Below are 52,906 nucleotides of genomic sequence, written 5' to 3' on the forward strand. Positions count from 1 at the left end.
ACGCTGATTTCCGGCAGGAATCAGAACAAAAAAGAAACAGACAGGGATGTCTTGAAAGGGGAAAACCTTTGGAGGCATCCTTATGTAAAAGCAAAGGGGTTATTAAATTGTTTAATCGTTTTTTTCCCGATGAATGTGCGGACTCTGCTTATAAAATAGACTATGAAGGTTTATATACCCAGGGGTATCGGGGGCTTTTATTTGATATTGACAATACGTTGGTTCCCCATGGAGCGCCGGCGGATCAAAAGGCAGTTGCGTTGTTTAAACGACTGAAAGAAATCGGTTTTCGCTGTTGTTTCATATCGAACAATCAAAAAGAAAGAGTTGCTTCGTTTAATCAGCCCATACAGGTCAGCTTTATCGAAAATGCTCATAAACCGTCTGTGAAAAACTACAGAAAAGCCATGGAGCGGCTGGGAACGAGCCAGGATACCACCATATTCATAGGGGATCAGCTTTTTACGGATATATATGGGGCGAAGAAAGCGGGAATACGGAATATTCTGGTGAAACCCATACATCCGAAGGAAGAGATTCAGATTGTTTTGAAACGTTACCTTGAAAAAATTGTTTTACATTTTTACTACAAGGAGGAGGGGATTTCTTGAATCACATTGTCGTAATAGGATTCATGGGGTCAGGGAAAACACGGGTAGGAAAGCGGCTGGCACAGGATTTGGAAATGCCGTTTCTGGATGTTGATAAGAAAATTGCACAGAACATGAAGATGTCTGTAAAGGAGCTGCTGGATAAGTTTGGAGAGCCCTTTTACAGAGCACTGGAGACGTATACAGGAAAAGAGATGCTGAAAGTCAAAGAGCCCACAGTTATCTCTGTAAGCGCAGGTTTCCCGCTGCAGGAACAAAACCAGAAATATTTAAAAGAACTGGGTACTGTAATCTATCTGAAAGGCTCGGTGGAGACGCTGAAAAAGAGGCTGGAGGGGAAAAGCAATCCTTTTTTAAGCGATGAAAACCGGGAAGAAAAGATTAAGAAGATGCTGGCGCAAAGAGAGCCTGTTTACAAAAAAATGGCAGATATCCAGGCTGTAACGGGGGAAAAGCCTTTTGAGGGTCTGATCATGGAAATTGAGGAAAAGCTGGAAAACAGGATAAAAAACAGTTGAAAAAAGCAATTGTTTATTATAAAATAAAATTTAAGCGTACTTGAATTGAAGGAGGAAATAACATGATATCAGCAGGTGATTTCAAAAACGGTATTACCCTTGAAATCGACGGGAATGTCTGCCAGATTGTTGAGTTTCAGCACGTAAAACCTGGAAAGGGAGCAGCGTTTGTAAGGACCAAGTATAAAAACATTATAACCGGAGCAGTCCTGGAGAAATCTTTCCGTCCTACGGAAAAGTTCCCGCAGGCTCGTATTGAACGAGTGGACATGCAGTATTTATATAACGATGGTGAGTTATATTACTTTATGGACGCAGAAACATTCGAGCAGATCGGTCTGAATAAAGAAGCGGTAGGCGATAATCTGAAATTTGTAAAAGAGAACGAAATTGTGAAGATCTGTTCTCATAACGGCAATGTATTTGCGATTGAGCCGCCGTTATTTGTAGAATTAAAGGTAACAGAAACAGAGCCGGGCTTTGCAGGCAATACTGCCCAGGGCGCAACCAAACCTGCGACGGTAGAAACCGGAGCAGTAATCAATGTTCCTTTATTTGTAAATGAAGGCGATACCTTAAAGATTGATACTCGTACCGGAGAATATCTTTCCAGAGTATAACATATCCGCTGCGTTTTGCAGCCGGGTTGTCTGAGTGAATCTGATTTTTGAGAGGGGCTGCCGTGATCTGATTGCGGCATCCCTGGTTTTCATTTCTGTACATTCGTACAAATTTTTCTACAAAACCTGAAAAATAAAACAGAGAGTCAAAAAACGGGGCAAAATACATCCAATGTGGTGGGAAAGGTTCGTAAAAGGCATGATTATATATCAGTTGGTGAATTATAAAAAGAATCTTCCGTTGTTCCGGGAATATGCCCATATCCCCTATTTAGATCTGGCGATCGTCTTTTTTGATGCGGATATACAGGAGGGCAGGCTGAAACGCCGGCCGATACTCAAAGGAGCACTGGGGGAGGAAGAACAGGAAACAGAAAAGTTAGAAGAGATGGCCCTCTATGACATGCCGAGAGTATTTCCGGTGAGATTTAGTTCCATCGAATCTACGATACAGCGTCTGGAAGGAAAAAAGACAAAAGAAGATGCAAAAGACGGCGCTATTCCCATGTATGTACTAAGCAATACCCGGTGGCTGTTCGGAGCTTCCAGTCTTCTCTATCCGGGAGTTTTAAAAAGAATCAGCCAGTATCTGGCAAGTGATCTGTACATTTTGCCAAGCAGTATCCATGAATGTATTATTATTCCCTCAAAATCGGTATATACCAGAGAGGATCTGCAGAAAATTGTCCGGGAAATGAATGAGACCCAGGTAAGAGAGGACGAATATCTCTCAGATACCGTGTACCAATATGAAGAAAGTGGGGATATTCTTTCATATTAAAGGGAATTTTTACTTGTTTTAAGGCTAACTCTTTACATTTAAATAAAAATGTGGTATCATAGCACATGCAAATGGAGTTTGCATGCACCTGTAGCTCAGTGGATAGAGCAGTGGTTTCCGGTACCATGTGCGGGGGTTCGATTCCCTTCAGGTGTGTTGACGCAGGTTTTCCGCCTGTGCGTCGAACTAAAGGAGGATACGAACTTGGATAATTTTAGAGAGTGGTTATCAGATAACCTCCGGTATATCCTTTTGGGGCTGGGGATTCTGATAATTCTAACTGGATTATTCTTTGGCATCCGGGCCTGTGCAGGAAATATGAAGGGTGATTCCGAACAGGAGACGGAAGTTGTGTCAGAGGATAACAAGGGAGCTGATCCTTCTTCTCCGACAAAGGATGGGGAGACTGACGAGAAGAAAGAAAATACCAATGCAATGGAAAAGAATGCATATCCGGAAATCAACGCATTAATTACGAAGTATTATCAGGCCATGGGAGAAAAAGATGTAACAGCTCTGCGCTCCGTGGTGGATAATCTGTCACCGGAAGATGAAGTAAAGATTACGAATGCGAAGGATTACATAAAAGGGTATCAGGTAGGGGATATTTATACGAAGAAGGGGCTGGACGAGAAATCCTATGTGGTATATGTATGTTTCGAATACTTATGCACCGGGGTTGAAACACCTGTGCCAGCGCTGAGTCAGATTTATGTCCAGACTGATAGTGACGGAAGTTTGAAAATCTGTGGCAACACGGAAGACAGTAAAGAGATAACAGACTACATGACACAGCTTCTCTCCGACGAAGATGTGGCAGAGCTGAAGGACGAAGTAAACAGGAAATATGAAGAAGCTCAGAAGCAGGATCCGCAGTTGGCCAGCTTTTTAGAAAATCTGGGCGAGGATGAAAGCACCGAAAGCGGTCAGGAAACAGATTCTGTGGTGACTGCCAACGACGACTGCAATATTCGGCAGGAGGCAAATGGAGAGTCAGAAATAGTCGGTGTGATTCCTTCCGGCGAGCAGGCGAAAAAACTTGGTGAGCAGGACGGATGGATTCAGGTTGAATATGACGGCCAGACGGGATATGTTTACGGAGATTTGCTTCAATAAGCAATAAAAAAGCATTGAATAGAAACCGAAAATAGTTTCTATCCAATGCTTTTATTTTTTCATAGAGTCGTATGTATTTCCAACCTGCAGTTTTATACCTTTGGCTTCGGCAAGTTCACTGACAGTAACTAACTCATATCCTTTGTCCACCAGTTCAGGAATGAAAATTTCTGCAGCAGCCACGGTGGATTCATGAATATCGTGGAGATGAATGATATCTCCATCCTCTGCCTGCGAATATATGGTCTCCAATATGGTGGCAATATCCGGATTCTCTTCCTTGGCGGCATCCAGGGACCAGAGAATGAAAGGTGAACCTGCTGCTTCTTCCACCGTATCATTGATAGCGCCAAAAGGCGGCCGTATCAGGGAAGGACTTTCTCCTACAGTATCTCTCAGAATTTCTTCCATGTCGTTTAGTTGTTCCTGGATTTCCTGTGTGCTGAGGGTGGTGAGATCCACATGGGAATTGGTGTGATTGCCGAATTCACATCCCAGCTCTTTCATTCGTCTGACAGTTTCCGGATAGCTTTGGATATTGGTGCCGACCAGAAAGAAGGTTGCTTTTGCGTCATAAGCTTCCAGAACATTTAACAGACGTTCCGTATACATTCCGGGTCCGTCGTCAAAAGTTAAGGCAATCTGCGCGCCTTTTGAAGCCTTCTTTAACTGAGAGGGGCTGGAAACAGGGGCGGATGCCGAATCGCTGTCTGTTTCATCTTCCTCGGAAGCGGTGGGAGCAGGAGTTGTCCGGGTTTCCTTCTGAAGAATGCCGTCCTCGGAAAAGGTATAAGATTTTCCCTGGATTTCCACTGTTCCTGTCTGCATAATTCCATCTTCATTCAGGTAATATTTTTCCCCGTCATAGGTCAGCCATCCCGTCTGCATGATTCCGTCTTTGTCCAGGTAATACCGATGCATATCCGTATCGGTAAACCATCCTGTTACAGGTTTTTCTTTTACCAGGAAAGTCCAGTCACTGCCGGATGCAACCCAGGTGCCAAGCTCGGCCTCCGGAGAATAGGCAGTTTCTTCCCGGGATTCCTGCTCTTTTATCTCTTCTTCAGAAGGTTCTTCTGTAGGAGAGGGAGTAACCTGTTCTTTCCTGTAATCCTGGGGAAGAGACCCTTCCTGAGTTTCCTCTGCGATAATTATATCGGGCAGTACCTCGGGGTTCAGGGGCGCGTAAGAAGCGGACGACTGAGAAAGAAGAAGCCCTGAAATTAAGCAAATAAGAATAATAATACAGGTCAGTACCCGGCTCGTTGGTTTTTTACGGCCTGGCAAAAAATGTTCCTCCTTTCTCTGTTCATTGTACTGTCCCTATCATAACCTTTCTATGTAAAAAATACAACTGAAAAATCCGGCATTCGTCAAAAAGTGAGGTGTCAGGGAGCAGTTGCCAAGTTTTCTAAAACAAGATATAATAGAAAACAGTGCCAGGAAAGGAATGGAAAGAGGCCAAGATGATTCGTTTAAATAAATTTTTAAGTGAAGCCGGAATTTGTTCGAGAAGGGAAGCAGACCGTCTGATTGAAGCCGGAAGAGTGTCGGTAAATGGAAAAAGGGCCTCCGTAGGCGAGAGAGTGGAGGCGGACTGGGAAATTCTGGTGGACGGGAAAAGAGCCCGGAAAAAACAACAGAAAACGCTGCTGGCCTTTTACAAACCCAGAGGAATTGTCTGCACCTTTGAAAGGAGAAAAGGGCAGGTAAACATCATTGATTTTCTGGATTATCCCATCCGGCTGACGTATGCGGGCAGGTTGGACAAAGATTCAGAAGGGCTGATTATTCTCACCGATGACGGAGAACTGATTCACAGGATGATGCGGGGCGCCAATGGACACGAAAAAGAATACACGGTGGAGATTGATAAACAGGTAACGGAAGATTTCCTGGAACAAATGCAGAAGGGAATTCCGATTCTGGGAAAGATCACCAGACCCTGCAAAGCCTGGAGAACCGGAGAGAAAACATTCCGTATTATTCTGACCCAGGGGATGAACCGTCAGATTCGCAGAATGTGTGAATATCTGGATTGCCGTGTGGTGAAACTAAAGAGAATAAGGATAATGAATATTGAACTGGGAGATCTAAAGCCCGGTGAATACCGCTTAATAGAGGGGAAAGACAGAGAACGGCTGGATGCTCTGTTAAACGGAACAGGAAAATAAGTCGTAACAGGAGGAATTATGGAGACATCGTCGATTGCAAGAATGAAAGAATTGGTGGAAAAACTGAACGCTGCCGGAAAGGCTTATTATCAGGAAGCACGGGAGATTATGAGTAATCTGGAATATGATGCTCTTTATGATGAACTGTTAGAACTGGAGAAAGAAACAGGGACGGTTCTGGCTGACAGCCCGACCATTCATGTGGGATATGAGGTGCTTACAGAACTGCCCAAAGAACAGCATGAAAGTCCCATGCTTTCTTTGGATAAAACAAAGGATGTGGAAGAACTCAGAAGCTTTCTGGGCAGCCAGAAAGCGCTGTTATCCTGGAAACTGGACGGACTTACCATTGTACTTACTTATGAAGAGGGAAAACTGCAGAAAGCGGTTACCAGAGGAAATGGAGTTGTGGGAGAGGTCATTACAAATAATGCCAGGGTTTTTAAAAATATTCCTCTTCAGATTCCTTATAAGGGCAAACTGGTGCTGCGGGGAGAAGCAATTATCACCTATTCAGACTTCGAGAAAATCAATGCATCCATAGAAGATGTGGACGCCCGCTATAAGAATCCCAGGAATCTGTGCAGCGGTTCCGTCAGACAGCTCAATAATGAGATTACAGCCCATAGAAATGTGCGGTTTTACGCCTTTGGGCTGGTAAGCGCCCAGGGCGTGGAGTTTAACAACTCAAGATTACAGCAGTTTCTGTGGCTGCAGCAGCAGGGGTTTGAAGTGGTAGAGTATAAAATGGTGACCGCCGAATCTCTGGACGAAGCCATGGAGTATTTTAAAATACAGGTGGAGAAAAATGATTTTCCTTCGGATGGGCTGGTGGCGCTGTATGATGACATTGCTTATGGGGATGCCCTGGGAGCAACGGCGAAATTTCCCAGAAACTCCTATGCGTTTAAATGGGCAGATGAAATGCGGGAAACGGTGCTGCAGGAAATCGAATGGAGCCCCTCCCGGACAGGGCTGATTAATCCGGTAGCTATTTTCGAACCGGTAGAGCTGGAGGGAACTACAGTCAGCAGAGCCAGCGTTCACAATGTAAGTATTCTCAAAGAGATGCAACTGGGAATCGGAGACAGGATAAAGGTCTATAAAGCGAACATGATTATTCCACAGATTGCGGAAAACCTTACGAGAAGCGGACGTCTTGACGTTCCAGCCGTCTGTCCGGCCTGCGGAAAAGAAACAAAGATAAAAAGGGAAAATGACGTGGAAGTTCTGATCTGTCCGAATCCTGACTGCCAGGCGAAGCGGATAAAGGCGTTTTCTCTGTTTGTAAGCAGAGATGCCATGAATATAGACGGGCTTTCAGAGGCAACCTTGGAAAAGTTTATCGGAAAAGGATTTATCCATGATTTCGGAGATATTTTTGAAATCGAAAAGCATAAAGAAGAAATTGTTGAGATGGAAGGATTTGGAAGCAAGTCCTTTGAAAATCTGCTGGAGAGCCTGAAAAAAGCCAGTCATACCACACTGGCAAAAGTGATTTTCAGTCTGGGGATTCCCAATATCGGACTTGCCAATGCCAAAATGATCTGCCGCCATTTTCAGGACGACATCGATCAGATCCTTCATGCAGACAGGGAAGAGCTGGAGGCCATTGACGGAGTGGGAGGGGTGATTGCCCAAAGTCTGATCGACTATTTTGCTGAAGAAAAAAATAGAGAACAACTGAAACATCTCATGAAGCATTTGCAGATTGAAAAAGAAGAAATCGCCGGGGAAAGTTCCATAAAGGGAATGAATTTTGTAATTACCGGCAGCCTATCATATTACGAAAACAGAGGGAAATTAAAAGAACTGATTGAATCTCTCGGGGGAAAGGTGACAGGGACTGTGACAAAGAAAACGAATTATCTGATTAATAATGATACAGCATCCGGTTCATCAAAGAATAAAAAGGCAAGAGAGCTGGGGATACCTGTTATTTCAGAGGAAGAATTTCGCAGCATGATTTCATGAAAAGAAAGGGGAGGAAAAGACAATGCCGATTAAAATACAAAGTGAATTACCGGTCAAGGAGATTCTGGAGAGAGAAAATATTTTTGTGATGGACGAGAATCGTGCCCTTCACCAGGATATTCGTCCCATTCAGATCTTGATTTTAAATTTAATGCCGTTAAAGGAAGAGACGGAACTGCAGCTTCTGCGTTCTCTTTCCAATACGCCGCTGCAGGTGGATGTAAGTTTTATGGCGGTGGAAAGCCATGAGGCGAAAAATACGTCCATGAGTCATCTGAACAAATTTTATCAGACATTTCCGGAGATTAAAGAGAAAAAATTTGACGGAATGATTATTACAGGAGCGCCGGTGGAGCAGATGGAATATGAAGAAGTGGATTACTGGGAAGAACTGACCCGAATCATGGACTGGAGCAATACCCATGTAACCTCTACCATTTATTTATGCTGGGCAGCTCAGGCAGGGCTTTATTACCACTATGGATTAAAGAAAAGAAAACTGCCAAAGAAAATGTTCGGACTGTACTGGCACAAAGTGTTAAACAGGAAAATACCTCTGGTAAGAGGATTTGACGATATGTTTCTGGCGCCTCATTCCCGCCATACGGAAGTGCCCATGGAAGACATCAGAGCCTGCAAAGAACTGACTATACTGGCGGAGTCCGAGGAGGCCGGCCTGTTTCTGGCTATGGCAGAAGGAGGAAGGAAGATTTTCGTAATGGGGCATCCGGAATACGACAGAATCACTTTGGACGGGGAGTATAAGCGGGATAAAGAAAAGGGACTGCCAATCGAGCTTCCGGTAAATTATTATCAGGATGACAATCCCCAGGTGCGGCCTCTCCTGATGTGGAGAGCCCATGGAAACAATCTTTATACCAACTGGCTGAATTACTACGTATACCAGGTAACCCCTTACGATATGGTGGGAACGCCTTTTTAATTAATGGAAAAATCTGCGCACCAAAGCAAGTTTTCTTTCTGTATAAGGCGGATACGTAATCGGTATTCCCAGGAAGGAAGAACGGATGAGAACGCTTTTCATGTGAGAGAAGGTCTGAAAACTGTACTCTCCATGATAAGCGCCCATTCCTGAAGCGCCCACGCCTCCAAATGGAAGGTCGGGATGAATCATATGGCTGATTGTATCATTAACGGAAACGCCTCCGGAAGAAGTCTGCTGTAAAATTTCCCGGATTACGGTCCTGTTTTCACTGAAAACATAGAGGGCGAGAGGTTTTGGATGGCTGTTGATATAATGAATAACCTCTTTTAAATCTGAATAAGGAAATACGGGCAGCAGGGGGCCGAATACTTCTTCCTGCATACAGGCGGCGTTTAAACTTTTGGGACAGAGAATTGCAGGCTCAATATAACGCCGCTCTTTATCGTATCTTCCGCCAAATACCAGGGCGTCTTTATCCTTTTCTAAAATGGCGCAGAGCCGTTCCATATGACGGCTGTTAACGATGCGCCCGTAATCCGGATTCGAAAAGCAGTCTGTTCCATAGAAATGGGACAAGGTGTTTTTTAACTCTTCTAAAAATTCTTCCATCCGGTCTTTTGCCACGAATACGTAATCCGGGGCAACGCAGGTCTGGCCGGCATTCATAAGCTTTCCCCACAGAATACGCCGGCAGGCACTTTTCAGGCGTGCGTCTTTATCTATTATTACCGGGCTTTTTCCTCCTAACTCCAGGGTTACGGGAGTCAGAGTCCTGGAAGCTGCTTCCATTACAATTTTTCCTACGGAGATACTTCCGGTAAAGAAGAGATAATCGAAACCTGCATGTAATAGAATCGAATTGTTCCGGATTCCTCCGTCCACACATGATACGTATTCGGAGGGAAAGGTTTCGCGTATCAGTTGTTTTATTACCCGGGAAACGCAGGGAGCCAGTTCTGAAGGACTCAGTACGGCGCAGTTTCCGGCTGCAAGGGCGCCAATCAGGGGCTCCATCACCAACTGAAACGGATAGTTAAAAGGGCCGATAATACAGACGCTGCCGTAAGGTTCTTTCAGCACCCTGCTTTTGGAGTAAAAAAGATAAGGGGGAGATTTCTTCTTTTTTGGTCTCATCCATTTCTTCAGATGTCTCATTGTATGAGAGAGGCTGTTAAGGATAAATCCTACCTCAGAGGAATAACTTTCGGCAGGGCATTTCCCCAAATCCTGATACAAAGCTTCATTTATCCTGGATTCGTATTTCAAAATGGACGCATACAGTTTTTTTAACTGCCTCATACGAAACAGATAATCCCTTGTCTGGCCGGTTTTAAAATAGTTCTTTTGTTTTCTTAATAAATTCTCTGCCTGCTGCCGGGTAAAAAAAGGCTTCATAAGTCTCCTCCTTCTTTTTGATTAAGTATAACATTCTCCGGGCTTTTAGCAAGGGGAAAGCCCGGGAAACGGGAAAAGCCTCCGGCCAGGAGCCGGAGGCTTTTGCTTTTTGAGGGGGGAGATAGAGAGTGGTTATTCATCTATCCAAGACCTATTATAGGAGATAAATGTGAGCGAAGTGTGTCAAAAGAATAAAATATTAAGAAAGAAAATTAAGAGAATCTAAAGTTTCCAAACTGTCTGAAGCATATATTTTAAATTCAGAAAAAAGCAGGGGGAAGGGGGAATTTCTTGCGGCTTGTCAGTTGATTTTCATATATCCTTATGTTAAAATGAGGAAGGTAGTTTATGCGACAACGGAAACAGCCCTTTATAGGAGGGGAGTAAAGGGATGTTCAATGAAGTAAAGGAGCATCTTAGATGAAAAACAAGTATCTTATGAAATTTATGTGTATTTCTCTCGTATCCGCTTTGGTATTGTCCGGACCGGCAGCGGTTTACGGTTCATCCGATATAGGTTCTGAGGTATTATCCAGTGAAACAGGAGAAGATTTGACAGAACCCTCACCGGAGCCGACAGAACCGCCGGAAACATCTGTAACTCCGGATCCGGAACCGACAGAACCGCCGGAGACACCGGAGCCGACAGAACCACCGGAAACGTCTGTAACCCCGGATCCGGAGCCGACACCGACACTTCCTCCATTAGAGCCGGAAGAACCGGTTCTGGTGCCTGACGATGAGGATGAAGGCTTAGTAGAAGTGGCCGACGTAGATAATGTTATCAGCCGGATTGCCTTATTGACCAATGTTACTTTGGATATGGCGGATTTGGTAGCAGAGATCCGGATGGATTACGAACAGCTCTCCAGTGCGGAGAAGGAAATGGTTACCAATCTTTATGTGCTGGAGGCAGCCGAAAGAAAGATTCAGGCGCTGCAGGCAGAGCAGGAGAAGCTGGAAGAGCAGGATGCAGATACGCAGGAGGATCTGACGGGAGACAGCTTTGGACAGGGAGAGCTTCTGGAAGAGAAGGATTCTTCCACAACAGGTACATACAGAGCCGGGAGCACCAGTTCCGTTCTGAATCTGCATGCAGGAAAAGAGTTTTATCTGGATTCTCTGGCAGAGAATTACGACATTGAATTTGCTGAAGACTTTTCTGAGGTCATGGATGAAATTGAGACCGAATATAAGGAAGACAATAAACTGGTGGATGAGTGTGACAAGAGAGAAGATCATCTTACCAGCTCCTGGGACAGCCTTTTAGTAAGAAACTGGCAGGATATACTGGCCGTATATATTTACGAGCAGAGTAAACTGACGGACGAGGAAAAAGAAGAAAAAGCAAAAGAAGCACAAGCAAAAGAAGCAGAAACACAGGCAAAAGAAACAGAAGCCGGGGATGCCAAAACGGAAGGCGAAGAGGCGGATGCGGCAAAGGAACATGCTGCATATGTGCTGGATGAATCTGCAAAAGAAGATTTGGCAAGAATCTTTAAGGAATTGAATCCTGTAGTCAGAGATAAGAAAAATATCACTAAAGTTTCTTACGGTAATTATAATATTAACTATTACATTAAAAAACATAAAGTAAGCAAAGAAGACAGAAAGATTCTGAAAAAATATGTGGAAACAGACTGTAAACTGCTGTGTGCCACAGTAACCGCGGCAAAAGGTTTTGTTCGCCAGAGCGTGGGCGATGAAGTTTCAGAAGAACGGGTAAATGTAATTACAGTTGCCTACTCTCTGGTTGGTAAGGTAGGGTACTTCTGGGGCGGAAAATCCACATACCTGGGAGAGGATCCGGACTGGGGCGAAGCTGCCGTTGTATCTGCAGCCGGCAGCAGAAGTTCAGGCACCACAAAGGCATTTGGCCTGGACTGCAGTGGATTTGTCACCTGGGCAGTGATTAACGGTTACTGGGATCAGGCAATGCAGTCTGAAGTAGGCGACGGAACTTCCGCTCAGTGGGAAAATGCATTATCCGTAGACGAAGAGGATGCACAGCCGGGAGATTTCGTATTCCAGAACGGACCGGAATCCGGCAGTGACAATCATGTGGGAATTATCTGCGGGCAGACAGATGCAGGCGACTGGATTGCTGTTCATTGTTCCTCCAGTAAAAACGGTGTTACCGTAGGAGAAGCCTATTCCGCAAGTTTCCGGTACATTCGTCAGCCGGCTTTCTATCCCACAGAAGAAGAACTGAAAGCGATTGAAGAGGAGAAAAATTCCTTAGACGGCGCAGGACTGAAAACACAGACCACAGTGAAGACACTTCAAACCCTGTCAGATGGGGATGACGAGGAAGAAAGTTATTTAAAATCCGGTAAAAAAGTAAAAACCATTTTAGACGCTTCTGATATACTCGTGGAAGAATAAGATAAGACGAACGCTTCTTAAGTCTGAGTAAGACTTAAGAAGCGTTTTTTCATGTAATAGGAAATTCCGTCGGATTTCCTATTACATGAAAAACGCTCCGCTATGGATGCGACCAGATGCATGCGGAATTATGACTGCCTGCGGCAGTCTGCATTTGGCGCGCAAAGAGTACAAGTCCCTCATGAGTGAGAGATATAGAGAGTTGAAGAGGACTTGTCCTCTTTGTTCGGTTATTTTACTGTTTTGTTCCCTTGACAAATAGGGGAAATGTAATTATACTTTGAGATGATAGTTTGATAATCAAAATATTTATATAGGTGGATTGTTATGACTGCAAGAATTATAGGGACAGGAAGTGCGCTTCCGAATAGAGTAATAACCAATGATGATTTGGCGAAAATAGTAGATACCAGCGACGAATGGATTAGCAGCCGCACAGGTATCCGAAGCCGCCATATCTCGGACGCAGAGGAGACTGCGGCGGTCCTTGCTGCAAGAGCAGGACAGAAAGCAATTGAAAACAGTGGAATTCAGAAAGATGAAGTAGAAATGATCCTGGTGGCTACCTGCAGCGCAGAAGATTATTTCCCTAATTTAGGCTGCCAGGTTCAGAACATGCTGGGGATGGAACATACAGTGGGCATGGATTTAAATGCAGCCTGCTCCGGGTTTTTGTTTTCCCTGAATACGGCTTTCGCGTACATAAAGGCCGGAATTTACAAAACCATTCTGGTGATCGGAACGGAGACATTGTCGAAAATTGTCAACTGGAAAGACAGAAGCACCTGCGTGCTGTTTGGTGACGGAGCAGGAGCCTGCGTGATTCGTGCAGAAGAAACGGGGGTGCTTGATTTCGTACAGCATTCAGACGGCAGCATGGGACATGTGCTGACAGCAAAGGCGTCTTCTACAGAAACTCCTGTTCAGCCTGAGACAGGCGCAGATCCCATTTATATGGACGGACAGGCAGTATTTAAATTTGCAGTGAAGAAAGTTCCGGAATGTATCGAAGAAATACTGGAAAGGAATCATCTGGATAAAGAAGAGGTGAGCTGCTTTATCCTGCATCAGGCCAACAAAAGAATTATTCAGTCTGTAGCTAAAAGACTGAAATTATCAGAAGAGAAGTTTCCGGTTAATCTGGAGGGGCATGGGAATACCTCTGCAGCCAGTATCCCCCTTCTGCTGGATGATCTGAACCGGGAAGGTCGTCTTCACAAAGGAGATAAGCTGATTTTATCCGGCTTTGGCGCTGGGCTTACCTGGGGCGCTACCCTTCTTGAGTGGTAGGATTTTTACGGAAAGAGAGAAAATAAGAAAGAAATCTCAACAGATATGAGGACTGAGTCTGTTGGGGTTTCTTTTATTTTAGAACAAAAAGTTCCCAAATACTTCCATATTCGGTAGCGATTGGAGGAAAGAAAGTTATAAACTTAACTTAACACCATGTGGGAGGTATGATGGGATGAAAGAACAAAAGATACTTTCGGACAGGATTAAGTACCTGTGTGAACAAAAAAACATATCATATTACATATTGGCATACCGGTCTTCCGTGCCAATGACAACGCTTATGCATATTCTGGACTGTTCTACAAAAAATCCTGGCATTTTTACAATTATTAAAATCTGCAGCGGACTGGATATGTCAGTCAGCGATTTTTTTGATGCGGAAGAATTTGCTGATATAGAGTATGAGCTGGAGTAATTCCAACATCCTGAACTCCTGTTATATAGAATTATTTTAGCAAAGAGGGCAAGAAAATGGAAAGAATCAAGGAAGTACTGAAACAAGAAGGCATTTCTCAGAGTTATCGAGGCTACTGGTATATTGTATCTTCTGTAAAACTGGTTATGGAAGATGAACAGAGACTGCTTCATGTGAGAAAGGAAATTTATCAGAAAGTCGCAGAAGAATATCAGATAGACGTAAGAAGCGTGGAAAGAGATATTCGGACAGTAAGAGATGTTTTCTGCAGGAAGAACCCGACGAAGGAATTTTTGTTCTTAAAGAACGACAGACATTTGTATCCGAGGGAATTTATTGAACTGCTGGCAGAATATGTCAGGCAGAGAAACTGATCTGTCCGGCATCCGTAAAGGAAAGATATGAAAAAGAATTGACAAAGCGGGCCGTTTTAAATAGACTATAACGTATAGTGAACAGCACATTTGAATGTGCATACAATGGAGGAGATTGCTATGAGATTATATAATACACTCTCAAAACAGAAAGAAGAGTTTGTTCCGATAGAAGAGGGAAAAGTGAGAATGTATGTGTGCGGACCCACAGTGTACAATCTGATTCATATTGGAAATGCGCGTCCGATGATTGTATTTGACACTGTGCGCAGATATATGGAATATAAAGGCTATGAAGTAAATTATGTTTCCAACTTCACGGATGTGGATGATAAAATTATTGCAAAAGCCAATGAAGAAGGGGTCAGCGCCGAAGAAATATCCCAAAGATACATTGAGGAATGCAAAAAAGATATGGCAGCCATGAATGTGCGGCCGGCAACGGTACACCCCCTTGCCACACAGGAAATCAGCGGAATGGTGGAGATGATTCAGGAGCTGATTGAGAAAGGGTACGCCTATGCGGCAGCAGACGGAACCGTTTACTTCCGGGTGAAAAAGTTTAAAGAATACGGAAAACTTTCTCATAAAAACCTGGAGGATCTTCAGTCCGGTTTCCGGGCGCTGCAGGTCTCAGGAGAAGACCAGAAAGAAGATCCCATGGATTTTGTATTGTGGAAACCAAAGAAAGAAGGAGAACCCTCCTGGCCTTCTCCCTGGTGCGACGGCCGCCCGGGATGGCATATCGAATGCTCAGAAATGGCCAAGAAATATCTGGGAGAAGAGATTGACATTCATGCGGGAGGAGAAGATCTGGTATTTCCTCACCATGAAAATGAAATTGCCCAGAGCGAGTGCTGCAATGGGAAACCCTTTGCCAGATACTGGCTTCACAATGCCTTTTTGAATATTGATAATAAGAAAATGTCCAAGTCTTTAGGCAACTTCTTTACCGTAAGGGAGATTGCAGACAGCTATGATCTGCAGGTACTGCGTTTCTTTATGCTGAGCGCCCACTACAGAAGCCAGTTAAACTTCAGCAGAGAGCTGATGGAGGCTTCCGGGAATGCCTATGAAAGAATTTTAAATGCAGTGGATAATATGAAGTACTTTCAGAAGAAAGCCGCAGCAAAAGAACTGAGCGCTCAGGAAAAGGAGAAACTGGAAGAAGTCCGGGGATATATAAAGAAATTTGAAGAAGCAATGGAGGATGATTTCAATACCGCCGACGCCATTGCAGCCATATTTGAACTGGTAAAATTTGCAAATACCAATCTTCAGGAGGACAGTTCCCGTCCGTTCATTGACGAGGTATTAAATACGGTTGTAAAGCTGTGCGATATTCTGGGACTGAAAGTGGAAAAAGAAGAAGAGACCCTGGACGCAGAAGTAGAAAAACTGATTGCACAGCGCCAGGAAGCAAGAAAGGCAAAAGATTTTGCAAAGGCTGACGCCATTCGGGATCAGCTTCTCGAAATGGGAATTGAACTGAAAGATACCCGTGAGGGAGTAAAATGGAAAAGAGTTTAGAGTATTTTAAAAAGGAGTTTCAGCTGGAGGACAGAGATTTAAGAAGCTATTCTCCTCTGACCCTTGCCTATCTGGGAGATGCGGTTTACGAAATCATGATCCGCACAAGTCTGGTGAAGAAGGGAAACTGTGCAGTAAATAAACTGCACAAAAAAGCCAGCAGCCTTGTGAAAGCCCAGGCGCAGTCCCGGATGATAGGCTATATGGAAGAATATCTGACGGAAGAGGAATATCAGATTTATAAACGGGGCAGGAACGCCCATTCTCCAACTATGGCAAAAAATGCTACTATGACGGATTATCGGAGAGCCACCGGCTTTGAGGCTCTGGTGGGCTATTTATATTTAAAAGAAGATTTTCAGAGACTGGTGGATATTATTAAAATCGGACTGAGAGGGATAACCAATGAGTGAAAAAATTGAGGGCAGAAACGCTGTAATAGAAGCTTTTCGCTCCGGCCGCTGTGTAGACCGTCTGTATATACAGGACGGATGCCAGGACGGCCCGGTGCGAAGCATTCTGAGAGAGGCGAAAAAAACGGATGCGTTAATCGAATACGTATCCAAAGACAGACTCCGCCAGTTATCTGAAACAGGGAACCATCAGGGGGTAATAGCAGTTATTGCCGCTTACGAGTATGCCCTGGTAGAGGATATATTAAAAAAAGCGGAAGATAAGCAGGAAGATCCCTTTGTGTTTTTACTGGATAATATTGAAGATCCCCATAACCTGGGAGCCATTATCCGGACAGCCAATCTGGCAGGGGCTCACGGAGTGATTATTCCTAAAAGAAGGGCTGCCGGTCTGACGGCAGTAGTGGCGAAAACTTCTGCGGGAGCTTTAAATTATACCCCGGTTGCCAGAGTGACAAATCTGGTTTCTACGATGGAAGAACTGAAAAAGAAAGGGATGTGGTTTGTCTGTGCCGATATGGACGGAGAACCCATGTACCGCCAGAATCTGACAGGCCCCATAGGGGTTGTAATCGGAAATGAAGGGGCCGGAGTGAGTCGCCTGGTGAAAGAAAACTGTGATTTTACAGCGTCTATTCCTGTAAAGGGAGAGATTGACTCTCTCAATGCGTCCGTTGCCGCCGGTGTGCTGGCATATGAGATTGTAAGACAAAGAGATTTTAAATAAAAGAGGTTGTCATGGCTGATTATGAAAAATGTACAGATGAAGAACTGATCCGGAGGCTTCGTCAGGGAGAAACGGAAATATCTGATTTTTTAATGATGAAATACAAAGAATTGGTTCGGAAAAAAGCCAGGGCTATGTTTTTAATCGGAGGGGAAACTGACGATTTGATTCAGGAGGGAATGATAGGGCTTTTTAAAGCGGTTCGGGATTACGTGCCTGGGAAAGAAGCCTCTTTTTCCACCTTTGCCGGAATCTGCATCGAGCGCCAGCTCTATAACGCCATTCAGGGATCAAACCGTCAGAAACACCAACCGTTAAATACATACGTATCTCTGAGTACAGAAGCAGAAGAGAAAGAACTGAGAGGAGAACTCTGGGCGGACAATCCGGAATCTATTATTATTGACAGAGAAAATGTAACGGATATGCGCCGGCAGATAAGCCAGTGTCTGAGTAAATTTGAAAACCAGGTATTAGAGCAGTATCTGCAGGGATACGGTTATGTGCAGATTGCAGAAAATATGGGAAAATCCCCCAAATCTATTGACAATGCCCTGCAGAGAATACGTGGAAAAATCAGGGAATATCTCAGAAAATCGTAATTGAAATTATAGTTTGAAATTTTTTGATTTTTAGTATTGACAATGCAGGATACATTTGCTAAAATGTCTAACTGTGAGCGACACAAATTAAAAGTATCGCCGAATTAAAAAACTCAATCGTTCAGCTATCGTTAGTATGATATGCTGCCTTGGCTCAGTAGGTAGAGCGTCGCCTTGGTAAGGCGGAGGTCGGCGGTTCAAGTCCGCTAGGCAGCTTTTCAGACAAGCAGTACAGGTAATGTGTATGAATTACTAGCAGGTTTGAACGAATGAGTTTTTTTTCGACTTATTTCAGGAGGGTTTGGAATGGAGAACGAAACAGTATCCAGGAATTTTATAGAAAATATTATTGATAAAGATTTGGCGGAGGGCGTTTATGACTGCGTTCATACAAGATTTCCGCCGGAACCCAACGGCTATCTTCATATTGGCCATGCCAAGTCGATTTTACTGAATTACGGACTTGCGCAGAAATACAATGGAAAATTCAACATGCGTTTTGACGATACCAATCCCACAAAAGAAAAAGAAGAATTTGTGGAGTCTATTAAAGAAGACATTCAGTGGCTGGGGGCCGACTGGGAAGACAGACTGTATTTTGCTTCTGATTATTTTCAGCAGATGTATGAAGCGGCTTTGAAACTGATTGATAAGGGCAAAGCTTATGTCTGTGATTTATCTTCCGAAGAAATCAGAGAATACAGAGGAACCCTGAAAGAGCCGGGAAAGGAAAGCCCCTTCAGAAACCGGAGTGTGGAAGAGAACCGAAAACTTTTCCAGGAAATGAAAGAGGGAAAATATCAGGATGGAGAGAAGGTTCTCCGTGCGAAAATTGATATGGCTTCCCCCAATATGAACATGAGGGATCCGGTTATCTATCGTGTTGCCCATATGGAACATCACAGGACCGGAGATCAGTGGTGCATTTATCCTATGTACGATTTTGCCCATCCCATTGAAGATGCCATTGAGGGGATTACCCACTCGATCTGTACCCTGGAGTTTGAAGATCACCGTCCGCTGTATGACTGGGTGGTACAGGAACTGGAATACCCGGTTCCGCCTAAGCAGATTGAATTTGCAAAACTGTATTTAACCAATGTGGTAACAGGGAAAAGATATATTAAGAAACTGGTAGAAGAGGGAATTGTAGACGGCTGGGATGACCCAAGGCTGGTATCTATCGCCGCTCTGAGAAGAAGAGGATTTACACCGGAGTCTATTAAGATGTTTGTGGATCTCTGCGGTGTTTCCAAGGCAAACAGTTCTGTGGACTATGCCATGCTGGAATATTGTATCCGGGAAGATTTAAAACTGAAACGGCCCCGTATGATGGCGGTTCTGGATCCGGTGAAACTGATTATTGACAATTACCCGGAGGATCAGATCGAATATCTGGATGCTCCCAATAATCTGGAAAACGAGGAACTGGGAAGCAGAAAAATCCCCTTCGGACGGGAATTGTATATTGAAAGAGACGACTTTATGGAGAACCCGCCGAAGAAATACTTCCGTCTGTTCCCCGGCAATGAAGTACGTCTGATGAACGCTTACTTTGTAAAATGCGAAAGCTTTGTAAAGGACGAGAACGGCGTAGTTACAGAAATTCACTGTACCTATGACCCGGAGACAAAATGCGGAAGCGGCTTTACAGGCAGAAAGGTAAAGGGAACCATTCACTGGGTACCGGCACAAGAGGCGAAACAGGTAAAAGTTCGTCTGTATGAAAACATCATTGATGAAGAGAAGGGCGTGTATAACGAAGACGGAAGTCTGAACCTGAATCCCAACTCCTTAAAAGAAGTGACCGCTTATGTGGAACCGATGCTGGCAGAAGCAAAGGCATTTGAAAGCTTCCAGTTTGTACGCAACGGATATTTCTGTGTGGATTTCCGGGATTCCGAAGAAAACGCTCCGGTATTTAACCGGATTGTATCCTTAAAAAGTTCTTTTAAACTTCCGAAAAAATAAATAAAATCCTGCCTGCTTTATTTATTTTTTCAGTCGCATTTTCTTGTAAGAAGTCGAAAAAAAGGTTAGAATGAATAGGTAAATATATCTTACGAGGAGGATTAAGGATGAAAAAACTTGTTGTAGCAAAAAAGGATGCCTGTATGGCATGTAAGGAATGTGAAATTGCCTGTTCAGAGGCATTTTACAAAGAATTTGATGACAGGAAATCATGCATCCAGATTTCAGTGAAAAAGGATGGGGTGACTCCGAAACCGATGGTATGCGTACAGTGCGGTAAATGTGCCGAGGCCTGTCCGGAAGGGGCAATTACTCAGAATGCAAAAGGCGTATACATGATTAATAAGAAAAAATGCGTCGGTTGTGGAAAATGTGTGGATGCCTGTCCCTTTGGCCTGGTTGTTAAAGCAGAAGACAAGGAATATGCATCAAAATGTATTGCCTGCGGGATCTGTGCGAAAGCCTGTCCAATGGAAGTTCTTGAAATTAAAGAAGCCTGATAGAAAAAGATGTCTCCTGAATTCTTATGATTTCAGGAGACATCTTTTTGTTTTACTCGGAGCGATTTTTATAATTTTCTTTGATTTTTTTAGCCGTATCGGAAGCCCTCTCCTTAGCGCGGTGCGCGGATTCTTTGGTGGAATCCCAGACCTCCTCGGCCATGCTTTTGGCTTCCTGGGCAGTACGTCCGAAATCTTCAAAGGTTTCTTCTGCAGATTCTCTCATATCCTCAAAAGATTCCTGTGCAGATTCTTTCAGATGTCCCAGGGTCTCTTCGGTTTCTTCCCAAAAAGGTTCTGATTCCTTCATGTTTTTAACCTTTTGTTTTGTGTGCTGTGCCACTTCTTTGACTTTTCCGGCGGTTTCCACAGCCACATCCTTCATTTCCCCGGCTGTCTCCGTGGCGATTTTGATGTATTTTCTGGTAGCGGAAGGCTGTTCATCCCCGGTGGGATCTTCTTGTACTTCTTCTGTACAGCCGGTACCCTGTCTGGATTTCCACTGATAAAAAAGCGCTCCGGCGGCGGCTCCCAAAGCTGCACATCCCAGAATTTTACTGAATTTTAACATGCTGTAATCTCCTTTCCCAATATTTTCTGAAATATATTGTAATTATTGTAATACTTTTTCTGAAAAAAGAAAAGCATAAAATAGGTTGCGGGTGTCTTGCGGCAGGACTATAATAAAAAGTATTAACGAAAATAAAAGAACTATACATAAAAGAAAGGACTCAGTCATGGGAAAGATTTTACTGGCATCTGCATCTCCCAGGAGGAAAGAAATTCTTCAGAAAGCGGGAGTCAGATTCTCCGTTTCTGTCAGTCAGGAGGAGGAAACGATTACGAAATCGGCTCCGGATGAAGTGGTGGAAGAACTTGCAGGAAAGAAGGCATATGCGGTTTTAAAACAGAATCAGGAAGAGGGAATCCTTGTTATCGGTGCCGATACCGTAGTATCTCTGGATGGGGAAATTCTGGGAAAGCCAAAAGATGAAGAGGAGGCGGTTTCAGTTTTAATGAGACTGCAGGGACGCACTCATGAAGTTTATACCGGAGTGGCAGTACTTCGGATGGAGAATGGGGAAATAAAAGAACATGTGTTTTCTGAGTGTACCAAAGTAGAGTTTTATCCTGTGAGCAGGAAAGAGATAGAGGATTATGTGGCAACCAGAGAACCCATGGATAAGGCGGGAAGCTATGGGATCCAGGGAGCATTCAGCGCCTATGTAAAAGGAATCCGGGGAGATTACTATAATGTAGTGGGGCTGCCCGTCGGAAGACTATTCTGGGAAATGAAAAAAGCAGGAATATCACTGAGAGAAGAGGAATGACAGATGAGTTATAAGGCGTGTATTTTTGATCTGGACGGAACTTTGGCAGATACCGTAGAGTCTATGGCCTATATCGCCAATAAAATGCTGGGAGAATATGGACTTCCCGCCCAGCCGGAAGAAAAATTCAAATATTTTTCCGGGGAGGGATCCGATATGCTGATAAAGCGCTGTTTAACAGCCGCCGGAGATCGGGAGCTGGTACATCTGGAAGAAGGTAAGAAACGGTATCGGGAATTATTTGAACAGGATCCCTTATATAAAGTAGAGCCTTACGAAGGGATTATCCAGATGCTGAAAGAGCTGAAAAAGAATCAGATAAAAACTGCGGTCTGTTCCAATAAACCCCATGAGGCTGCAGTAAAAGTAATTAAAAGTCTGTTTGGAGAGGAATTGTTTTCCATGGTATTGGGACAACAGCCAAAGATAGCCAGAAAACCGGATCCCCAGGGGCCGTTGAAAATCGCAGCAGATTTTCAGGTATCTCCTTCGGAATGTGTCTATGTGGGGGACACCAGGACAGATATGGAGACGGGACACCGGGCAGGAATGTTTACCGTAGGGGTATTGTGGGGATTTCGCGGACTGGAAGAACTGAAAAAATATAAGGCAGACAGGATTATATCCGATCCGCTGGAGCTGTTGGAATTATTTGAGGAATAGAAAGGAAAAGAAAATGATTCGTTTAATTGCAAGCGATTTAGACGGAACCCTTTTGGGAAAAGACAAAAAAGTGCCGGAAGAAATGTTTTCTCTTATTGGGGAATTAAAGAAAAAGGGGATTTTATTTGCTGCATCCAGCGGACGGCAGTATGCGAACATCCGAAGGCTGTTTGAACCGGTGAAAGATGAGATTGCATACATTTGCGAGAACGGCGCACTGACTGTCTATCAGGGAAAGGTGCTGTATAAAGAAACCATGGAGCAGGAGACAGCCAGGGAGATTGTGGAAGCCATCTGGGAAAAAGAAGGGGCGGAGTTTACAATTTCCGGGGAAAAGCAGTATTATCTGCATCCAAAATCTGAGGAATACCGTTATTTAATTGATGAAATTGTAAAACCGGATTACACACTGATTGACAGCTTTGACCAGGTGACGGAACCCTGCCTGAAAATAGCCGTATATGAAAAAGAAGGAATAGAAAAAAGCTTTGACTATTGGTATGGCCGGTTCGGGGACAAAGCCCTGGTGGTTACGTCCGGGTTTGACTGGCTGGATTTTGCACCCAGAGGCGTGGACAAAGGAAATGGAATTACAGCCCTTCAAAAGGAACTGGGAATCAGCCGGGGAGAATCCATGGCATTTGGGGACGAGTACAATGATATTGGAATGCTGGAAGCAGTAGAGCACAGCTATGCCATGGAGACCGGGAAAGACAAGGTGAAAGCCGTCAGCAGATACACAACTTCCAGCGTGGTTTCTGTATTAAAGCAAGTTTTAAGGGAAGGAGCATAAAATGTACAAGAAAATAAGTGTGGAAACATTTCTGAAGGAACAGAGCCGGCTCTTTGACGAGCCGGTGGCCGGAACCTATGAAGAGGCGGAGGAATTTTTAGAAGAAGCCATGGCGGCAGAAGCTGACACATTAAAAGAAGTCAGGGCATATCTGGAAGAAAGCGGAGCTGATGTAAGCCATATGAGTGATCAGGAGCTGAAAGAAGCTCAGGAAGTGTTCGCCCTCGGGGACGGCGGCTATCTGATTGTGGAAGGCTAGTTTTTATAGAATGTTTACTTGTGGAAGAATCAGGAATGGGTTATAATAAAACTGAATATAAAAGAGAGAAATCCGGACACAAAGAGCTGAAGGAGGGAAAAGAAAGTATGAAGAGAAAACGTATAATTGCAGTTTTTATGACGATCGTTCTGATACTGTCTTTTTTACCTGCCGTTACTTTTGCAGCATCTGAAGGGGGAGCGCAGGCATTGGGCGGAGAGCTTAGGATAAAAGGTTTTCCGGCGGTAGGAAATAAACTGGAGGCAGATTTGTCAGCCGTTACGCCTGCAGGTTTGACCAAGGATAAGTTTACATATACCTGGACCAAACAGGAAGGCGCTCAGACGAAAACATTGAGCTCCGCAGACAGTTATACTCTGGCTGCTGCCGATGAGGGCGCGGTAATCAAGCTGACAGCTGTACCAAAACCAGAGACAGGTCTTACAGGACAGTTGGTAAAAGAATCAGGAAAGGTAAACAAACAGGGAGTAACGCCGACTCCTGCGCCCACAGGTACGCCCGGAGCGGCTGCAGGTTCCCCGGGAGCGCCGACTGTGACACCGGCTGCAGGGGAAACCCAACAGAGCTCTGTAACGCCGACTCCCCAGGCGGCATATGAGCCGGAGGGAACCGGAAATTCTTCTGTTCCCACAGGACAGAGCGATACGGAGAATGTCACAAATCCGGAACCGGAAAATACCCAGAGTCAGGAATCTAATCAGGGAAATGAAGGAACAAATTCCAGTATTCCTGCTCCTGCAGCAGAGCAGCCAAAAACAGAAGAGCCTGTTGTGGGAAATACCGTACAGGGCACGGAAGGGACACAACCCTCTTCTGATGTTTTCCCTTATCAGAATACAAATGAAGACGAAAACAATACGCAGCCGGAAAAGAAAACCTTTGGTATGGAAGCAGAACCGGGAGAACTGGATTTCGGAAAACTGGAAGAAGGTTATAAAGATGTACCGGCTAAATCTGTGACACTTAAAAATACTGGAAATGTTGATTTAACTTTAAATTCCGTAACATCTCTCAGCTATTTTGAGGTGGAAGAGATTGGAGGGACTCTGCTGAAAGCAGGGGAAAGCAAGTCAGTAAAAATCAAGCCCAGGGAGGGAAAGAAGGCAAAAGAAGGCTCATATAAAGAGACGATTGAAATAACTACGGTAGATAATGCACAGGCGACAGTAACGGCCTCCTTCCAGGTGACAGAAGAGGAAGAAAAACCGGGCCTGACCATTGTTTCAGGAAAGAGTCTGGATTTTGGGAAAACTGAAGAAGGGGAAACAGCTCCGAAAGCACAGGAAGTTACAATTGAGAATTCAGGCAATGTGGAAATTTCAGTGAAAAAGCCTGAGAGTGATGCTTATGAAATCAGCGGACTGCCAAAGACGTTGGATAAGGGAGAAAAGTATACCTTTACCGTACGGCCGAAATCAAATCTTTCTCCGGATAATTACAGCGAATCTTTAGTGTTGACTACCAGCCCGGAACTGGATCCGAAGCTGTCCATTTCCTGTAAATATAAAGTGGAAACGAAAAAAGTATATGATTTTGAAGTTACTTCCAGAGATATGAAATTCCCGAATGCAGTAGAGGGATATACTTCTGTTGAAACTCAGGAAATGGTAATTACCAATACGGGAAATCAGGAATTGGATCTTTCCCTTTCAAATAGAGGGGATTTTATTATCGGTAAACTTTCCAGAAGCAAAATAGGTCCCAACGAGTCTGCAAGTTTTACAGTTACACCGAAAATCGGACTGGGTCAGGGACTGCATGAGGATACCATAAAGATCAAGGATAAAAATTCCGGAAAAGAAGTACCAATACTGGCGTATTTTACAGTAGATGCACAGACCTTTAAGGTTTCCGTAAGTCCCCGTTATCTGGACTTCGGAAGCAAACTGGTGGGATATACAGAAAGCCCGGCTGCCCAGAGTTTCCGTGTGACCAATACAGGAACCGGAACGCTGACGCTGAAGAAACCGGCAAGCACAGACGTCTTTCAGGTTACTGCAGAAGGCTTTGATGCAGAAGGTCTGAAGCAGTTAAAACCGGGAGAAAGCCTGACCGTAACGGTACAGCCTAAATTAGGTATGGGCTATAACAAAGATGCGTATGTCCAGGCGATTACCGTACAGAATAATAATGATTTGAAGATTGAGAGCCAGGCGGCTTTCCGGGTAAACAAAGCGACTCTGATTGGAGTGAATACCAATATGGGAGCTATTGAGGGACTGCCCAATGGAAGTCCTAAGACGGCAGAAGGTCTGAAACTTCCCAAGACAACCACCATTTATGTGAAGGAACTGGGAAAAGTGTCGGCCAGCATCAGCTGGAATGTGGAAGGATGCGATTACGATCCGTCCAGTACCAGAGATCAGAAATTTACCGTATACGGAACTATTCTTCTGCCGAGCAATGTGGGAAATCCCTATCAGCTTAGTCTGAGTACCTGGGTTGAAGTTTCCGTTAAGGCTTATGATGCGAAAGTTGCAAAAGCATCCGATAACCGGATAGAAGGAATTGAAAACGGGGCCACCTACAAAATGGATAAGAGCATTACCATGAAGTTTAAAGCCATTGGAGCAGGTATGACAAACACCAGCCCGAGGAAGGGAGATGTTCGCTATCTGCCCTATGACTGGAAGGTAGGCGGATACGGGGAAAAATTTGATAATTCCGATTATGAAGATTCCTTCAAAGTGACGAAAGCCAATAAATACACCCTGAAAGTGAATTTTATACGTCAGGAATATAACGGCGAACAATGGGTGAAAAAAGGAGAATCAGATACCAAGAAAGTGGAATTTATTATAAAATCCTCTGATACAAAATCCAGCAAAAACACAGGAAAAGCCACAGCCACTAAGAAACCAACCCCTACGCCTAAAACGAAGAGCGCGGTAAATACCGGAGACGAAACACCAATCGGAGCATGGGTAGCCGTCTTCGTAGTGGCGGTAGGATGTATCGCAGGGATTCTGATTTACCAGACAAAGAAAAGAAAATAAATGAATCTACGGCAGGGCTGTTGTGAAGAAATTCGCAGCAGCCCATATTTATAAAGAAAATTTTGTTAGCACTCATTTTAAATGAGTGCTAAATTTTTCTTGACTTTTCAGACAAGTGGTATTACTATATCTTTTAGAGAGTGATTACCAATTTAAGGAGAGTGAATAAAATGGCTGTAAAGCATGGAAGTTTATCAATTAACAGCGAGAACATATTTCCCATAATTAAGAAATGGTTATATTCGGATCACGATATTTTTGCCAGAGAAATGGTATCTAACGGATGCGATGCAATTACAAAATTAAAGAAACTGGAAGTTATGGGCGAGTATTCTTTCCCGGATGATTATAAAAGCAAAATTGAAGTTGTGGTAAATCCGGAAGAGAAGACCCTGAAATTTATCGATAACGGTATCGGAATGGAAGCAGACGAAGTGGAAGAATATATTACTCAGATTGCTTTTTCCGGCGCTACCGAATTCTTAGAGAAATATAAAGATAAAACCACGGATGATCAGATGATCGGTCACTTCGGACTTGGTTTTTACTCTGCTTTTATGGTAGCAGACGAAGTTCACATTGACACCCTTTCCTATAAAGAAGGAGCAAAACCGGTGCACTGGGCCTGCGACGGCGGTACGGAATATGAAATGCAGGAAGGCAGCAAGACCACGGTGGGAACAGAAATCACCCTCTTTTTAAATGAGGAAAGTGTGGAATTTTCCAATGAATACAGAATGAGAGAAGTCCTGGATAAATATTGTTCCTTCATGCCGGTGGAAATCTTCCTTTCCAAGGCAAACGCACCTCAGGAATATGAGACGGTGGACGAGGCCGATTTAAAAGAAGACGACGTAGTGGTTGAGAGAATTCATGAGGAGGCCAAGACAGAAGAAAGAGAAAACGAAAATGGAGAAAAGGAAACCGTAGAAATCTCTCCGGCGAGAGATCGGGTAAAGATTAACAAACGTCCGGTTTCCATCAGCGATCCGCATCCTCTCTGGACAAAGCATCCCAATGAATGTACAGAGGAAGATTATAAAGAGTTTTACCGCAAGGTATTCATGGATTATAAAGAGCCCCTGTTCTGGATTCATCTGAATATGGATTATCCGTTTAACTTAAAGGGAATCTTATATTTCCCTAAAATTAACACGGAATATGATTCTATCGAAGGAACCATTAAGCTGTATAATAACCAGGTATTCATCGCAGATAATATCAAAGAAGTAATTCCTGAGTTTTTACTGCTGTTAAAAGGAGTTATCGACTGTCCGGATCTTCCTTTGAATGTATCCAGAAGCGCTCTTCAGAACGATGGATTTGTAAAGAAAATCTCTGAATACATTACGAAAAAAGTAGCGGACAAGCTTACGGGAATGTGCAAGACAGACAGGGAGTCTTACGAAAAATACTGGGATGACATCAGTCCGTTCATTAAATTCGGCTGCTTAAAGGATGAAAAATTCTCTGAGAAAATGATGGACTATATTCTCTTTAAAAACATTGACGACAAATACCTGACCTTAAAAGACTGTATAGAAGAGAATCAGACAGAGGAAGAAAAAGCTGCTGCCGAGGAAGAGAAGAAAGAAGAAAACAGCGAAGAGAAAGAACCAAAGAAAACCACAATCTTCTATGTAACAGATCCCATTCAGCAGAGCCAGTATATTAACATGTTCCGCAAAGAAGGAAAAGATGCGGTAATCCTTCGCCACAATATTGATTCCGCCTTTATTTCTCATCTGGAAAGGCTGAAAGAGACAATTCAGTTTAAGCGGATTGACGCAGATCTCACAGAGGAATTTACAACAGAAGAGACTGCGGATGAAAACGTAGCGAAGAAACTGAAAGAGCTGTTCCAGAAAGAATTAAAGAAAGAGAATCTGGACGTCCGGGTGGAAAATCTGAAAAACGAAGAAATTTCTGCTATGATTACCTTATCAGAGGAAAGCCGTAGAATGCAGGAAATGATGAAAATGTATAACATGTACGGAATGGATTCATCCATGCTTCAGGGACAGGAAACACTGGTACTGAACGCAAATCATCCTCTGGTAAAATATCTGGTGGAAAAAGAAGAGGCAGAAAATGCTCCGATTATCTGCGAGCAGCTTTATGATTTGGCAATGCTAAGCCATAAACAGCTCTCCCCGGAAGAAATGACAAAATTTGTGGAAAGAAGCAACAAGATTATGCTGATGCTTACAAAATAAAGAAATGAAAAAAGCTGCAAAGTCAAGGCGAAGTTGATTTTGCAGCCTTTTTTTATAATTGTTCGAAAGCAATTCCGTTCTGCTTAAAAAATGAGAGTACCATGAGATCCCAGGTATTATCTATGGTTTTATCCATTGTGAAGATACGTAGGGAAGTTCCGGTGGTGCAGGTCAGTTCTCCTCCATGAAACTGAAAATTCAGATACATCCCATTGACGTCTTCCGGATCTATGAGAAGTCCGCTGTCAGTTACAGCTAAACTGGTATTTTCCCGGGAAAGCTGGAATACAAATTTAAAGTGGAGGGGCGTATGCTTTCCACGGATAATGGAAAAACAGTAAGGTTTTACTTCACGCCACAGAGAATAGGTTCGCTGAGTACGGTCCAGGGCTTCCAGAAGGGGAGCATCAAAAAAGTCCCTGTGCAGACTGCCGTCAATGGTAAAAGTATTATACGTTGTAATGGATGCCTCCACCAGCCAGAAAGGATCAAAAGCCTCTCCCTTTAATAAACGGGACATAAAATCTTTTATATCCAGTATTTTAAGTGCGATCATAATGAAAACTCCTTTGAATACAAAGCCGGAGAAACCGGCGCTAGAGATATTATAAAACAAGTTGAAAAAAAAACATAGAAGTTTTTTAAAAATCCTTTTCAAACAGCGCAGGATATGATACTATATATCTGGTATTCGATACTACATATAATGGGAAAGAGGACGATATGAATTGAGTTTTAAAATTATTATAGATAGCTGCGGCGAACTGTTAGAAGAATGGAAGAAGGATTCCCGATATGAATCTGTGCCATTGGTTTTAAGTGTGGACGGAGAAGATATTATAGATGACGAGACCTTTAACCAGAAGGAATTTCTGGAAAAAGTGGCCAACAGCCCCAATTGTCCCAAATCATCCTGCCCTTCCCCGGAGCGTTATATGCAGGCCTATGACTGTGATGCGGATCACGTTTATGCGGTAACCTTATCTGCAGAATTGAGCGGTTCCTATAACAGCGCTGTTCTGGGCAGAAGCCTGTATCAGGAAGAACATCCCGATAAAAAAATCTATGTTTTTAATTCCCGTTCCGCTTCCATAGGGGAAACTCTGATTGCTATGAAGATTGCAGAATGCGAAGAGGCAGGGATGGAATTTGACGCCATTGTAACAACTGTGGAAGATTATATTGAGTCCCAGAATACATTTTTTGTGCTGGAAAATCTGGAGACTTTAAGGAAAAACGGCAGATTAAGCAGAGTTAAGGCATTTGTGGCTTCCGCCCTGAAAATCAAACCGGTAATGGGTTCCACAAAGGAAGGGGCCATCTGCCAGTTGGATCAGGCCAGAGGGATTAATAAGGCTTTAATTAAAATGGTGGATTATATTGTGAAATCTGCAGAGGACAGTGAGAACCGGGTTCTTGCCATTTCTCACTGCAACTGTCCGGGACGGGCAAAAATATTAAAAGAAGCCATTGAAGAACGGATGAAAACAAAGAAGATTGTGGTTCTGGATACAGCCGGGGTCAGCAGCATGTATGCCAATGACGGCGGGATTATTGTTGTCGTATAAGAAAAAATGTGCTATACTTCTGAGAGGAACAAAAAAAAGGAGTAATCATCATGAGTCAGAAGAAAGTAGACGCCAATAAACTTAGAAAGAAAAATCTTACGAAAGAAGACAAAAAAGAGAGAAGAGATTCTATACTGGAAAAATTGTTTGTAGCTTTTCTGTGTATCTTTGCAGTATCCTGGATTGGATATTCTGTATATGTGAAAGTAGAGGAAAAAAGTTCTCAGGAAATAACGGAAACAGCCATGGATATGACCTCCATTGAGAATTACTTTAATGAAATGTCTGTAGATGCAGAATAAATGATGTAAGATGAGAGAAAAGAAGGAGATGCCCGCACTGCGGACATCTCCTTTTATTGAGTCAGTTGGAAAATAGATCTCTCAATTATAATTTCGTAACATTGGCAGCCTGCATTCCGCGAGCGCCTTCTGTTAAATCATATGTCACAGCCTGACCTTCTTCTAAGGATTTGAATCCTTCTCCGTTGATTGCAGAAAAATGAACGAAAACATCGGCTCCGTCTTCACCTGTAATGAAACCATAACCTTTTTCTGCGTTGAACCATTTTACAGTTCCTTTGTTCATAATGTGTTACCTCCATACAAAATAAAAAAATAAATTAAAATTCCTACTGGCGAAAAAAATCACCAGTTTTTAAAGACTACATATTGTAATGTAATCCTTAAAAACTGATGATATTGTTACATTCAATAGGTTATCTGTAGTTTCATTATAGTTTCCGTAAAAGAAAAAGTCAAGAAAAAACTCTGAAAAGACGAAAAGAACAGCCAAGTCCTGAAATGAAAAAAACACTTTATTAATAAAGGGTTTTCGTGTATGATAAATACAGGAAAGATTTTGGAAAAGGAGAGATCCGAGGATGGATATTTTAATAAAAAATGGTCGAATTTTAGACCCGTCTTTACAAAAAGATGAAATTGGCGATCTTTACATCAAAGACGGCAAGATACAGAAAGCGGAAAAAGGACTGGAAACCAAGGCCGACCGTGTAATTGATGCGGACGGATGCTTTGTAATGCCGGGACTGATAGACATCCATGTCCACTTAAGAGATCCGGGACAGGAATATAAAGAGACAATTGAAAGCGGTTCTGCGGCGGCAGCCAAAGGCGGATTTACCACAATCGTGGCCATGCCCAATACGGTTCCGGTGATTGATAACAAAGACAGAGTTTCCTATGTGAAAAATAAAGCAGAGATGGTTTCTCCCATACATGTGATTCAGTCAGGGGCCATTACAGTAGGCCAGAAAGATCAGGAAATAACAGATATAGAAGGAATGGTTCAGGCCGGGGCAGGAGCGCTCTCAGAAGACGGGAAATCCGTTATGAATATGAAAATTTACAGAGAGGCTATGAAAGAAGCGGCCCGACTGAATGTTCCGGTTCTGGCTCACTGTGAGGACAAGTCCCTGGCCGGAGGCGGATGTATGAATGAGGACGAGAAGGCAAAAGAGCTGAATCTGCCGGGAATCTGCAATGCCACAGAGGATGCGATTATTGCAAGAGACATTATCCTGGCCCATGACACAGGCGCCCGCCTGCATCTGTGTCACTGCTCCACCAAAGGTTCCGTAGAGATTCTGCGTCAGGCCAAACAGGCCGGGTATGATGTGACAGGGGAGGTATGCCCCCACCACTTCACACTGACTACAGACGATATTTCCACAGACAATCCAAACTACAAGATGAATCCGCCTCTTCGCAGCGAAGAAGACAAGAAAGCGCTGATTGAAGGGCTCAAAGACGGCACCATGGATGTAATCAGCACGGATCATGCGCCTCACGGAGCAAAAGAAAAACAGGGCTCTATGCGTAATGCGGCGTTTGGAATTGTGGGATTGGAAACCAGCGTGGCTTTAACAATGACGGAACTGGTAGAAAAAGGGATTCTGACCCCGCTGCAGATGGCGGAGAAAATGAGCTATAACCCGGCAAAAGTACTGGGGATTTCCAAAGGAACCCTGCAGGAGGGCGCGGATGCGGATGTAACCATTATCGATCCGAAAGCCTCATATAAAATTGATAAAGGAACCTTTGTATCTAAAGGGCGCAATACGCCTTTTGACGGAAAGAAAGTTAAAGGAAGGGTTATCTTTACCATCTGTGATGGAAACATTGTATACGAATATAAATAAAACCGGAGGATATTATGATTCAGAAATTAATTAGCAAAATACAGAAGACCAATGCACCAATTGTTGTGGGACTGGATCCCATGCTGAACTATATTCCGGAGCACATCCAGAAGAAAGCGTTCCAGGAATACGGCGAGACACTGGAGGGAGCTGCAGAAGCAATCTGGCAGTATAACAAAGGAATTGTGGACGCTGTCTGGGATTTAATACCGGCAGTGAAACCTCAGATTGCCATGTACGAGCAGTTCGGAATTCCGGGAATGGAAGCGTATAAGAAGACGGTAGATTACTGTAAGTCCAGAGATCTTGTGGTAATCGGTGATATTAAAAGAGGAGATATTGGTTCTACTTCAGCGGCTTATGCTGTGGGCCATCTGGGAAAAGTTCAGGTGGGAAACAAAACATATGCCGGCTTTGACGAAGATTTTGCCACAGTAAATCCCTATCTGGGAACGGATGGCGTAAAACCGTTTATTGATGTGTGCAAAGAAGAAAAGAAAGGTCTGTTTATCCTGGTAAAAACCTCTAACCCATCCAGTGGAGAATTTCAGGATCAGTTAGTGAACGGCCGTCCGCTCTATGAACTGGTGGGAGAGAAAGTAGCCCAGTGGGGCGAAGAGCATATGGGAGAAACCTATAGTTATATCGGAGCTGTTGTGGGGGCAACTTATCCGGAAATGGGAAAAGTTCTCCGTAAATTAATGCCGAAAACCTTTATCCTGGTTCCGGGATACGGCGCTCAGGGCGGACAGGGAAAAGATCTGGTTCACTTCTTCAATGAAGACGGACTGGGGGCTATTGTAAATTCCTCCCGTGGAATTATTGCGGCTTATAAACAGGAAAAATATGCGCATATCGGAGAGCTGAACTATGCGGATGCTTCCCGCCAGGCAGTTGTGGATATGGTTGAAGATATTTCCAAAGCTCTGGGACAGAAATAAATTCAGATAAGCAGGAGGCATTTATGGGAAACAAGAGAAAAGAAGAATGCCGGATTGTCAGTCAGGAAGAACTGCTGGACGGTATTTACAGCATGTGGCTGCAGACAGAAGAAATTGCAGAAGAAGCTTTGCCGGGTCAGTTTTTATCCCTGTACAGCCGGGATGGAAGCCGGATTCTTCCAAGACCAATCAGCATTTGTGAAATTAACAGAGAAAAGAAACAGATACGGCTTGTCTACCGGGTAGCAGGAAAAGGAACAGAGGAATTTTCCAGGTACCATCCGGGGATTTCCCTTTCTGTTGTGGGACCATTGGGAAACGGATTTCCCGTTAAAGAAGCAGAAGGAAAGACGGTCTTTTTAATGGGAGGCGGAATCGGAATTCCTCCCCTGTTGGAAACGGCAAAACAGATTCGGGGAGATGTGAAAGTAATCGCAGGATACCGGGACAAGCAGTTCCTGACAGAAGAGTTTGCCAGGTTTGGCGAGGTTTTTGTGGCGACAGAAGACGGCAGTGTCGGAACCAAAGGAAACGTCATGGATGTTATCCGGGAAAAGGAGCTGAAAGCAGATATGATTATGGCCTGCGGGCCCACCCCCATGCTGAAAGCCATTAAGGCGTATGCCGAAGAACGGGGGATTCCCTGTTATCTGTCTTTAGAAGAACGTATGGCCTGTGGAATCGGAGCCTGTCTGGCCTGTGTCTGCCAGTCAAAAGAGGTGGACGCCCATTCCCACGTTCATAATAAGAGAATCTGTAAGGACGGCCCTGTATTTCTGAGTACGGAGGTAGAACTGTAATGAATACAAAAGTAAATCTTGCGGGAGTGGAATTGAAAAATCCGGTTATGACGGCATCCGGAACTTTTGGATCCGGAGAAGAGTACAGTGAGTTTGTGGATTTAAATAAGTTGGGAGCTGTGGTGACAAAAGGGGTCGCGGCAGTGCCGTGGCCGGGAAATCCTACCCCCAGAATTGCGGAAACTTACGGGGGAATGTTAAATGCCATCGGCCTGCAGAATCCGGGTATTGACGTGTTCTGTGAGAGAGATATTCCTTTTTTAAAGAAATTCGATACGAAGATTATTGTAAATGTGTGTGGAAAAACCACAGAAGACTACTGTGCAGTTGTGGAACGTCTTTCTGAAGAGCCGGTGGATATGTTGGAGATGAATATTTCCTGCCCCAATGTAAAAGAGGGAGGAATCGCTTTTGGCCAGGATCCAAAGGCAGTGGAAGCAATCACAAAGGAAGTGAAAAAATACGCCAGGCAGCCGGTGATTATGAAGTTGAGCCCCAATGTGACGGATATTACAGAAATGGCGAAGGCAGCAGAAGCCGGAGGAGCCGATGTGTTGTCGTTGATTAATACCCTTACCGGGATGAAAATTGATATTCATAAAAGAGCGTTTGCAATTGCCAATAAAACCGGAGGAATGTCCGGACCGGCTGTGAAACCCATAGCAGTCCGCATGGTATACCAGACTGCAAATGCCGTGAAGATTCCTATTATCGGAATGGGAGGAATTTCTAACGGGGAGGACGCTGTGGAATTTTTGCTGGCAGGAGCCACAGCAGTCTCTGTGGGAACCGCCAATTTCCAAAATCCAAGAGCGACCGAAGAGGTAGTAAAAGGGATTGAAGATTATATGAAACAGTATCAGTTTGAAGATGTACAGGAACTGATAGGGCTGGTAAAATAAGAAATTCAGCAGGGAGTGCCGATAGAATATGGCACTCCTCTTTTTCTTTTAAAACTGTGATATATATCACGGACAGCAGGGAGTCTGTCTGCTAAAATAGAGCATATCAGACATCTGCTGTCCTGAAAACAGGAGGGAGTTATGGAAAATTTTACGGTATCCCGACTTCAGGGGCAGCAGTTTTTCAGCGGTTTGTCTGAGAAACGAATTCAAACAATGCTGGATACGGGAAGAATTCAGACCTACAGGAGAAAAGAACCTGTGTTTTCAGACAGGGAACGCGCTTATTTTGTACGGATTTTACTGTCCGGCCAGGTTTCCGTCTACAATCTTACCAGGCACGGGAACAGGAAAATCATATTTTTTCTGGGACAGGGACATCTTTTAAACCATGATATACGAAAGACTGCTTTTACTGCTCTGTGCTGTGAGGCCGTGACAGAGGTCCAGGTACTGGAAATCAGCCGGGCAGATTTTCTCAAATTCATGGAAGAGGATTTCTCTCTTACCTGCGCGGTCCTGGAAGAATATGAGCGGTATCTGTGGCGTCTTACTCATCAGTTGAAAAATACGGCGGGAAATATGCTGACGGAAAGAAAGATTGCGGCAAAACTCTGGAAACTGGGACGAGATTTTGGCTCTCCCTGCAAGGATGGAATTATGATTTCTCTTCCTTTTACTATTTCTCTTATGGCAGATTTTGCGGGAGTTCCCAGGGAAAATGCTTCACGGGCATGTAAAAGACTGGCGGCACGAGGGCTTTTAATCTATCGGAACCGCCGGTTTATTCTTCCGAATCCGGACGGACTTGCTGAATTTTATAAAATGTAAAGGAGTGTATTTATGGGAAACCTATGGAACCGGAAAGCGCTTGACGTGCTTTTGGAAAACCTGAAAAAAGACTATGATGTCTATGCACCAAAACGCTGGAGAGGCGATGGCTGCTATTCCGATACGGATACCATACGCTATGGACGCATTGATTCTTTCGATGAAATTGTATGGAATGCGAAATCAGACTACAGTTTTAAAGAAGCCCTGCTCCCCATTTCGGACACGATTTTGTATTTTACGGAGAATGCAACCCAGATACCGGACGATAAGAAGCCTCGCCTGATTTTTTTACGGGCCTGTGAAATAAACGCCCTGAAGCGTCTGGACGATATTTATCTGAACAATGGACCGGAGGATTATTATTATAAAAGAATCCGGGAAAAAGCAAAATTTGTTCTTATAGGATGCAGCCAGTCCTTTGATTCCTGCTTCTGCGTAAGTATGAATACTAACCGGACGGAAAACTTTGACGCTTATTGTCACAGAACGAAAGAGGGAGATTTGTATCTGGAGTTTTCCGATTCAGCCCTTGCTTCTTATACGGAAGGAATCCAGGTGCCGGAAGCGGTACAGGAAATACAATATGTAACAGAAAATGAGGAAGTGGTTCCCGTACCGGAGAATCTTCCGGCTGATATTGCCGGATCCCAAGTCTGGAAGGAGTACGCAGGCAGATGTATCGGCTGTGGCCGCTGCAACTTTGTCTGTCCCACCTGTACCTGTTTCACCATGCAGGATATTTTTTATAAAGACAATGAAAATGCAGGAGAACGCCGCAGAGTATGGGCGTCCTGTCAGGTGGACGGCTATACGGACATGGCGGGAGGGATTTCTTTCCGGAAAGATCAGGGAGAAAGGATGCGCTTTAAAGTTCTCCATAAAGTATACAATTACAAGAACCGATTTGGCTATCACATGTGCGTGGGCTGCGGCCGTTGTGAAAACGTATGTCCGGAGTATATTTCTTACATAGAATGCCTGCATAAACTGTCAAAGATTGGAGGGAATGAAAATGACTAACGCCTATGTGCCGTTTCTGTCTCAGATTAAAGAAATTATTCGTCACACAGAAATCGAATATACCTTCCGGATGCACTACGAAGGTGCAGTCAAACCCGGCCAGTTTTTTGAAGTTTCAGTGCCGAAATTCGGAGAGGCTCCTATTTCTGTCAGCGGAATCGGAGAAGACTATGTGGATCTGACTATCCGAAAAGTAGGAAAAGTAACAAATGAAGTTTTTGAAAACCAGGAAGGCAAAAGCCTTTTTATGAGAGGCCCCTATGGAAATGGATTTCAGATTTCTGACTATGAAGGAAAAGAGCTGGTAATTGTGGCCGGAGGAACCGGAGTTTCCCCGGTGAAAGGCGTAATTGACTACTTCGGAAATCATCCGGAAAAAGTAAAATCCATGAAAGTAATTGCCGGTTTTAAATCTCCCAAAGACATCTTGTTTAAAGACGATATAAAACGCTGGGAAAAGCAGATGGATTTAACGGTTACTGTGGATGCTGCCGAAGAACCGGGCTACCGTGTGGGTCTGGTGACAAAATATATTCCGGATCTGACTTTTGAACAGAAAGAAAATGTGGCGGCTATCGTTGTAGGACCTCCGATCATGATGAAGTTCGCTGTGGAAGAGCTGAAGAAGCGGGAAATTTGTGACGAACAGATTTGGATTTCCCAGGAGAGGAAAATGTGCTGCGGACTGGGAAAATGCGGTCATTGCCGAATGGGAGATGCGTATATTTGTCTGGACGGACCGGTCTTCCGTTATACAGATGGAAAGAAATTAGTAGATTAGGAGGTCTGGCTTTATGCATATAGATGTAAATACAAAGAAACTGAAAAAGAATGCATTTCGTGTTTCCAAGCACAGAGGCATCACAGCCTCCAGAGTCCGGGTGCCGGGGGGAGCCTGCAATGCAGACGTGCTGATGAAAGTTGCGGAAATTGCAAAGGAATACGGAAACGGACAGGTACATATCACTACCCGTCAGGGATTTGAAATTGAAGGAATCGCTCTGGAAGATATGGGGAAAGTCAATGAAATGCTTCAGCCGGTTATTGAAAATCTGGATATTAATCAGGAAGATCCGGGCACCGGTTATGCGTCTTCCGGAACCCGCAATGTCAGCGCCTGTATTGGAAACCGGGTCTGTCCTTTTGGAAATTATAATACCGCAGCTTTTGCAAAAAGAATTGAAAAAGCGATTTTTCCCAATGATCTGCATTTCAAAGTTGCTCTTACAGGCTGTGCCAACGACTGTATTAAAGCCAGGATGCACGATTTCGGAATTATCGGTATGACACTGCCCCAGTATGATCCGTCCAGATGCGTAAGCTGCAATGCCTGTGTCAAAGGCTGCGACTCTCTCTCAGTAAACGCCCTTAAGATGGAAAATTATAAGATTGTACATAATAAGGAAAAGTGTGTGGGTTGTGGGGTATGCGTGACCAAATGTCCTACCCGCGCATGGACCAGAAGCGAACAGAAATACTACCGGCTTACGATTATGGGACGTACAGGAAAGAGAAATCCCCGTCTGGGAGAAGACTTCCTGGTGTGGGCAGATGAAGATACCATTATCAAAGTTATTTTAAATACCTATAAATTTGTAAAACAATACATCAATCCCAATGCGCCCGGTGGAAAGGAGCATATCGGCTACATCATAGACCGGGTCGGATTCCATGAATTTAAAAAATGGGCTTTGGATGGAGTAGACTTACTGCCGGAAACCATTGTAAAAGAAAATGTTTACTGGAGCGGGATTCATTACCGGTAAATGATTAAAGAAGAGAAAAGGCGGATATATCCCTGTATAAGAGGATGTATCCGCCTTAAAATTATTGATTCCAATCAGGCATAATGGTATTTCCTACGGTTCAGCAGCAAAAAGATCAGTGCAACACAAAAAGCAAGAACTTCGGCAACTGTAATAGAGTACCAGATACCGTCCAGGCCGAAAAAGACAGGAAGAGCTAAAACAGAGACAATCTGAAATACAAGTGTCCGCATAAAAGAGATTGCCGCTGATACCCCGCCGTTATTGAGGGCGGTAAAAAATGCAGAGGAGAAAATATTCACACCTGCTAAAAGAAAGGAAAAGGCAAATATCCGGAACGCATGTCTGGTTAAATCGAACAATTCCCTGTCATACCCCACAAATATCTCTGAAAGGGGACCGGCAAGTACCCATGCGGCCACTGTCATAATGATGCCGGCCGCGCCTACGAGAGTCATGCTCTTTTTCAGCAGGTTTTTTAATTCGCCGGTATTTCCTGCACCGTAATGATAGCTGATAATCGGCGAAGTTCCGATGGTATAGCCAATAAATATAGCGATAAAAATAAACTGGAAATACATAATGGTGCCATAGGCGGCGACGCCGTTTTCTCCTGCGAATTTTATAAGCTGAAGATTATAAATGACACTGATTAACGAAGAAGAAATATTGCTCATAAGTTCCGACGAGCCGTTGGCACAGGCCTTTAATAAAGCTCTGCCGTCAATTCCGGACTTCCTGAACTGCAGACGACTGCTGTTGGGACGGAGAAAATAAATCAGAGGAAGAATTCCGCCCACACACTGGCCGATACCTGTGGCGATTGCCGCTCCCGCAACGCCCCAGTGGAAAACAGCGATAAACAAAGCGTCTAAAATCATGTTTGTAATGCCTGCCATTGCCGTCACAACAAGCCCCAGTCTCGGTTTTTCAGCAGCAGCTAAAAATGTCTGAAATACGTTTTGAAGCATAAAGGCAGTATTAAATGCCAGCACAGTCCTTCCGTAAATGACGCAGTCATCTATCATGGCATCCGTGGCCCCAAGTAAATAAGAGATAGGACGTATAAATACAATGCCGATCAGCGAAAGCAAAATTCCCAGAACAACTGTAAGTTTTACCAGCATTGTAAAATAGCAGTTCGCCAGTTCCGGATTATCTTCTCCCAGGGTTTTGGCGATTAAGGCGCTTCCGCCGGTTCCAATCATAAACCCTACGCCTCCCAGTATCATAATAAAAGGCATCACCAGATTGATTGCTGCAAATGGTACTTTTCCCACAAAATTTGATACGAAAAATCCGTCCACAACCCCGTAGATGGAAGTAAAGATCATCATGATAACAGGGGAGAGACAAAAATAAAACAGTTTCTTGTAAGTAAAGTGGCTGGATAACTGAATCTTCATGTTCTTCTCCTTCTATTTTATCGAATCCGGTACATCGTACTAATGATCATAATACGATTTCGTATTAAATTCAATAAAAAAACTTTATAAATGGGAAAGGGAAATTGGTGAATTGAAAAACTCTTCCAGGTATGGTAAAATTGAAAAGAATTGAATCAGATAAAACGGAGGTTTTAAGGAAGATGGAACAGTATAAGAAAGAATTTATTGAATTTATGATAGACTGTAATGTATTAAAATTCGGAGATTTTGTGACTAAGAGCGGAAGAAAGACACCTTTCTTTGTAAATACCGGTTTCTACCGGACGGGCGCGCAGCTTCGGAAACTGGGGCAGTACTATGCGAAGGCCATTGAAAGCAAATTTGGTCTGGACTTTGACGTTTTATTCGGACCGGCTTATAAGGGAATTCCTCTGACAGTAGCCGCTACCATGGCAATCAGTGAAATGTACGGAAAGGATATCCGTTACTGCTCCAACCGGAAAGAAGTAAAAGATCACGGCGATAAGGGAATCCTTCTGGGAAGCCCCATCGAAGACGGCGATAAGGTGATTATTATTGAAGATGTGACCACAGCAGGTACTTCGATTCAGGAAACCCTTCCAATCATTAAAGCCCAGGGAGAAGTAAACCCTGTAGGACTTGTGGTTTCTGTGGATCGGATGGAGAGAGGACAGGGAACCAAAAGCGCACTGAAAGAAATCGAAGAGAATTACGGACTTCAGACCACTGCTATTGTTACCATGGCTGAAGTGGTAGAACACCTTTATAACAAAGAATATAAAGGAAGAATTGTCATTGACGATACCATAAAAAAGGCGATTGATGCATATTATGAACAGTATGGCGCAGAATAATCACACAAGAAGGAGGTATCAGCCATGAATGAAAAAATCTATAAAACCATGTCAAGGACAGGAGCAGGAAATCTTGCTATCGGGATTGTTGTGCTTGTAACAGGGATTGTGGCAGGAACTCTGACGATTATTAACGGGGTACAGTTACTGAAAAGAAAATATGAAATTATGATATAGAAAGAGCAGAATCAGGAAGGGGCCGTTGCATGTTACAGCAGTCCCTTTTGAACTGTCTGATACAGGGGTAATTATCTTGAAAAAAGGAACCAAACAATTAATTCGCAGATGGGGACTTTTCCTGTTTATTCTTTATGTACTGCTTCTGATTTACTTTCTGTTTTTTTCAGAAGAGTATGGAAGGGCGGCCGATGTGGAAAGAGCATACCGGTATAACCTGATTCCGTTTCTTGAGATACGGCGTTTCTGGACGTACCGTGAACAGTTGGGAGCATTTGCTGTATTTGCCAATATAGCCGGAAATATTATCGGGTTTATGCCGCTTGGCTTTATCTTGCCAGTTATTATTCCCCGGATACGAAGCTGTTTTTTTATCACACTTTCCGGCTTTTTGTTCAGCTTATTTGTGGAAATTATTCAGCTTCTGACAAAGGTGGGATGTTTTGACGTGGATGATTTAATATTGAACACGGTGGGCACTTTTCTGGGATGCATTTTGTTTTTACTTTGCGATAAGATAAGGAGAATTTACTATGGCAAAAAGATATAGATATGCATTTGCACAGCAGAAGGAAGCGGAAAAAGGAGTTGCTTCTGTGTGGATTGCGGGAATTTCCGTGTTCCTGTTTTTGGCTGCGGTCTTTATTTCTTTCCTTATGGAAGGGAACGGAGGAGTTGTTGTAGGCGGGATCAGCGTATTTGCCATGTTAAGTTCTGTTTACGGCTTTTTACAGGGGCTGAAAAGTTTTTCCCAGGAACACCGAAGCCACAGAGTAAGTATAGTGGGGTCCATTGCCAATGGAGTCATCATGGTGGGATGGCTGGGATTGTTTTTAATAGGGGTGTAATATGGAACGATTAGAACAACAGATGAAATTTATCCTGGAAGCGGATAAAATTAAAAATATTTATCGCCAGACGTATCTGGCAGACGGAAAAAGAAAAGAAAACGATGCGGAGCATTCCTGGCATCTGGCATTAATGGCAGTACTTTTAAAGGAATATGCCAGGGAGGATGTGGATTTGCTACGTGTGATTACCATGGTGCTGATTCACGATATTGTGGAAATTGACGCGGGAGATACCTTCGCTTATGACGAGGAGATGCTGAAAACCCAAAGAGCCAGAGAAGTAAAAGCTGCTGATCGCCTTTTCGGTTTACTGCCGGAAGATCAGGAAAAAGAGATGCGGGATCTGTGGGAAGAATTTGAAGCTTATGAAACCCCGGAAGCCCGGTATGCCCATGTACTGGATAACTGTCAGCCTTTAATTCTCAATGACGCTTCAGGAGGAAAAGGCTGGGAGGAGCATCAGGTTTATAAAAATCAGATTTATAAAAGAAACAGCCGTACAGAACTGGGCGCTCCGAAGATTTGGGAGTATATGAAAAAAATTGTTGAGAAAAATATAGAAAAAGGGACAGTGAAAGACGACGAGACTGATTGCAGAAAGGAAGTTTAAAATCATTGGAGAAACTGAATTTAGAAAGGTATGAGCTGGCCAAAGACAGAATTCATGAAATTACCATGGAAGAGCAGGTTCCAGAGCCGTACCGGGATTTTTTTTCCGGGACTGCAGACTTTTTGCAGATGACAATCCAGATTCTGGAAGAGAAAAGAAAACTGGAGCCCGGACAATCCTACGGCGAAGGAGAGACTTTAGATACTCTTTCCCGGCAGAACCAGAAGCTGTACGAGGATATTCAGCCGGAAAATTACAAGACATCCTACGGGAACCCGGCTTATGCCGCAGAGGTTTTAGACCCTTACGGGAAAGAGCTGAGCTTTCTGTACGCAGAGCTTCGGGGAACCATTGCCTATGCCTTTGAGAAGAAAATCTGGGATATGACCGTATGCCTGGAGCTGTTTCTGGAAGTATATTTCGCCTTTACGGCGGAAGAGCTTCCCACCCCCAGGGAAATCCGGGATATTCTGTACTGGTATGTGAATGACTACTGTCAGCCTATGGTGGAAGACCGGATTCGTGTCAGCCTGGATCCTCAGGCGGACTTTGCCGCGAAGATTATTATGGAACAGGATCTGGAGGATCTGCGGTATTTATATCTCTATGGGGAGTATGTTTCCTCCAATGAACTTGGGGTGGCGAAATTTTTAAATTCCCTTTCTCAGGAGGAGATTGACAGTATGGCGGCCACTTATACAGAAGGGTACCGTCAGGGATTTCTTGCTACCAGAAAAGATTTGAGCAAGAAGAAAACAGTGAATATCCGCTACACCCTGGGATTTGAAAGAATGGTCCGCTCAGCCATTTTGCAGTTTGAGAAGATGGGGTTAAAGCCCACCATCTACCGGGCGGCCACCCATATTGTAAATAAAAGACAGCAGCATAAAATCGGCTATCTGGGAGGCAGCGCAAACCTTCAGTATGAGTACGATCACAGAGGGGACGAGGCTCTGTTTTTAGACGGAGACTTTGTAAAGAGAAAACTTCGGTCCATGCAGATGGCTTACGAGAAATATCAGGCTCTGGCAGATGTGCATGGAGGCCCGGCCTGCATTGAAACTTTCGGAGAAAAGCCGTTCTCTCCGGCAGCCTGTGAAGAAGCTCTCAGTCTGTCTCCCCACCAGCAGAAACTGCGGGTAGAGATGGATAATGAAGCCGGACAGATAACAAACCGGTATATAAAAGGAGAGGAAAGGAGCTTTACTATCATTGCCTATCCTGTGCCGGAAATTGCAGATACCTGGGAAGATTTTGGAGAGATTTTCGGGGAGATTGTGAAGATCAATACACTGGATTCCAGACTTTATGAAAAAATTCAGCAGAAAATCATTCTGGCCTTAGACAGCAGCCAGTGGGTAAGAATCAAAGGGAAGGGAGAGAATGTGACGGATCTGAAAATCCATCTGCATTCCCTTGAGGATATAAAGAAGCAGACCAATTTTGAAAACTGCGTGGCAGATGTGAACATTCCTGTGGGAGAGGTGTTTACTTCCCCGGTTTTAGAAGGAACAAACGGTGTGCTCCATGTGTCAAGGGTCTATTTAAACGGACTGCTCTTTCAGAATCTGAAGCTGACTTTTACAGACGGGCTGGTGACAGATTACAGCTGCAGCAATTTTGAAGAAGAAGAGGAAAACAGAAAATATATCGAAGAAAATATTCTGTATCACCATGAGAAGCTTCCTATGGGAGAGTTTGCCATCGGAACCAATACTACCGCATATGTGGCGGCGGCAAAATATCAGATTGGGGATAAGCTGCCTATCCTGATTGCAGAGAAAATGGGTCCCCATTTTGCCGTGGGGGATACCTGCTATAGCTGGAGCGAGGATACGGCTGTCTTTAATCCGGATGGACGGGAAATTATTGCCAGGGATAATGAAATCTCTGTTTTAAGAAAAGATGATTTGAGTAAGGCCTATTATGGATGTCACACAGACATTACCATCCCCTATGAGGAGTTGGAAAGTATCCGGACAATGGGAGAACAGGAAATATCCATTATTGAAGACGGACGGTTCGTGCTGGAGGGGACAGAAAAGTTAAATCAGCCCTTTGAATGTTGACAGATGACGGGAACCCTAGTAGAATTTACGCGTAGAAGATGAAACAAAAAATTTTTATATACGAAAAGGAGAAAAGTCATGGCAAAAGTTGGAATTGTAATGGGCAGTGATTCAGACATGCCTGTAATGAGCAAGGCGGCAGATATTTTGGAAAAACTGGGAATCGAGTTTGAAATGAAGATTATTTCCGCTCACCGGGAGCCGGATGTATTCTTTGAGTATGCAAAAACTGCAGAAGAAAAAGGATTTAAAGTGATTATCGCAGGCGCCGGCATGGCAGCTCATCTGCCGGGTATGTGTGCAGCTATTTTTCCAATGCCGGTAATTGGAATCCCCATGCATACCACTTCTTTAGGGGGAAGAGATTCTCTGTACTCCATCGTGCAGATGCCTTCCGGAATTCCGGTTGCAACGGTGGCAATTAACGGTGGCGCCAATGCAGGACTTTTGGCAGCTAAGATTTTAGCAACTTCTGATGCAGAGATTCTGGAACGTTTAAAAGCTTACAGCCGGGAATTAAAGGAACAGGTTGTAAAGAAAGATGAGAAGCTGCAGGAAACAGGATATAAAAATTATACAAAATAAAAATTTGGAGGATACGATGGATTATAAAAAAGCAGGTGTGGATATTGAAGCTGGTTACAAATCAGTAGAACTGATGAAAGAACATATTGCAAAGACCATGCGTCCGGAAGTTCTGGGCGGTATCGGAGGATTTTCCGGTGCGTTTTCTATGAACGCCTTTAAAAACATGGAAGAACCCACTCTGGTATCCGGTACGGATGGTGTGGGAACCAAACTGAAACTGGCATTTCTTATGGACAAACATGATACCGTGGGAATCGACTGTGTTGCCATGTGTGTAAATGATATTGCCTGCGCAGGCGGAGAACCTTTGTTTTTCCTGGATTATATTGCCTGCGGAAAGAATTATCCTGAGAAAATCGCAGAGATTGTAAAAGGGGTCACTGACGGCTGTGTGCAGTCAGAAGCTGCTCTGATTGGCGGTGAAACGGCAGAGATGCCGGGCTTTTATCCGGAAGACGAATACGATCTGGCCGGGTTTGCCGTAGGAATTGTAGATAAAAAAGATTTAATCACAGGCGAGATGTTAAAAGAGGGAGACGTGTTAATCGGAATGGCTTCCTCCGGCGTACACAGTAACGGTTTCTCACTGGTGCGTAAAGTTTTCGAGATGACCAGAGAATCTCTGGATACATATTACGACGAACTGGGCAAAACTCTGGGAGAGGCTCTGATTGCTCCTACCAAAATTTATGTAAAAGCCCTGAAATCCATTAAGGAAAACGGCGTGAAGATTCATGCCTGCAGCCATATTACCGGCGGCGGTTTCTACGAGAATGTTCCGCGTATGTTAAAAGAAGGAACCCATGCGGTTATTGAGAAGGACAGTTATCCCGTTCCTCCGGTTTTCAGACTCCTGGCCCAGAAAGGGCAGATTGAGGAACAGATGATGTACAATACCTATAATATGGGTCTCGGAATGATTCTGGCAGTGGACGAAAAAGACGTGGATAAAACCATGGAGGCCATCAAAGCTTCCGGGGAAACCCCGTATATTGTGGGAAAAATCACAGCAGGAGATAAAGGAGTTACCTTATGTTAAAAATCGGCGTACTTGTTTCCGGCGGCGGGACGAATCTGCAGGCGATTATTGACGCCATTGAAAATGGAAACATTACAAATGCCAGGATTCAGGCAGTTATCAGCAATAACCGGAATGCTTACGCTTTGGAGAGGGCGAAGAAGCATGGCATCTCCGGATCCTGCATTTCCCCTAAGGAATACGCAACCAGAGAGGAGTTTCACCAGGCTCTGCTTGGAAAACTGCAGGAGGAAGAAATTGATCTGATTGTGCTGGCCGGTTATCTGGTAGCCATTCCCCCGGTAATTGTGGATGCCTTCCCAAACCGGATTATTAACATTCACCCTTCTTTAATTCCGTCTTTCTGCGGTACCGGCTATTATGGCCTGAAGGTTCATGAAGGCGTACTGGAAAGAGGGGTAAAAGTAACAGGGGCAACGGTGCATTTTGTGGATGCCGGAACGGATACAGGTCCGATCATACTTCAAAAGGCAGTAGAGGTTTTGCCGGAAGATACGCCTGAAACTCTCCAGAGACGGGTGATGGAGCAGGCGGAATGGATTCTTCTGCCAAGGGCAGTTCAACTGATTGCAAATGATAAGATAAAAGTAGAAAATAACAAGGTTCATATTTGCGGATAACGGAGGAAATCATGAAAGTATTGATTGTAGGAAGCGGCGGAAGAGAACATGCAATTGCCTGGAGCGTCGCAAAAAGTGACAAAGCAGATAAGATTTACTGCGCTCCCGGAAATGCGGGAATCGGGGAAATCGCTCAGTGTGTTCCCATTGGGGCTATGGAATTTGAAAAACTGGCAGACTTTGCTCAGAAAGAAGAAATTGATTTAACTATTGTGGGAATGGACGATCCCCTTGTGGGAGGAATTGTGGATGTATTTGAGGAAAGAGGCCTGCGGGTCTTCGGACCAAGAAAAAATGCGGCCATCCTCGAAGGATCGAAAGCCTTTTCCAAAGATTTAATGAAAAAATATAACATTCCAACGGCGGCTTACGAGAATTTTCAGGATCCGGCAAAGGCTCTGGCTTATCTGGAAACAGCGAAATTCCCCATCGTCTTAAAGGCGGACGGCCTGGCTCTGGGAAAAGGAGTTTTAATCTGTAATACTCTGGAAGAAGCCAAAGCAGGCGTGAAAGAAATCATGGAAGATAAGAAATTCGGTACAGCCGGAAATACCATGGTAATCGAGGAGTTTATGACCGGCCGGGAAGTATCGGTACTTTCTTTTGTGGATGGAAACACCATTAAAACTATGACTTCCGCACAGGATCACAAGCGTGCCAAAGACGGAGATCAGGGACTGAATACAGGCGGAATGGGAACCTTCTCCCCAAGCCCCTTCTATACAAAAGAAGTGGACGACTTCTGCCAGAAATATATTTACCAGGCGACCGTAGATGCTATGAAGGCAGAGGGAAGACCCTTTAAGGGAATCATTTTCTTCGGTTTAATGCTTACTGAAGAAGGCCCCAAAGTATTGGAATACAATGCCCGTTTCGGGGATCCGGAGGCCCAGGTAGTTCTTCCGCGTATGGAAAATGACATCATTGAGGTGGTGGAAAGCTGCATTGACGGTACTTTGGATCAGGTAGATCTGAAATTTGAAGACAACGCGGCAGTCTGTGTCGTACTGGCTTCAGAAGGATACCCTGTAAAATATGAGAAGGGAATCCCCATTACCGGTTTTGAAAATTTTAAGGACAAAGACGGATATTACTGTTTCCATGCAGGAACCAGACTGGACGGAGAGCAGATTGTAACCAACGGAGGACGTGTCCTGGGAATTACCGCAAAAGGAAAAGATTTAAAAGAGGCGAGAAAAAATGCCTACGAGGCAACGAACTGGATTAACTTTGCCAATAAATATATGCGCCACGATATAGGAAAGGCTATTGACGAAGCCTGAGAGAAAGGAGAGGTAAGGATGCACTGTGTAAAGAAAATCAAAGAAGATCTGTACTGGGTTGGAGGAAACGATCGCCGTCTGGCTCTGTTTGAAAATATGTTTCCTATCCCAAGAGGAGTATCTTACAATTCTTATGTACTGTCAGATGAAAAAACAGTTCTGCTGGATACCGTAGATAAATCTGTCAGCGGACAGTTCTTTGAAAATGTGGAATATGCGTTAAACGGAAGAAATCTGGATTATCTGATTGTGAATCATATGGAACCGGATCATGCGGCTACCATCGGGGAAGTGGTTCTTCGCTATCCGGATGTTAAGCTGGTGGCAAACGCAAAGACCGTAAACATGATTAAACAGTTTTTTAACTTTGACGTGGATTCCCGCACTCTGATTGTAAAAGAGGGAGACACTTTAAATACAGGAAAACATACCCTGACCTTTGTATTCGCACCAATGGTTCACTGGCCGGAAGTTATGGTAACCTATGACACCACAGATAAGATCTTATTCAGTGCAGACGCCTTTGGTACCTTTGGAGCCTTAAACGGAAATCTGTATGCAGATGAAGTAAACTTTGAGACAGAATGGCTGCCGGATGCGAGACGGTACTATACAAATATTGTGGGAAAATACGGAACACAGGTACAGGCAGTTCTGAAAAAGGCAGCCACCATTGAGATCGAAATGATCTGTCCTCTTCATGGACCGATCTGGAGAGAAAACATTGGCTGGTTCCTGGATAAATACCAGAAATGGAGCACCTACACACCGGAAGATGACAGCGTAATGATTGCCTATGCATCTATTTATGGAAACACCCAGAACGCGGCGGAAGTTCTGGCTTCCAGACTGGCAGATGCAGGCGTGAAGAACATTGCCATGTACGATGTATCGGTAACAGATGTATCGGAAGTGTTATCGGAGGCTTTCCGCGTGAACCGTCTGGTATTTGCAGCGCCTACTTATAACGGCGGGCTGTTTCCGAAGATGGAAACCCTGCTGTTAGACTTAAAAGCTCACGGACTGAAGAACCGTAAGGTAGCGGTTATGGAAAACGGCACCTGGGCAGTCTCTGCTGCAAAACATATGCGGGCGATTCTGGAAACGATGAAAGACATCGAAATCGTAGAACCCCAGGTAACAGTAAAATCTGCTCTGAAAGAAACACAGACAGAAGAAATGGATGCCGTGGTAAAGGCACTGACAGAATAGAAATATCATATAATAACAGGAAAAGAAAGGCGTCTCAGACAGCTGCAGCAACTGTCCGGGGCGCCTTTTCACTTTTCAGGCAGGATTACATATAGTAAATAGAGTGTAAAAAAGGAAGGATTTTATTGAAAAAGAAAGAATTTGATATAGCCGTTCTGGGCGGAGACCGCCGTCAGATCTGCATGGCGGAAGAACTTTCCCGCCAGGGGTATCAGGTCTGCGTATATTTTCCCCTGGATTTACACCCTCAAAAAGATGCAGCTTATATATATATGGATTCTGCAAAAGAATGTATGGAAAAGGCACCAGTTCTGGCTGCAGGAATTCCTCTGATAAAAGCAGGAGGCAAAGTAAACGGCACGGAGGAAAAGGCAGAAGGGCTTCTCTGTTTTCTGGAGAAAGGACAGCATTTTTTTGCCGGATGTATTCCGTTGGAAATTAAAAAGAAGATAGAGCAGCAGGGGGCTGTGGCCCATGACCTGATGGAAAAGAAAAGTGTGGCGGTATTTAACAGTATTGCCACTGCAGAAGGAATTCTGGCCGAGGCCATTACCAGAAGCGATGTGAATCTGAACAAAAGCAAATGCCTGGTACTTGGGTACGGGATTTGCGGGAAAACCCTAGTCTCCTATCTGAGCAGGCTGTTCTGTCAGGTGACGGTGTTCGCCAGAAGGGAAAAACAAAGGGCGGAGGCAGCAGTTCTGGCAGATAGGGTGTTATGTTACGGGGAGCTGTCAAAGCATATGGGGGAATTTGATTTTATCTTCAATACCGTACCCGCCCTCATTTTAGGAGAAGAAGAGTTAAAGAAAGTGTCGGATCAGACACACATTTTTGATCTGGCGACCTATCCGGGAGGAATCGACTGGAAGGCGGCCAAAGAGCTGGGGATTCAGGCAGACAGCTATCCGGGACTTCCGGGAAAATATGCGCCCAGATCCTGTGGGAAAGAGCTGGTTCGCCAGATGATACAGGAGTTAAAAGAGTTTCAGTGAAGGGGAGGAGCTATCAGCATGTCTTTAAAAGGAAGGAGAATCGGGGTCGCTCTTACAGGATCCTTTTGTACCTATCAGAAAGTGTTTACGGAACTGGAAAAACTGGTCAGGGAAGGAGCGGTGGTGCAGACCATCTTTTCAGATGCTTCCCAGACCTTTGACAGCCGCTTTGGAAACGCAGAAGAATTTGTAGAAAATGCCAGAGAGATTACAGGCCGGGAGCCCATGAGGACCATACCTCAGGCAGAGCCCGTGGGACCGGAAAACCTGTTTGACCTTTTAATTATCCTGCCCTGTACAGGTAATACAGCGGCGAAGCTGGCCAATGGAATTACGGATACTCCGGTTCTCATGGCGGCAAAGGCTCATTTAAGAAATGAAAAACCGCTGCTTATTTCTATATCCACCAATGATGCCCTGGGAATGAATATGAAAAATATCGGACTTTTATTAAATGCAAAGAACATTTATTTTGTGCCTTTTGGGCAGGATAATCCACAGAAGAAACCGAACTCTATGATTGCCAGAACCGAACTTCTGATCCCGGCGGCAGAAGCAGCCCTTTTGGGCAAACAGTATCAGCCGGTGATCCAGTCATGAGTTTGCAGCCATAAAAGGAGGAGTCGCCATGTGTGGAATTGCCGGATTTTGCGGAAAAGAGATTTGTCCTGAAACCGGAAAGGAAAGATGGATTCAGATACTGGAAAAGATGAATCAGGTGCAGAAACGAAGGGGACCGGACGATGAGGGAACGTATCTGACCAGAGGGTGCGGTCTGGCCCATGTACGTCTTTCCATTATCGATCTGGCTGGCGGTCACCAGCCCATGATAAAAAAACAGGGAAACCGGGAATGCGCCATAGTCTTTAACGGGGAAATTTATAATATGAACCCCTTAAGGAAAGAATTGGAAAAAGAGGGAGCTGTGTTCGTCACAGCCAGCGATACGGAAGTTCTTTTAAATGGCTTTTTCCTTCACGGATGGCAGTATGTAAAGAAATTAAACGGAATTTTCGCGATTGCCTTCTGGGATGGGAAAGAAAAAACGCTGACGTTGTTTCGGGATCGTTTAGGAGTGAAACCTCTCTTTTATACAAAGGCCGGAGAAACTCTGGTTTTTGCTTCAGAACTTAAAGGATTGTTTGCCTATCCGGAAACAGAGGCTGTTCTGGACAGAGAGGGTCTGTGCGAAATCTTTGCCCTGGGGCCGGCAAAGACCTGCGGCAGCGGTGTATTCAAAGGGATGAAAGAAGTTCTTCCCGGACATTTTCTGCAGATTCGGGGAGAGGATATAAAAGAAATTCCTTACTGGGAATTAAAAAGCATCCCCCACGAGGACTGCTTTGAGAAAACAGTGGAAAAGACAGCATTTCTGGTAGAAGACGCGGTAAAAATGCAGATGCTTTCCGATATTCCCATCAGTACCTTCTTATCCGGCGGGGTGGACAGCAGTCTGGTGACTGCTATATGCGCCAGGGAGCTGAAGAAGCAGGGAAAGGTATTGAACACATTTTCCTTTGACTTTGAAGGGAATCAGAAGTATTTCCGGGCCAATGGCTTTCAGCCCAGCCAGGATCGTCCCTGGGTAGAGGAAATGGTAAAATATGCAGGCACGAACCATCGTTATCTGGAATGTGATAACCGAAAACTGGCAGACGCCCTGTATCAGGCCGTGGACGCCCGGGATTTGCCCTGTATGGCCGATGTGGAATCGTCTATGCTGTACTTTTGTTCCAGGGTAGTGGACTATAATAAGGTGACCCTGACCGGAGAGTGTGCCGATGAGATTTTCGGAGGGTATCCCTGGTTTCATAAGAAAGAGGCCTTTGAACAGGAGGCGTTTCCCTGGTCCCCCAGTATGGAACCGAGAAAGGCACTTCTGTCAGAGGAATTAACACAGAACCTGCATATGGAAGAATACGCAAAAGCGGCTTATGAGAAAACCATAAGAGAGACGCCGGTTCTCTTCGGAGAAAACTCAATGGAAAAAAGGAGAAGGGAAATTGCCTATCTGAATCTGAAATGGTTCATGATTACTCTATTGGATCGTATGGACAGAACCAGTATGTATTCTGGTCTGGAGGCCAGGGTGCCTCTGGCGGATCACCGAATTGTGGAATATGTATGGAATGTCCCCTGGGAAATGAAATGTCCCGGTGGAATTGTAAAGGGGCTGCTGAGGAATGCAGGAGAAGGGAAGCTTCCCAAAGAAGTTTTGTGGAGAAAGAAGAGCCCTTACCCCAAAACCTATCATCCGGAATATGAACGCATGTTGGGAAGGCGGCTGCTGGAAGTGGTTTCTGATACAAAGGCGCCCATCCGGGAACTGATAGATTCCAGGAAAGTGAAGAGATTTACAGAGAGTCCTTCGGATTACGGAAAACCCTGGTATGGTCAGTTAATGGCCGGCCCTCAGATGCTGGCATTTATGCTTCAGGTAAACTACTGGCTGGAAAAATACAGGATTCGGATTCAGTTATAGTTCTGCTTTACTTTCTAAAGAGTTTATAATCCCGTCTTTGACAGTTGATGAAGGAGAAAATCGCTGTATCCCTTGTATTTACTGGGCTACAGCGATTTTTA

At 44.2% G+C, this 52,906-nt stretch carries 55 protein-coding genes and 2 tRNA genes (1 of these 57 running past the window's edge); 51 read left to right on the forward strand and 6 right to left on the reverse strand.

The annotated features are described in order from the left end of the window. From B5F53_RS12820 to B5F53_RS12850, 7 genes are all read left to right on the forward strand, one after another. Positions 1 to 7, forward strand: partial view of a citrate/2-methylcitrate synthase gene (locus B5F53_RS12820; RefSeq protein WP_087224046.1) — the 3' portion only. Its footprint begins 1,355 nt before the window's first position; 7 of the gene's 1,362 nt are visible here — the last part of the coding sequence; its start codon lies beyond the left edge, outside the window; it ends in the stop codon at positions 5 to 7. 100 nt (positions 8 to 107) lie between these two features. After that, complete coding sequence (locus tag B5F53_RS12825; protein ID WP_087224143.1) at positions 108 to 611, forward strand: YqeG family HAD IIIA-type phosphatase; 504 nt, start codon at positions 108 to 110, stop codon at positions 609 to 611. Further along, positions 608 to 1,129 (forward strand): shikimate kinase, encoded by a 522-nt coding sequence (locus tag B5F53_RS12830; RefSeq protein ID WP_087224047.1) that lies wholly within the window; start codon positions 608 to 610, stop codon positions 1,127 to 1,129. The genes B5F53_RS12825 and B5F53_RS12830 overlap by 4 nt, the downstream gene beginning before the upstream one ends. A 62-nt stretch (positions 1,130 to 1,191) precedes the next feature. Next, a complete protein-coding gene (gene efp / locus B5F53_RS12835) occupies positions 1,192 to 1,749 on the forward strand; it encodes an elongation factor P (RefSeq protein ID WP_087224049.1) in 558 nt (185 codons plus the stop codon). Positions 1,750 to 1,948: 199 nt separating this feature from the next. Beyond that, complete coding sequence (locus tag B5F53_RS12840; RefSeq protein ID WP_087224051.1) at positions 1,949 to 2,530, forward strand: DUF5688 family protein; 582 nt, start codon at positions 1,949 to 1,951, stop codon at positions 2,528 to 2,530. 84 nt (positions 2,531 to 2,614) lie between these two features. Further along, positions 2,615 to 2,686: transfer RNA gene (locus tag B5F53_RS12845), tRNA-Arg, on the forward strand. Between the two features lie 48 nt (positions 2,687 to 2,734). Next, positions 2,735 to 3,646, forward strand: coding sequence for an SH3 domain-containing protein (locus B5F53_RS12850; protein WP_087224053.1), 912 nt, complete (start codon positions 2,735 to 2,737; stop codon positions 3,644 to 3,646). A 51-nt stretch (positions 3,647 to 3,697) separates the two neighbouring features. Here the strand turns inward: B5F53_RS12850 and B5F53_RS12855 are convergent, their stop codons facing one another. Then, positions 3,698 to 4,933, reverse strand: coding sequence for a polysaccharide deacetylase family protein (locus B5F53_RS12855; RefSeq protein WP_087224055.1), 1,236 nt, complete (start codon positions 4,931 to 4,933; stop codon positions 3,698 to 3,700). Positions 4,934 to 5,112: 179 nt separating this feature from the next. Here B5F53_RS12855 and B5F53_RS12860 point away from each other — a divergent pair, with 179 nt between their 5' ends. From B5F53_RS12860 to metA, 3 genes are read left to right on the forward strand one after another with little or no spacing between them, the layout of a single operon-like run. Beyond that, entirely contained in the window at positions 5,113 to 5,820 is a 708-nt protein-coding gene (locus B5F53_RS12860; RefSeq protein ID WP_087224057.1) for a pseudouridine synthase, read from the forward strand. Between the two features lie 18 nt (positions 5,821 to 5,838). Further along, positions 5,839 to 7,794 (forward strand): NAD-dependent DNA ligase LigA, encoded by a 1,956-nt coding sequence (ligA, locus tag B5F53_RS12865; protein ID WP_140398250.1) that lies wholly within the window; start codon positions 5,839 to 5,841, stop codon positions 7,792 to 7,794. Between the two features lie 22 nt (positions 7,795 to 7,816). Further along, entirely contained in the window at positions 7,817 to 8,737 is a 921-nt protein-coding gene (gene metA / locus B5F53_RS12870) for a homoserine O-acetyltransferase MetA (protein WP_087224059.1), read from the forward strand. Here metA and B5F53_RS12875 read toward each other — a convergent pair whose 3' ends face one another. Continuing rightward, a complete protein-coding gene (locus B5F53_RS12875) occupies positions 8,738 to 10,135 on the reverse strand; it encodes an aldehyde dehydrogenase (RefSeq protein WP_087224061.1) in 1,398 nt (465 codons plus the stop codon). Positions 10,136 to 10,555: 420 nt separating this feature from the next. On the opposite strand from B5F53_RS12875, the gene B5F53_RS12880 reads away from it, so the two are divergent. From B5F53_RS12880 to B5F53_RS12930, 11 genes are all read left to right on the forward strand, one after another. Beyond that, entirely contained in the window at positions 10,556 to 12,520 is a 1,965-nt protein-coding gene (locus B5F53_RS12880) for a C40 family peptidase (protein WP_242970316.1), read from the forward strand. 327 nt (positions 12,521 to 12,847) lie between these two features. Continuing rightward, positions 12,848 to 13,810 (forward strand): beta-ketoacyl-ACP synthase III, encoded by a 963-nt coding sequence (locus tag B5F53_RS12885; RefSeq protein ID WP_087224063.1) that lies wholly within the window; start codon positions 12,848 to 12,850, stop codon positions 13,808 to 13,810. 175 nt (positions 13,811 to 13,985) lie between these two features. Then, complete coding sequence (locus tag B5F53_RS12890; RefSeq protein ID WP_087224065.1) at positions 13,986 to 14,228, forward strand: helix-turn-helix domain-containing protein; 243 nt, start codon at positions 13,986 to 13,988, stop codon at positions 14,226 to 14,228. A gap of 56 nt (positions 14,229 to 14,284) precedes the next feature. Continuing rightward, positions 14,285 to 14,602 carry a sporulation initiation factor Spo0A C-terminal domain-containing protein gene (locus tag B5F53_RS12895; protein ID WP_087224067.1) on the forward strand — a complete coding sequence of 106 codons (318 nt, stop codon included), beginning with the start codon at positions 14,285 to 14,287 and terminating at the stop codon, positions 14,600 to 14,602. A 120-nt stretch (positions 14,603 to 14,722) separates the two neighbouring features. Beyond that, positions 14,723 to 16,132: a cysteine--tRNA ligase gene (cysS, locus tag B5F53_RS12900; RefSeq protein WP_087224069.1), complete on the forward strand. Its 1,410-nt coding sequence runs from the start codon at positions 14,723 to 14,725 to the stop codon at positions 16,130 to 16,132. After that, positions 16,117 to 16,545 (forward strand): Mini-ribonuclease 3, encoded by a 429-nt coding sequence (locus B5F53_RS12905; protein WP_087224071.1) that lies wholly within the window; start codon positions 16,117 to 16,119, stop codon positions 16,543 to 16,545. Before cysS ends, B5F53_RS12905 begins: the two co-directional genes overlap by 16 nt. Next, positions 16,538 to 17,272, forward strand: a complete 735-nt coding sequence (gene rlmB, locus B5F53_RS12910; protein WP_087224073.1) for a 23S rRNA (guanosine(2251)-2'-O)-methyltransferase RlmB — start codon at positions 16,538 to 16,540, stop codon at positions 17,270 to 17,272. The genes B5F53_RS12905 and rlmB overlap by 8 nt, the downstream gene beginning before the upstream one ends. 11 nt (positions 17,273 to 17,283) lie before the next feature. After that, positions 17,284 to 17,874, forward strand: a complete 591-nt coding sequence (locus B5F53_RS12915; protein WP_087224076.1) for a sigma-70 family RNA polymerase sigma factor — start codon at positions 17,284 to 17,286, stop codon at positions 17,872 to 17,874. Between the two features lie 143 nt (positions 17,875 to 18,017). Next, positions 18,018 to 18,090, forward strand: a tRNA-Thr gene (locus B5F53_RS12920). A 90-nt stretch (positions 18,091 to 18,180) separates the two neighbouring features. Then, positions 18,181 to 19,845 carry a glutamine--tRNA ligase/YqeY domain fusion protein gene (locus B5F53_RS12925; protein WP_087224078.1) on the forward strand — a complete coding sequence of 555 codons (1,665 nt, stop codon included), beginning with the start codon at positions 18,181 to 18,183 and terminating at the stop codon, positions 19,843 to 19,845. 107 nt (positions 19,846 to 19,952) lie between these two features. Beyond that, positions 19,953 to 20,345: a 4Fe-4S binding protein gene (locus tag B5F53_RS12930; RefSeq protein WP_087224080.1), complete on the forward strand. Its 393-nt coding sequence runs from the start codon at positions 19,953 to 19,955 to the stop codon at positions 20,343 to 20,345. Between the two features lie 52 nt (positions 20,346 to 20,397). On the opposite strand, the gene B5F53_RS12935 is transcribed toward B5F53_RS12930, so the two are convergent. Next, positions 20,398 to 20,916: a YtxH domain-containing protein gene (locus tag B5F53_RS12935; RefSeq protein WP_087224082.1), complete on the reverse strand. Its 519-nt coding sequence runs from the start codon at positions 20,914 to 20,916 to the stop codon at positions 20,398 to 20,400. 166 nt (positions 20,917 to 21,082) lie between these two features. On the opposite strand from B5F53_RS12935, the gene B5F53_RS12940 reads away from it, so the two are divergent. From B5F53_RS12940 to htpG, 6 genes are all read left to right on the forward strand, one after another. After that, a complete protein-coding gene (locus tag B5F53_RS12940; protein ID WP_087224084.1) occupies positions 21,083 to 21,676 on the forward strand; it encodes a Maf family protein in 594 nt (197 codons plus the stop codon). A gap of 3 nt (positions 21,677 to 21,679) precedes the next feature. Further along, entirely contained in the window at positions 21,680 to 22,339 is a 660-nt protein-coding gene (locus tag B5F53_RS12945; RefSeq protein WP_087224086.1) for an HAD family hydrolase, read from the forward strand. Between the two features lie 13 nt (positions 22,340 to 22,352). After that, positions 22,353 to 23,132: a Cof-type HAD-IIB family hydrolase gene (locus B5F53_RS12950; RefSeq protein WP_087224088.1), complete on the forward strand. Its 780-nt coding sequence runs from the start codon at positions 22,353 to 22,355 to the stop codon at positions 23,130 to 23,132. A 1-nt stretch (position 23,133) separates the two neighbouring features. Continuing rightward, positions 23,134 to 23,391, forward strand: a complete 258-nt coding sequence (locus B5F53_RS12955; RefSeq protein ID WP_087224090.1) for a glyoxalase — start codon at positions 23,134 to 23,136, stop codon at positions 23,389 to 23,391. A gap of 107 nt (positions 23,392 to 23,498) precedes the next feature. After that, entirely contained in the window at positions 23,499 to 26,408 is a 2,910-nt protein-coding gene (locus B5F53_RS12960) for a COG1470 family protein (protein ID WP_162610609.1), read from the forward strand. A gap of 170 nt (positions 26,409 to 26,578) precedes the next feature. Further along, entirely contained in the window at positions 26,579 to 28,624 is a 2,046-nt protein-coding gene (gene htpG, locus B5F53_RS12965) for a molecular chaperone HtpG (RefSeq protein WP_087224094.1), read from the forward strand. A 52-nt stretch (positions 28,625 to 28,676) separates the two neighbouring features. Here the strand turns inward: htpG and B5F53_RS12970 are convergent, their stop codons facing one another. Next, on the reverse strand, positions 28,677 to 29,180 hold the full coding sequence (locus tag B5F53_RS12970) for a DUF5721 family protein (protein ID WP_087224096.1): 504 nt from the start codon (positions 29,178 to 29,180) through the stop codon (positions 28,677 to 28,679). Positions 29,181 to 29,352: 172 nt separating this feature from the next. Here B5F53_RS12970 and B5F53_RS12975 point away from each other — a divergent pair, with 172 nt between their 5' ends. Beyond that, positions 29,353 to 30,192 carry a DegV family protein gene (locus tag B5F53_RS12975; protein WP_087224098.1) on the forward strand — a complete coding sequence of 280 codons (840 nt, stop codon included), beginning with the start codon at positions 29,353 to 29,355 and terminating at the stop codon, positions 30,190 to 30,192. Positions 30,193 to 30,242: 50 nt separating this feature from the next. Next, positions 30,243 to 30,494 carry a hypothetical protein gene (locus B5F53_RS12980; protein ID WP_087224100.1) on the forward strand — a complete coding sequence of 84 codons (252 nt, stop codon included), beginning with the start codon at positions 30,243 to 30,245 and terminating at the stop codon, positions 30,492 to 30,494. A gap of 85 nt (positions 30,495 to 30,579) precedes the next feature. On the opposite strand, the gene B5F53_RS12985 is transcribed toward B5F53_RS12980, so the two are convergent. Then, positions 30,580 to 30,780, reverse strand: coding sequence for a cold-shock protein (locus B5F53_RS12985; RefSeq protein WP_008705499.1), 201 nt, complete (start codon positions 30,778 to 30,780; stop codon positions 30,580 to 30,582). 295 nt (positions 30,781 to 31,075) lie between these two features. On the opposite strand from B5F53_RS12985, the gene B5F53_RS12990 reads away from it, so the two are divergent. From B5F53_RS12990 to asrC, 8 genes are all read left to right on the forward strand, one after another. Beyond that, positions 31,076 to 32,353, forward strand: a complete 1,278-nt coding sequence (locus B5F53_RS12990) for a dihydroorotase (RefSeq protein WP_087224102.1) — start codon at positions 31,076 to 31,078, stop codon at positions 32,351 to 32,353. A 14-nt stretch (positions 32,354 to 32,367) separates the two neighbouring features. Continuing rightward, on the forward strand, positions 32,368 to 33,294 hold the full coding sequence (pyrF, locus tag B5F53_RS12995; protein WP_087224104.1) for an orotidine-5'-phosphate decarboxylase: 927 nt from the start codon (positions 32,368 to 32,370) through the stop codon (positions 33,292 to 33,294). Positions 33,295 to 33,317: 23 nt separating this feature from the next. Then, positions 33,318 to 34,094, forward strand: coding sequence for a dihydroorotate dehydrogenase electron transfer subunit (locus B5F53_RS13000; RefSeq protein WP_087224106.1), 777 nt, complete (start codon positions 33,318 to 33,320; stop codon positions 34,092 to 34,094). Then, positions 34,094 to 34,996 (forward strand): dihydroorotate dehydrogenase, encoded by a 903-nt coding sequence (locus tag B5F53_RS13005; RefSeq protein ID WP_087224108.1) that lies wholly within the window; start codon positions 34,094 to 34,096, stop codon positions 34,994 to 34,996. Before B5F53_RS13000 ends, B5F53_RS13005 begins: the two co-directional genes overlap by 1 nt. Positions 34,997 to 35,137: 141 nt before the next feature. Next, positions 35,138 to 35,827: a Crp/Fnr family transcriptional regulator gene (locus B5F53_RS13010; protein WP_087224110.1), complete on the forward strand. Its 690-nt coding sequence runs from the start codon at positions 35,138 to 35,140 to the stop codon at positions 35,825 to 35,827. Between the two features lie 12 nt (positions 35,828 to 35,839). Next, positions 35,840 to 36,850: an anaerobic sulfite reductase subunit AsrA gene (asrA, locus tag B5F53_RS13015; protein WP_087224112.1), complete on the forward strand. Its 1,011-nt coding sequence runs from the start codon at positions 35,840 to 35,842 to the stop codon at positions 36,848 to 36,850. After that, positions 36,843 to 37,631, forward strand: a complete 789-nt coding sequence (asrB, locus tag B5F53_RS13020) for an anaerobic sulfite reductase subunit AsrB (RefSeq protein WP_087224114.1) — start codon at positions 36,843 to 36,845, stop codon at positions 37,629 to 37,631. The genes asrA and asrB overlap by 8 nt, the downstream gene beginning before the upstream one ends. A gap of 19 nt (positions 37,632 to 37,650) precedes the next feature. Continuing rightward, entirely contained in the window at positions 37,651 to 38,616 is a 966-nt protein-coding gene (gene asrC, locus B5F53_RS13025; RefSeq protein ID WP_087224149.1) for a sulfite reductase subunit C, read from the forward strand. A 74-nt stretch (positions 38,617 to 38,690) separates the two neighbouring features. Here asrC and B5F53_RS13030 read toward each other — a convergent pair whose 3' ends face one another. Next, complete coding sequence (locus B5F53_RS13030) at positions 38,691 to 40,022, reverse strand: MATE family efflux transporter (RefSeq protein WP_087224116.1); 1,332 nt, start codon at positions 40,020 to 40,022, stop codon at positions 38,691 to 38,693. 182 nt (positions 40,023 to 40,204) lie between these two features. Here B5F53_RS13030 and pyrE point away from each other — a divergent pair, with 182 nt between their 5' ends. The 14 genes from pyrE to asnB all read left to right on the forward strand — a co-directional run bounded on the left by pyrE (position 40,205) and on the right by asnB (position 52,805). Further along, positions 40,205 to 40,879, forward strand: coding sequence for an orotate phosphoribosyltransferase (gene pyrE / locus B5F53_RS13035; protein WP_087224151.1), 675 nt, complete (start codon positions 40,205 to 40,207; stop codon positions 40,877 to 40,879). A gap of 24 nt (positions 40,880 to 40,903) precedes the next feature. After that, entirely contained in the window at positions 40,904 to 41,056 is a 153-nt protein-coding gene (locus B5F53_RS20125; protein ID WP_204246936.1) for a hypothetical protein, read from the forward strand. A 76-nt stretch (positions 41,057 to 41,132) separates the two neighbouring features. Further along, positions 41,133 to 41,606 carry a VanZ family protein gene (locus tag B5F53_RS13040; protein ID WP_204246937.1) on the forward strand — a complete coding sequence of 158 codons (474 nt, stop codon included), beginning with the start codon at positions 41,133 to 41,135 and terminating at the stop codon, positions 41,604 to 41,606. Beyond that, positions 41,590 to 41,904, forward strand: coding sequence for a hypothetical protein (locus B5F53_RS13045; protein WP_087224118.1), 315 nt, complete (start codon positions 41,590 to 41,592; stop codon positions 41,902 to 41,904). Before B5F53_RS13040 ends, B5F53_RS13045 begins: the two co-directional genes overlap by 17 nt. Position 41,905: 1 nt before the next feature. After that, complete coding sequence (locus B5F53_RS13050; RefSeq protein ID WP_087224120.1) at positions 41,906 to 42,517, forward strand: HD domain-containing protein; 612 nt, start codon at positions 41,906 to 41,908, stop codon at positions 42,515 to 42,517. Between the two features lie 65 nt (positions 42,518 to 42,582). Beyond that, entirely contained in the window at positions 42,583 to 44,586 is a 2,004-nt protein-coding gene (locus tag B5F53_RS13055) for an aminopeptidase (protein WP_087224155.1), read from the forward strand. A 78-nt stretch (positions 44,587 to 44,664) separates the two neighbouring features. After that, positions 44,665 to 45,171, forward strand: coding sequence for a 5-(carboxyamino)imidazole ribonucleotide mutase (purE, locus tag B5F53_RS13060; protein ID WP_087224122.1), 507 nt, complete (start codon positions 44,665 to 44,667; stop codon positions 45,169 to 45,171). A 16-nt stretch (positions 45,172 to 45,187) separates the two neighbouring features. After that, positions 45,188 to 46,213, forward strand: a complete 1,026-nt coding sequence (purM, locus tag B5F53_RS13065) for a phosphoribosylformylglycinamidine cyclo-ligase (RefSeq protein ID WP_087224124.1) — start codon at positions 45,188 to 45,190, stop codon at positions 46,211 to 46,213. After that, positions 46,207 to 46,833, forward strand: coding sequence for a phosphoribosylglycinamide formyltransferase (purN, locus tag B5F53_RS13070; RefSeq protein ID WP_087224126.1), 627 nt, complete (start codon positions 46,207 to 46,209; stop codon positions 46,831 to 46,833). The genes purM and purN overlap by 7 nt, the downstream gene beginning before the upstream one ends. Before the next feature lie 11 nt (positions 46,834 to 46,844). Further along, positions 46,845 to 48,116 carry a phosphoribosylamine--glycine ligase gene (purD, locus tag B5F53_RS13075; RefSeq protein WP_087224128.1) on the forward strand — a complete coding sequence of 424 codons (1,272 nt, stop codon included), beginning with the start codon at positions 46,845 to 46,847 and terminating at the stop codon, positions 48,114 to 48,116. 18 nt (positions 48,117 to 48,134) lie between these two features. Beyond that, positions 48,135 to 49,328 (forward strand): FprA family A-type flavoprotein, encoded by a 1,194-nt coding sequence (locus B5F53_RS13080; protein WP_087224130.1) that lies wholly within the window; start codon positions 48,135 to 48,137, stop codon positions 49,326 to 49,328. A gap of 125 nt (positions 49,329 to 49,453) precedes the next feature. Further along, complete coding sequence (locus tag B5F53_RS13085; RefSeq protein ID WP_087224132.1) at positions 49,454 to 50,323, forward strand: dipicolinate synthase subunit DpsA; 870 nt, start codon at positions 49,454 to 49,456, stop codon at positions 50,321 to 50,323. An 18-nt stretch (positions 50,324 to 50,341) separates the two neighbouring features. Continuing rightward, positions 50,342 to 50,923 (forward strand): dipicolinate synthase subunit B, encoded by a 582-nt coding sequence (locus B5F53_RS13090; RefSeq protein WP_087224133.1) that lies wholly within the window; start codon positions 50,342 to 50,344, stop codon positions 50,921 to 50,923. Positions 50,924 to 50,951: 28 nt separating this feature from the next. Then, a complete protein-coding gene (asnB, locus tag B5F53_RS13095) occupies positions 50,952 to 52,805 on the forward strand; it encodes an asparagine synthase (glutamine-hydrolyzing) (protein ID WP_087224135.1) in 1,854 nt (617 codons plus the stop codon). Positions 52,806 to 52,906 lie beyond the last annotated feature (101 nt).

It is taken from the genome of Blautia sp. An249, from assembly GCF_002159835.1.
Taxonomy (GTDB): domain Bacteria; phylum Bacillota; class Clostridia; order Lachnospirales; family Lachnospiraceae; genus Blautia_A; species Blautia_A avistercoris.

Excerpts from the sequence above, each read along its gene's own strand:
- B5F53_RS12890 (WP_087224065.1), top strand. The coding sequence starts at position 13,986 with ATGAAAGAACAAAAGATACTTTCGGACAGGATTAAGTACCTGTGTGAA.
- B5F53_RS20125 (WP_204246936.1), top strand. The coding sequence starts at position 40,904 with ATGAATGAAAAAATCTATAAAACCATGTCAAGGACAGGAGCAGGAAAT.
- B5F53_RS13030 (WP_087224116.1), bottom strand. The coding sequence starts at position 40,022 with ATGAAGATTCAGTTATCCAGCCACTTTACTTACAAGAAACTGTTTTAT.
- B5F53_RS12895 (WP_087224067.1), top strand. The coding sequence starts at position 14,285 with ATGGAAAGAATCAAGGAAGTACTGAAACAAGAAGGCATTTCTCAGAGT.
- purN (WP_087224126.1), top strand. The coding sequence starts at position 46,207 with ATGTTAAAAATCGGCGTACTTGTTTCCGGCGGCGGGACGAATCTGCAG.
- B5F53_RS12905 (WP_087224071.1), top strand. The coding sequence starts at position 16,117 with ATGGAAAAGAGTTTAGAGTATTTTAAAAAGGAGTTTCAGCTGGAGGAC.
- B5F53_RS12970 (WP_087224096.1), bottom strand. The coding sequence starts at position 29,180 with ATGATCGCACTTAAAATACTGGATATAAAAGATTTTATGTCCCGTTTA.
- pyrF (WP_087224104.1), top strand. The coding sequence starts at position 32,368 with ATGATTCAGAAATTAATTAGCAAAATACAGAAGACCAATGCACCAATT.
- purM (WP_087224124.1), top strand. The coding sequence starts at position 45,188 with ATGGATTATAAAAAAGCAGGTGTGGATATTGAAGCTGGTTACAAATCA.
- B5F53_RS12880 (WP_242970316.1), top strand. The coding sequence starts at position 10,556 with ATGAAAAACAAGTATCTTATGAAATTTATGTGTATTTCTCTCGTATCC.
- B5F53_RS13050 (WP_087224120.1), top strand. The coding sequence starts at position 41,906 with ATGGAACGATTAGAACAACAGATGAAATTTATCCTGGAAGCGGATAAA.
- B5F53_RS12935 (WP_087224082.1), bottom strand. The coding sequence starts at position 20,916 with ATGTTAAAATTCAGTAAAATTCTGGGATGTGCAGCTTTGGGAGCCGCC.
- cysS (WP_087224069.1), top strand. The coding sequence starts at position 14,723 with ATGAGATTATATAATACACTCTCAAAACAGAAAGAAGAGTTTGTTCCG.
- purD (WP_087224128.1), top strand. The coding sequence starts at position 46,845 with ATGAAAGTATTGATTGTAGGAAGCGGCGGAAGAGAACATGCAATTGCC.
- B5F53_RS13045 (WP_087224118.1), top strand. The coding sequence starts at position 41,590 with ATGGCAAAAAGATATAGATATGCATTTGCACAGCAGAAGGAAGCGGAA.
- asrA (WP_087224112.1), top strand. The coding sequence starts at position 35,840 with ATGGGAAACCTATGGAACCGGAAAGCGCTTGACGTGCTTTTGGAAAAC.
- purE (WP_087224122.1), top strand. The coding sequence starts at position 44,665 with ATGGCAAAAGTTGGAATTGTAATGGGCAGTGATTCAGACATGCCTGTA.
- B5F53_RS13000 (WP_087224106.1), top strand. The coding sequence starts at position 33,318 with ATGGGAAACAAGAGAAAAGAAGAATGCCGGATTGTCAGTCAGGAAGAA.
- B5F53_RS12885 (WP_087224063.1), top strand. The coding sequence starts at position 12,848 with ATGACTGCAAGAATTATAGGGACAGGAAGTGCGCTTCCGAATAGAGTA.
- ligA (WP_140398250.1), top strand. The coding sequence starts at position 5,839 with ATGGAGACATCGTCGATTGCAAGAATGAAAGAATTGGTGGAAAAACTG.
- B5F53_RS12925 (WP_087224078.1), top strand. The coding sequence starts at position 18,181 with ATGGAGAACGAAACAGTATCCAGGAATTTTATAGAAAATATTATTGAT.
- B5F53_RS12945 (WP_087224086.1), top strand. The coding sequence starts at position 21,680 with ATGAGTTATAAGGCGTGTATTTTTGATCTGGACGGAACTTTGGCAGAT.
- asnB (WP_087224135.1), top strand. The coding sequence starts at position 50,952 with ATGTGTGGAATTGCCGGATTTTGCGGAAAAGAGATTTGTCCTGAAACC.
- B5F53_RS13055 (WP_087224155.1), top strand. The coding sequence starts at position 42,583 with ATGGAAGAGCAGGTTCCAGAGCCGTACCGGGATTTTTTTTCCGGGACT.
- B5F53_RS12990 (WP_087224102.1), top strand. The coding sequence starts at position 31,076 with ATGGATATTTTAATAAAAAATGGTCGAATTTTAGACCCGTCTTTACAA.
- B5F53_RS13010 (WP_087224110.1), top strand. The coding sequence starts at position 35,138 with ATGGAAAATTTTACGGTATCCCGACTTCAGGGGCAGCAGTTTTTCAGC.
- B5F53_RS13080 (WP_087224130.1), top strand. The coding sequence starts at position 48,135 with ATGCACTGTGTAAAGAAAATCAAAGAAGATCTGTACTGGGTTGGAGGA.
- B5F53_RS12950 (WP_087224088.1), top strand. The coding sequence starts at position 22,353 with ATGATTCGTTTAATTGCAAGCGATTTAGACGGAACCCTTTTGGGAAAA.
- B5F53_RS12860 (WP_087224057.1), top strand. The coding sequence starts at position 5,113 with ATGATTCGTTTAAATAAATTTTTAAGTGAAGCCGGAATTTGTTCGAGA.
- metA (WP_087224059.1), top strand. The coding sequence starts at position 7,817 with ATGCCGATTAAAATACAAAGTGAATTACCGGTCAAGGAGATTCTGGAG.
- efp (WP_087224049.1), top strand. The coding sequence starts at position 1,192 with ATGATATCAGCAGGTGATTTCAAAAACGGTATTACCCTTGAAATCGAC.
- pyrE (WP_087224151.1), top strand. The coding sequence starts at position 40,205 with ATGGAACAGTATAAGAAAGAATTTATTGAATTTATGATAGACTGTAAT.
- B5F53_RS12960 (WP_162610609.1), top strand. The coding sequence starts at position 23,499 with ATGAAGAGAAAACGTATAATTGCAGTTTTTATGACGATCGTTCTGATA.
- B5F53_RS12840 (WP_087224051.1), top strand. The coding sequence starts at position 1,949 with ATGATTATATATCAGTTGGTGAATTATAAAAAGAATCTTCCGTTGTTC.
- B5F53_RS12940 (WP_087224084.1), top strand. The coding sequence starts at position 21,083 with ATGGGAAAGATTTTACTGGCATCTGCATCTCCCAGGAGGAAAGAAATT.
- B5F53_RS12980 (WP_087224100.1), top strand. The coding sequence starts at position 30,243 with ATGAGTCAGAAGAAAGTAGACGCCAATAAACTTAGAAAGAAAAATCTT.
- asrB (WP_087224114.1), top strand. The coding sequence starts at position 36,843 with ATGACTAACGCCTATGTGCCGTTTCTGTCTCAGATTAAAGAAATTATT.
- B5F53_RS12930 (WP_087224080.1), top strand. The coding sequence starts at position 19,953 with ATGAAAAAACTTGTTGTAGCAAAAAAGGATGCCTGTATGGCATGTAAG.
- B5F53_RS12915 (WP_087224076.1), top strand. The coding sequence starts at position 17,284 with ATGGCTGATTATGAAAAATGTACAGATGAAGAACTGATCCGGAGGCTT.
- htpG (WP_087224094.1), top strand. The coding sequence starts at position 26,579 with ATGGCTGTAAAGCATGGAAGTTTATCAATTAACAGCGAGAACATATTT.
- B5F53_RS12875 (WP_087224061.1), bottom strand. The coding sequence starts at position 10,135 with ATGAAGCCTTTTTTTACCCGGCAGCAGGCAGAGAATTTATTAAGAAAA.
- rlmB (WP_087224073.1), top strand. The coding sequence starts at position 16,538 with ATGAGTGAAAAAATTGAGGGCAGAAACGCTGTAATAGAAGCTTTTCGC.
- B5F53_RS12955 (WP_087224090.1), top strand. The coding sequence starts at position 23,134 with ATGTACAAGAAAATAAGTGTGGAAACATTTCTGAAGGAACAGAGCCGG.
- B5F53_RS13005 (WP_087224108.1), top strand. The coding sequence starts at position 34,094 with ATGAATACAAAAGTAAATCTTGCGGGAGTGGAATTGAAAAATCCGGTT.
- B5F53_RS12985 (WP_008705499.1), bottom strand. The coding sequence starts at position 30,780 with ATGAACAAAGGAACTGTAAAATGGTTCAACGCAGAAAAAGGTTATGGT.
- B5F53_RS13090 (WP_087224133.1), top strand. The coding sequence starts at position 50,342 with ATGTCTTTAAAAGGAAGGAGAATCGGGGTCGCTCTTACAGGATCCTTT.